This is a genomic window from Corynebacterium sp. HMSC065D07, from assembly GCF_001810695.1.
In the GTDB taxonomy this organism is placed as follows: Bacteria; Actinomycetota; Actinomycetes; order Mycobacteriales; family Mycobacteriaceae; genus Corynebacterium; species Corynebacterium hesseae.
This window is the reverse complement of record NZ_KV802435.1, coordinates 1-44,811: the sequence shown is the minus strand read 5'-3', so window position 1 is coordinate 44,811 and position 44,811 is coordinate 1. Positions and strand designations below refer to the sequence as shown.

The window sequence follows — 44,811 nt, the reverse complement described above, 5'->3', positions numbered from 1 at the left end:
GGACTCCGCGTCCAAAAAGTCCCTAGACATCACACACTTAGCGCAGCGCAATGCAGCGCAGAGGAGCCTAAAGCCTCGAGGCTGCGTTCCTAAATACCGAGACCGAAATACATCGCAAGGCCGCGCAGCCCTTCCGGTCCCGCGCTACTCGTCGAGGACAATGCCTCACCTGTTTCTTGGGCCACCCGGACTGGATTTCCTGGCTCCCGGTTGGGGCGGCGCGGCACCCAACCCTGGTGTGGCAGGCGCGCTAGCTCATCCGCATGTGGCATGCGCGCATAATTTGAGAAAGTAACTGTCCGGCCACCCCGATTAGCCTGGGTGATCCCCTGGTAAATGCCCACAACGCCCGGCTGCCCTGGGACGGACACTGCTCCACCGCTATCCCCAGGCGCCAGCGACACATCGGCCGCATAGTTCATGCCCGGAAAGACACCCGGCCCCTTCACCGCGGTGCCACACTGACGCGACGCGGCCTGTCCGTCGAAGCACACCGTTGAGCCTTCACCAGGCACCGGTGCCATGCCATCCCCGGTGAGCGGGTTGCCTGCCGAATAGGTTCCGCCGGCGAATTGAATATAGGCCAAGTCATGCCCCGCTGCCCCCGAGGGCGTGAACCAACGCAACGTTCCTAGGTGCTGGCCTGCTTCGTTATACACTTGTTCGCCATTTAAGCCACAGTGCGCCGAGGTCCACGCCCGATTAGCCTCGACGTAACCAACAGTGCACAACGCGCCATCAGAAGCCGCGATCTTTTGTCCTTGCCGAACCGGCACCCCCTCAGCAGCGGTCGCGGGGGCGGCGAGAGCAAAGGCCAGCGAGCATGCGCCAGCCATGAATACAAAGCCTGGTAAGACACGGGAAAAGCGAAGTTGCGGAGACCTTTTCATCATCACCCCACTCTAGCCTGGGCTAGGCCAATTCTCCCTTCACGCCCCCCGTTCAGCTCCGGCGATACCCCCACCCCCCGCTATTGAAAGTGTATTGGAAACGCGCTTTACTAACATTGACAGCTACTGAAAATGTAGTGAAAATCCCCGACCTCCAGGAGGAGCCATGACCCACACCATCCACGACGAGCACACCCACGTCCACGGCGAAGGCTGCGGCCACGTCGCCTTCCCGCACGGCGATCACACCGACTACGTACACGACGGCCACATTCATCGCGAGCATGAAGGCCACTGGGACGAGTGCGAGGCATCCGAGCACACCGTTCACGATGCCCACGAACACGAGCACGGCGAGGGTTGCGGGCACGTCGCTATTCCCCATGGCGACCACGTGGACTACCTGCATGATGGTCACCGCCACGCGGCACATGACGGCCACTGGGATTGCCACTAAGAGCTACCCCGATTCTGTGTATTGAGCTGCCCAATCTGAGTGCACGTCACTGTGATTGGGCAGCTTTCCCCGTTTTCCCCAGCGCATCGCCACACATCTCGTTAGGGTGGGCTTTATGACTTCCACGCGCGCCCACCGTCCCATCGCAGCTTTTGCAGCCATAATCACCGCCGGTGTTCTAACAGTCGGATGCTCCACGTCATCCGAGATGGCAGCGCCGTCGAGGACGGAAACGGCATCGGGTGAGCCAACGTTTGAAAACACTTACCCGGCATTTCAGCCGCTTAACGATGACGCTGAGCTTCACGTTCCGAACACTGTCGACGAGGCAGCCCCCGACGGCCCTGAACCAACCTTGCCGGACAACGCAAGCGATCAGCCTGTGGACCAGGCTCAACAACCTGACACACAGGCCCAGAGTGCACAAGGAGCCCAAGCCGCCCAACCGGCAGCAGGCCAACGCCAAACCTCTCAAACGGCACAAACGGCCACGTATAACAGCCTTTCTGAACAACTCCCCGAGGGCGACGCCAACGGCGCATCAGTCAACGTTTACGGCACGCCCGCCACTGTGTGCCAGATGGGCGACGGCTACAACATCGCTTTCGTCATGGCCGGTGCGAACACCAGTTGCGATTTCGCCCGTTCCACTGCAGGCCGTTTGATGACCTTGGCACCAAGCTCTAAAGATGACCTCCGGTCCTTCATCCCCGGACAGGTCACCGTCAACAGCCCCATTACCCAACAGAACTACTCGCTAACATGCCGAACCGATGAACACGAGGTCATTCGCTGCACCGGCGGCAATAACGCCGAGGTCCTCATCGTCTAGTCTTTAGCCCAAAGCGAAAAGGTGGCGAGCATCATGCTCGCCACCTTTTATTTTTGTACCCCGTACGGGATTTGAACCCGTGTTACCGGCGTGAGAGGCCGGCGTCCTAGGCCGCTAGACGAACGGGGCTCGTTTAGCTGTCCGTTGCGGACTTGCTAAACACTATAGGATCGGCGAAAGAATGCACAAATCGGCAGCTAGTATGGCTTTTTACACAAAGAAAATCCCGAACCTCGTTGCCGCTTTCGACTGCGATGAAATCATTGACTCTCAGGGCCCGGGTGCGGATCGAATCAGTGGTTATTCCGCTGGCGTGCCGTTGGCAGCTGGGGCCGGAGCACTCGTTAGTCATCGCTAGAGGTTCGGGAGGACACGTGCGCTAACAGCATGTGGTGCAAGGCTCCTACTTCGCTCGAATGTTGGCTTTAAGAAGTTGTGGATTATGGCGATGCCGCCTCGTATTATCTGCTAGAGTCGCGTCGGCGATAGTGATGATTATCAGCTTCCGCCATCCGCTCTCCTTTCTGTCGGGAATGCCTTATACCTGCAGTGTATGACCGCCAAAGGCATAGCGGAAGGGATTAGACCAATTGGCCACTGGTATACCCCCTGGTAACTTTCTCAAGTCCGCTTGCACTTGGACTTTTAACCCTCCGGTAAGGGGCACAACCACACCACTCCTTGATTACAACAGCCCTCACCCCCTTACTTGCACTTAATGCAAGTGATACACTTGCATTAGATGCAAACAAAGGAGTCAGGCCATGAACGATGAACTCAAGATCATTCAAGACGCCCAACAGCGGACCGCCTGGACACAAAGCTGGTGGGCGGTGGCACTTGTAGCGCTCGGTATCGGTAGCAGTCTTGCGCTATCCAAGGTGTCCTGGTGGTACACACTCGCAATCCTGATACCGACGTTCATTCTCGGTTTCCTCCTCAAGGACAAAATCGCGAACCCTTTTGTTCGCCCCAACCCCAACAAGGGGCCGAGGAACGATCGCGCGACATGGTCACGAGTAGTCCTCCCCCTCGCCATGATCATGTCTACTACACCGACCCCCAACACGTGGCCGTGGATGATCTCCTGCGGGGTCATAGTTACTGGCTCGACAGCCTGGATGCTTTACGAGAACAGTAACTCCGCCGTAAAGGGCATCAATGTCTAGGAAAGCATCTCACCAGCCCCCTGAGCTAGACCCAGTCATCCACCCCATCAATCGGCTCAAGATCTGCGCCACACTCTTCTCCGCCGGCGCCACCGAAGGACGGCAGATGAAGTACGGTCAACTCGCCGAGCTTACGGAACTCCCCGCCGATACGCTCTCCAAGCAACTAAAGCACCTCGAAGACCACAGCTACGTAAGCCGCACGCGGGAGTACGGCTCTACGCGCGCCAAGGACACCGTGTGGGTCACGCTCACCGAAACCGGCGCAGACGCCTACACACGGCACGTTCTAGCCCTCAAAGCAATGACAGAAGGCCTATAAGCCTCCAGACCAATAAGTCGGGCTAGGATTATGGCCGATGAAAGAAAAAGAGTGGCAAGCGCGTTATGCTTGCCACTCTTTAAGTGGTACCCCGTACGGGATTTGAACCCGTGTTACCGGCGTGAGAGGCCGGCGTCCTAGGCCGCTAGACGAACGGGGCATAGAACCGTGACCGCTGACTGCAAAGTGCCGCTGCACTTTGCGCAGTTATCACTGCTGGCCTACCAGGACTCGAACCTAGAATGACGGTACCAGAAACCGTTGTGTTGCCAATTACACCATAGGCCACTATCGCGTTGAGCTTGCTTGGGGCTTAACCCCTCGCTGCTCGCTGCAACGGTTTATTACTATATCCAGCACCACCGATACACACAAATCGCCAGGCCAGATAGCATTTTCGGGGCATTAAGAACGATTCTTAATGCCCCGAAATTACAGGCCTGTGAGACTACTCAGCACTCCACGGCGTCACGGCCAAAGCTGCCTTAAGGCGAGCCAGCGTGGACTCCTTGCCCAGCAGCTCCATGGACTCGAACAGCGGCGGGGAAACCTGCTGTCCCGAGACCGCGACGCGCAGGGCGCCGTAGGCCTTGCGGGGCTTGAGACCGAGGTCGTCGATAAGCGCGCCAGAGAGAACCTTTTCAACCTCTTCGGTCTTCCACTCCCCGAGCTCCTCCAACTTCGCAATGGAGACCTCGAGAGGCTGAACAGCCTCCTCCTTGAGGTTCTTCTTGGCCGCCTTGGCGTCGAGCTCCAGCTCAGCGTCCGGCGTGGTCAGGAAGGACATCAGCCCGTAAGCGTCAGACAGCGTCTTAATGCGGGTCTGCACCAGGTCGGCGGCGAAGGCGAACTTGTCTTCCGGGTAATCCGCAGGGAAGTCGGTGTACTCGGTGAGGTAATCCCGCAGGCGCTGGGCAAAGTCAGCCGGCTCAAGCAAACGAATGTGGTCGGCGTTGATGGCTTCCAACTTCTTCTGGTCGAAACGGGCGGGGTTGCCCAGGACGTCGTGCACATCGAAGTTGGCAATGAGCTCATCGACGGAGAAGATGTCCTTGTCCGCGGAAAGGGACCAGCCCAGCAGGGACAGGTAGTTGAGCATGCCCTCCGGGATGATGCCCGCATCGCGGTGGTTGAACAGGTTGGACTGCGGATCGCGCTTGGACAGCTTCTTGTTGCCCTCACCCATCACGAACGGCAGGTGGCCGAACTCCGGGGTCTGCTTGGCAATGCCCAATTCAATGAGCGCCTCGTAGAGGGCGAGCTGGCGCGGAGTGGAAGACAGCAGGTCTTCGCCGCGCAACACGTGTGTAACCCCCATGAGCGCGTCATCGACAGGGTTAACCAACGTGTAGAGCGGTGCGCCATTGGAGCGGGCCACCACATAATCCGGCTGGGTCGCCGACTTAAAAGTCAGCTCTCCACGCACCAAGTCATTCCAAGTCCAGTCCTTGTCCGGCATGCGAAGGCGCCACACCGGCTTGCGACCTTCCGCCTCGAAGGCATCGATCTGCTCCTGGGTGAGGTCGCGGTCAAAGTTGTCGTAGCCAAGCTGCGGGTCGCGGCCGGCTGCCTTGTGGCGCGCCTGCACTTCTTCATTGGTGGAATAAGCCGGGTAGACATAGCCGCCGTCCTTGAGTTTCTGCAGGACATCGGCATAAATATCTATGCGCTGCGACTGACGGTACGGCTCGTCCGGACCACCCACATTGACGCCTTCATCCCAGCCCAAGCCGAGCCAGTTCAGCGAATCAATGATGGCCTGGAAGGACTCCTCGGAGTCACGAGCGGCATCGGTGTCCTCGATGCGGAAGATGAGCTTGCCGCCGGTGTGGCGGGCATAGGCCCAGTTGAACAGCGCCGTGCGGACCATGCCCACGTGGGGCGTTCCTGTGGGCGACGGGCAAAAACGTACGCGGACGTCGGAAGTTGTTTCAGTCATGTCAACCATCGTAGTTCAGCACTGAGTTGCTGTACCGCCCGCCCCACTTGGGGGTAATTGAACCCGGTTTCCACTAAGCGTGAACTGGGTTTTCGATCCAGACTAAACGGAATTGATTTCCATTCCCTATAGTGAAATTCTCTCGACAGAACTGAAGAAAGGTTCCACACTGTGGCTCGAACTCGCTCCGTGGCGCTGCTTACCTGCGCCACACTTCTCTTCTCCCCCGCTACCGCTGTAGCCGGCCCTGACGACGGCAAACACGTGGCCACTCAAACGCACATCGATTCCCCCAAAGCATTCTGGGAAGACGATTCTCTTAACCTCAAGAGCCATTCAGCCGAGTCCGACCACGACCTCGCCGACACCGTCACGTGGGTAGGCAAAGGCTGGGACCAAAACGGCACAAACCAATACCAGTTCACCGTACCGGAGGACCCTGCGCTCTCCTTCCTGGGGAAGCCGGGCGAAACCTACTACATGGCCCCTGCCAGCGTGCAGGGCAGCCTGGACCCGGTATGGATGGGCTTTGGCGCCGACACTGAGCTGCCTGTCGACAGCTTCCGCGATAACATCGCCTCCCTCGACCTGTTAAGCGTCGATGGACCGGGCGAAGTAGAGATGTTTGGCTACTACCCCGGCCCTGGAGGGCTTCAACGATTCTTTGGCACGTCGGAGGGCGCACCTCACTCCGCGTGGCTGACTAGTGGCACGCATACCCACAATTTCACTGTCTTTTCCAAACCCGGGCGCTACCAGCTCACCTACCAAACCACCGCGCGAAACAAAGACGGCGAGTTCATTTCCTCCAAGCCGACAACCACGTCCATTCAGGTCGGAGGGCAGCGCCCGTCAGACCACAGCACTCCCTCCCTCAAGGAGCGCTTCGAGCAGGCATCCGCGGGGGATGCTAGCCAGAAGGACTATCGCTTGCGCATCGCCCCTGCCAAGTCCCGTGACAAAGATGGAGATGAGCGGCTTTCCTCCATCGACTTCACTGGGGGCAGTAACGGCACGCTCACGCTGCTTATCGACGGCTACTTCCTCACCGACCTGCCGGTTACCGACGGGAAAGCCCACTTTGACGAGTTCCTAGGCCCAGAATCCTCCGAGATTCAGGCGGTGTACACCCCAGAAGATGGCAGCCCGCGGTGGGTATCCGAGCAGCTCAAGTACTCCGAGGGTGCAGAAGTAGCCACCACATCGAAGACGTCCGCGGAGTCCTGGACCGAGACTACAAACCCCCGTCAACTCTTCTCCGGAGAAGAGGTTTCGCTATCTGACACGGGACTGTCCGCGCGCGCCGTTCCGGAGGGCGAAGACGCCACCCGCATCATCCTGGAGGCAGCCGATACAAACCTGGAAGGCTACGTGCACGGTGGCTTCTTTAGTAAGGGAAGCTCGCTTCCGGACATCGATTTCGACGGCACTATCACCCGCGGCCGCGCGGAATTTGTCGTCGGTGCCGATGCAAACTTCAACGGCAATACCGTGCGCCTCGATATTCTTCCGCACCCAAGCATCACGCAAGACTCCGGCAGCATCACGCTGACCGACAATTTCGCTTTCGGAAAAACGTACGAGCGCGTGGGCAAACTCGGCGCTGGGGCTCAGGCTCCTGCGCCAGCCCCAGATAACACTCCTCAGCCCGAACCCGGCGACAACACCGGTGTCTGCGCCGACAAGGCAGTGCTCGACCACGGACACGTCGATATTTCGGTATCCCGTGACGGCGATAAGTTTCTCACCCGCCTCAAGGATGAAACGGCCATCGTGGATAAGAAGACCGTCGAGCGCCCGCTTGACGACGTCGTCCTCGCAGTACACGACAACGCCCTGCGCTCCCGCCCCGCCGCGCTCAACGGCAAGGAATTCGACTACCTGGGCAAGGAGAAATTCTTCCTCCTCCCCCAAACCCAAGAGCAGAGCATCATCTGGCCGGGATATAACACCCAAGCTCTCAACTACAAGGACTATAAAGACGGCAAGGTCATGCTCAATATTAAGCCCGTCGAGAAGCCTGAAGGCGCAGAAATTGGGCTCTTCACTACTGAAGGATTAGGCAAAGGTTTTACCCCGCTGATCAACTCAGCGGAGGGGGACTTGTCCATCGAGACCACTTTTGCCTCGCATACCCACAGCAATTGGGTCTTTACCAAGCCGGGTATCTACAAACTCGAAGTCAGCTACACGGCCACCACCGCCGATGGCAAAGAAATTTCCTCCGAACCCCAGGTGCTCACCGTCGCGGCCGGAGACGCCGCAATCAAGGACTGCGCAAGCTCCAAGGGAGGAAGCGAAGGCGAAGGCACCGACACACCCGGCGGCAAGAAGCCAGGAAACACGAAGCCCAGTGGAGATAAGGGGACGACGTCCTCTAAGCCCAAGCTCGACAGCCTGTGGGGATTAGTGCTTCCGGTCGTCGTGGCCCTCATTTTCCAACGCCTTTTCAATTTCTACAACGACCACAGAGCCCAGATCGAGGCCCGCTTCAACGGTCTACTTCACCGCTAGAAAGGACACTTCGATTGCATTCCGCACCGCTGAAAACATTCAATGCCGCCGTGTGCGCCATCGCCGTGACACTTCTCGTGTCCGTCTTTGGCTTTCCAGCGACTGCCCGCGCCGAAAGCGAGGTTATAGATTCTGGGCACGTGGATGCCTTCTATGTCTCCGCGCCGGATGGTCAGCTGACGCTGTCGATGAAGGAAGACGTAACTGGTAGTGGCGTCATCAGGCCCGGTAACGATGTCACCCTCAAGGTGGCTGAGGAGGCATGGAGCGAGGCGACCGAGCGCATCGATGGCATCGGCACACCGACGTACTACCTCCCCCAGACCCAGGACAGCTCACTCCTGTGGCCGGGTTGGGATACGCAAGCGGCCCAATCTGCTGGATATAAGGACGTGAACTTCGAATTTGTTGAGGTCACCGGGCCCGGCGACATTTTCATCTTCGAAACCGCAGGCTTTGGTGATATTCAACCGGTCACGGACGCCGGCGAGCTCGACTTGGTGTCCGGTGACGTCATCAATCAGGCTTACCCGGCGCACCGCCACGTCAATTGGGCGTTTAGCGAACCTGGTACGTACACCATGACTGTTCAGGCTGAATCCAACGGCGACACGAGTAATCAGGTCACCTATACCTGGGACGTCGGCGACGGCGAAGCCGCTCCCCAGGATTCCGGGGACGAGGAATCCAGCGTCGATGATGGCACTGACGGTGCCGACGATGACCACGGGGCTGCGCAAGGCGCCGCCTCCCCTGAGCAATCTGCTTCCTCCAACTCCGGCTCACGCTCTCACGCTGGAAGCACCGGAGCCGGAAGCCCTGGAGGCGCTGCCCGCGGTTCGGCCCCCGCTGCCGGTGCCAAAAACACCAAACAACAGGCCCACAACAAGGAGCGTAAAGACCGCACAGCTCGCGGGGAAAGGAAGGAGCGCAAGCCTTCTCACCGATCCGCCGAAACCGCGGACGGGGAGAATGTGGACACGGTGGCTGCGGCCGGCTACTACGACAGTGGGCAAAACCTGTTGCCGTGGGGCATCGGCATCCTCGGCCTGGGAATGCTTGTGCTGGGCCTGGCGCTAGCGCGCCTCGCGCTGCTGAAGGGCCGCGACTGATGCCTCGGAAAGTACGCACTCGGATGGCGTGCACCGCGATTCTTTCCGCCATCTCTCTCGGCGCCTCAGCGCTGAGTGGCTGCGCGAGCACTGCCAGCGGAGACGATGCAAAGGTGAAGGTGGTGGCGACGACACCGATACTGGGGGACGTCGCCAAGCATGTGGCCGGACATGACGCCACGGTGACGACCCTGATCCCCGCGGGAAAGGATCCCCATACCTTTGAACCGAGCCTGCGCTCGGTGCGGGACATCGCAAACGCAGACGTACTGCTGTCCAACGGGTTTCTTCTCGAGCCACAGAATCTGCTGAAGTCCATGAAGGAGTCGTCGGATGTGCCCGTCACCGAAGTGGCGGATCAGGCCTCCACGCGTGGAGCGAAGCTGGTCCCGCTGGTGGAGAACATCGCGCTCGACGCCGTGTGGCTGGGGTTGCGCGTGCGCAACGCGCCCCCGGGGACCTCAAGCGTCGACCTGCGCCTGATCGACGCAGAAGGCCCGGGCGATGCCGCCGCCTACGTGGTCTCTACATTCGGTACGCCAGAGGTCCTTTTTAACACCGCCGATGGGATAGATCCGCGCGAGGATTCCACGACGCTGCCAGCCAACGCCCACACGCACGTGTCCTGGGCTTTTAGCAGGCCCGGTATCTACAGGATGAGTTTTGGTGCTAACGACGGCTCCCCTCAGGAGTTCACAGTGGCCGTGGGCGTAAGCGCACCTGAGGGGATGCGCGAGCTCGATGCGGGTCACGTGGATATCACCGCTGACATGGCTACAGGAAAACTCGACTTGGAGGACCAAGGCGAGCGTTTTGATCCGAAGACCACGGTGTTGCGCGTCCCTAACTCCGCGCTGCAGGAGATCCCGCCGGATCCCTCCTACCGTTTCTTAGGCCGTCCAGGCGATGAAACCTATCTCCTGCCGCAGGCGGTGTTAGGAAAGCACATTCACGGTGAGGTGGACCCGCACCTGTGGCATAACGCCGCTAACGTTGTCAGTTTTACCGAGGTCATCGCTGAACAGCTTGCCCAGGCGGACCCCTCGCACGGCGCGGATTACCGCGCCCGCGCACAGGACTACATCACGCAGTTGCGGGAAACCGATGCCGAAGTAAGACGGCTCATCTCCTCCATCCCGGAGCGCAACCGCCACCTGGTTACGCCGCATCACGGTTATGCCTACTTGGAGCAAGGCTACGGCATTGATATTGCGGGCTTCGTTACTCCGAACCCGGCCATCGAGCCCTCGCCGCGCGATGTCATCGCTCTGCGCCGCACCTTGGAGAACCTCCAGCTTCCCGCCGTATTCGTAGAACCAACGCAACAAGCCAGCGCGGATGTCATCCGGGAAGCCGCCGATTCCCTCGGGGTGGCTGTATGCCCGATTTACGGCGACACGCTTGATGACGCCGTTCCGACGTATCTCGACCTCTTGCGCTTCAACGCGCACTCACTCAACCGCTGTCTCAGCAACACAACAAAGGAATCTCATGTCTAAACTCACCATCCGAACCGTCACTATGCCGCTTGCGGCAACGCTTACCGCCGCGGCCTTGGCTTTCGCACCGGCAGCTGCCTTCGCCGGAGATCTCGCCCAGGTGGTCAGCTCTAACGAAGAGGTAGCCGCGCCTGGAACGGCTGCCACCATCGATCACGGCCACGTCGACCTAGGGCTCCTGCTCTCCGAAGGCCAAGCTGAGTTCCTCGCTCGCGATGATTCGGCTGAAACACCCGTGTGGCGCCAGCCCGAGGATGTGGTCTTCCAGGTGGGTGACAACGCCCTGTTGACTCTGCCGGAGGACAAGGCATTCTCCTTCGTTGGCGCAGAACCTGGCTCGCAGGTGTGGGTCGTACCGCAAACGGAGCAGGCTGACGTTCCGTGGTTGGGCTGGAATACCCAAGCTCCCTCATTGGCAGACAACGTTGAGCGAGGAGTGACAATGGAGTTCCTCGGGCACCAAGGCCCGGGTGAGTTCTCCCTCTTCCTGCAAAACGGCGGCTTCGAAGAACCTCAGCTGCTGTGGTCTACAGCAACCGGGGACTCAGAAGGCTTCTGGGTGGACTTGGGCACTCATACCCACGCCAATTGGGTGTTCACCGAGCCCGGCATTCACCAGATCCGGGTCCGCATGAGCGGCGAGGGCGCAGGAGAAAGCGCCGGAAAAGAGGTAGCTGCCGAAGCCACCTTGACCTTCGCTGTGGGCGATGACGCCGACGTTGCGCAAGCACAGGCCGTGGAATGGGACCCCAATGCCGAGTCCTCCGCCACGTCCGGCTCTATGTCGGCGTCGGTGCCCACGTGGATCTGGGCGCTCGCGGGCGTAGGCGTCCTCGTGCTCATCGGTGCCATCATCGCCGTCGTGCGCGCGAAGGGTGGGCGGCGTGGCTAATCCCTTCATTACGGTAAACGATCTGTCCGTATCGCTGTCCGGCCGCCGCGTCATCGACGGGGCAAGCTTTTCTGTTAACCCTGGCGAGTTTATCGGGCTCCTCGGTCCGAACGGCGCTGGCAAAACCACGCTCATGCGCGCTGTCTTAGGCCTCGTGCCCTTTACCGGGACCATCGACGTGACCACCTCGCTTGGCTATGTCCCGCAGCGCCACGACGTAGAGTGGGACTTCCCCATCAGCGTGGCCAAGGCGGTGCTGAGTGGGCGCACTGGACTAGTGGGGTGGTTCCGGCGCCCAGGGCGCTCCGATAAGGAGGCCGCGCGGCGGGCCATCGAGCTGACCAACCTGGAAGAATTCGCACGGCGTCCTATAGCCCAGCTTTCCGGCGGGCAACGCCAGCGCGTCCTCATCGCCCGCGCCTTAGCTTGCGAACCAGAGGTGCTGCTTCTCGACGAACCTTTCACCGGCCTCGACGCCCCCAATACCGAGGAGCTCTTGCTTCTTTTTGACAAGCTCACTACAGATGGCACCAGCGTTGTCATGTCCACGCACAACCTCTCAGAGGCCGCACATTCCTGCTCACGGCTTGTGCTCTTCAACCGGGGCATCATCGCTGACGGCCCAGCGGAAACCCTGCGCTTAACCCCACAGCCTTGGAGCACCACCTTCGGAGTCTCAGCCTCCTCGCCCCTGCTCTCCGCGATTGGGGTGGCGGCATGATCGACATCTCGCTAGTTGAGTTCTTCCAAGACCTCACCAACCCGCACTTGGACTTCCTCGCCCGCGCAGTAGGGATCTCCCTCCTCGCCGCAATCGTGTGCGGCGTGGTGGGGTGCTACGTCGTGCTACGTGGAATGGCCTTCATCGGCGATGCAGTGTCCCACGCAGTGTTCCCGGGACTGGCCATCGCCTTCGCACTTCACGGGTCAGTACTGCTGGGCGGCGCCGTGGCGGGTTGCGCGGTGGCCGTGCTCATCGCGTGCTTCTCCCAGCGGCGAACTGTGCGCGAAGATTCCGTCATCGGCATCTTCTTTGCCGCTTCCTTTGCGCTCGGCATGGTGATCATCTCACGCGTGGAGGGTTACACGGCTTCGCTCACCAGCTTTCTTTTCGGCTCGCTGACGGGCGTCTCCCACGCAGATCTCTACACCGCGTTCACCGTCTCGGTGCTTATCGTGGCCACAGTATTGCTCCTCGGCCCCCAGCTCACAGCCACCTGCATGGACAAAGAGACTGCCCGTGCCATGGGGCTTCCCGTCTTTGTCCTAGACATCGTGCTTTACCTTTGCGTCACGGGCGCGGTGGTTATCTCCGTGGGAACCATCGGCAACGTCCTCGTCCTGGCCCTCCTCATCACCCCAGCCGCGACCGCCAGGCTGCTTTGTGACTCGCTGGGGTCAATGATGGTCGCCTCCGCGGTGATCGGTTCGCTGGGCAGTTTCTTCGGAATCTACCTCGCATGGGCCATCGATCTTCCCGCCGGCGCAACCATCGTTCTGCTGCTCACCGCCTTCTTCCTTGTGGCGTGGGCACTCTCCCCTCTACTGCATTCCCGCCGCGACGCGGCATCCACCTCGCAATCACACACCTCGAAGGAGACCTTGTCCGCATGAACTCTTTTCATATGACACGTATGAGCTTCCGCCCGCTTACCCTGACCGCTGTCGCTGCACTAGCTCTCAGCACACCGCCGTTGGTGGCCGCTGCACCGCCAGCCCTCGCCGAAGAGCACGCGAGCGAGGCCTCCTGCGATGCCGACTCCCTGCACGCCTTTACCCGTGGACACCAAGACCTAGCATTGGTCGGAGATTCCGGAAACCTCTCCTTCTTGGCCCGCGATGACGAGTCAGGCAAGGACTACACCTCCGGCGAGTTTTACGTGGAGGTGGGCAGCAACGCCGCCTTTGAAGAATCCGCAGGCAACGACATCCCATCGAAAGGCTGGCAGATTCCCCAAACCCAGAACCCGGATATCCCGTGGGTTGGATTCAACACCAGCTACCTCGACGAGGCTGCGGCAGCCGACGCCACCCTTTCCTTAACGCTGCACGCCGCGCCGGACGGCGGGCGCATGGTGGGTTTCCAGAACTCTGTGGGTGCTGAACCCACCGTGCTCTTTGATTCAGATAACCCGGATATCACTTGGGACTACCCCGATCACTTCCACAGCCACACCGGGATAATCTTCACCGAACCGGGAGCATACGCCGCTACCTTCACGTTCACGCTCAACGATGGCTCCGAGCACTCCATCGACGTACCGTTCTTGGTCGGCGACGCCGATGCCTCCGACATCTGCGAATTGGAGTGGGACTCCAGCGAAGGCGACAATGCTGGCTCGGGCAGCCCGAAGAACCGGCCGCAGCAACTGGCCAAGGACATCAATGACACCTCCAAGTCCATCGCACAGTTGGATAAGACTATGGACAAAACACTCAAGGAGGCAGATACCCTCCTCAACGGTGGAAAGCCCTCCGAAACAAGTCGGGCTCAGGATTCGCGGCACTCCACGCGTCCGAGTGCACGCAGTAAAGCACAACCGGGAACATCACCAACGTCTAAAGAGCCCAGTACTGAACGCCCAGCTGATGGCCAGCGCTCAGTGTCGCAGTCCCAGAACTCGGCACAGAACGGTGTAGCCCACACAGCGCAAGGACAGAGAGATTCGGCACACCGTGGGGCGTCGCAAAGCACTGCTTCCTCAGGAGAAAAAGGCTCCACGCGCAACACCGCTGCCAACCGGGAACGCGGCGCAAAGCAGGAAGCACAGCAACAGCACTCTGCGTCCGACTCCAACGAAGACTATGCTGACGCCGAAAACATCCAGGCCATGAGCTATGGAGCCCCGATGGTCGGCTTCTGGGCGGGTTTTCTCGCAGGCATGGGCTCCTTGGCCCTGCTACTTGGTATCGGGCTGTTTGTTGCCGTGCAGTTCTTCCGCCCGCGCAATCGCGACTAGCACCTCGATACCGGTCATATCACAAAAGCAAGGGATCTGGTTTCGGCGCTAGCAGCGGAAGGAACTAGAGTTATTCCTTATGTGTGAAAACAGACCCTCTACCGCCCCCGACTTCCTCCTGTCCCGCGCGACGGGGTCTGTGCGTACCCAAGGTTCAACCACCACCTTTAGCGCTGTCGATGATGCAGTGTCCGCACTACGTGCCGGCAGCGCGCCCATGGTCGTCGGCGCACTTCCCTTTCACAAGGGTGATCCAGCTGCGCTCACCGTGCCGCGCAGCATCATTCGTGAGGACGGGCCTCTTGAGCCCCATGCCTACTACCGCAGCGGCAAGCTCAATGCGCGCGTGACCGGTTTTGATCCGGAGCCGGAAGAGCACCTGCGCCGCATTGAGGCCGCCATCGCTACGATCGAAGCCTCCAAACTGGACAAGGTGGTTCTTGCTCGCGCCGTTGACATTGAGTTCAATGCTCCGGTGGATCCGCTCCTCGTGGCCGCGCGATTGATCGATCTATCCTCGCACCGCGACGGCTTCATCGCCGACCTCTCGCCGGCGGGGCGCCCGGGATCTATGCTCGTGGGCTCCTCCCCGGAAGTGTTGATTAAGAAGCAAGGCTCAACGGTTACGGCCTTCCCCCTAGCTGGCTCGGCGCCCCGCCAGGCCGATAAGGCACGCGATATCAAGGCCGGTCAAGACCTCCAAAACTCAGGCAAGGATCTGCGCGAGCATGCCTTCGTCGTGGACCACATCCGCCGGATCTTGCAGCCGCTGTGCAGTACTCTCGACGCCCCCACCACCCCGCAGCTGACCTCCACGAACGAGATGTGGCATCTGGGGACCCCGATTGCGGGAACACTGAAGGATTCGAATTTCACGGCACTCGAACTGGCCGAGCTGGTCTACCCCACCCCCGCTATCTGCGGTACCCCCACGGAAGCCGCGCAAGCGCTGATCGAAACCGCCGAAGCCGACCGCGGCTTCTACGCCGGTGCAGTGGGCTGGTGCGATGACTCCGGCGATGGCGAGTACATGGTGGCCATCCGCTGCGCCGAAGTAGCCGGCGATGGACTCTCCGCCCGCGCGTGGGCGGGCGGCGGAATCGTCGTGGATTCCGACCCGACGGCCGAGCTTCAGGAAACCACGGCGAAGTTGCGCACCATTCTCAAAGCACTCGGCCTCTAGAGCGGCCTTTAGGCCCGCTCAATCGGGTTGGTCAGGCTGCCCACGCCGGGGATCTCAATTTCGATGGTATCGCCCGGCACCATCGGCGCCGTACCAGCCGGGGAACCTGTGGTGATGACATCACCCGGCAGCAGCGTGTAAGACTGCGAGATCTCCGCGATGATGCCGCCCATCTTCACGATCATCTGGTCGGTGTTAGAATCCTGCTTTTGCTCGCGCTTGCCATCGTGGGTCAGGTAAGCGTTGATCTTCTGGTCATCAAGGTCGATGCAGTCCAGGTCCGTCTCAATCCACGGGCCCAGCGGGCAGAAGGTGTCAATACCCTTCGCACGTGCCCACTGGCCATCCTGGAACTGCAGGTCGCGCGAAGAGACATCGTTGCAAATGGTGTAGCCAACGACGTGATCGCGCCACTTCTCCGGATCAATGTTCTTCGAGACCTTAGAGATCACGACCGCGAGCTCTCCCTCGAACTCCACGTTGGTGGCGAACTCTGGGATCTTGATGGGGGCACCGGGGCCGATGACCGCGGTGGAGGGCTTAATAAAGATCGTCGGCGGGAGGTGCTCCGCGGATTCCTTGAAGACCTCAGCCACGTGGTCGGCGTAGTTGCGGCCAAGCGCCACGACCTTGGTGGGCAGGGTCGGCGCCAGCAAGCGCACCTCACTCAGCGGCCACTCGCGGCCAGTTGGCTCCGGCGGGGTAAACGGGGTGCCGGAGATTTCCTTGGCCACCAGCTGGTCAAGCGGGGCGTCGGCGGGGCCATCAATGATGGCGAAACAAATACCTTCGGTGTGAGCAATTCGTCCTAAACGCATGACGGCCATACTACTCGCAAGGGTTTTTCACTCGCGTTCAGGGGCTAGATGTAAAGCTTGCAAAGGATGCGATGATAACGCAGGCGTCCAACCTGTGGAACAGAGCCCGCTCGGCCGCCTAGCGCTTGGCGACGTCCCCCAAGGTCACCGCCCGCGTGCTCCCCCGCTGTGCCAGATATAGCTCAGCGCAGGCCAAAGCATCACTCAGCGCGTTGTGATTGCCATAGCGCGGCAAACCGTATCTTGCGCGTACTCGGGGAAGCCGCAGGTCCTCGCCGCGCGGATAAGTGCCCATGCGTTCCATGTGGCGCCGCTCAATAGCAAAGGTATCAACCACGCTCAACCGAGGGACCTGACCAAATATCTCTTTGGAAGCCGCTTCTATGAAGCCCACCTCCACAGGTGCGAAGTGAGCGAGTAGCGCTCGGCCGTTCAGGGCCTTTCGCAACTGCTTGATTGCCACTTCGCGTTCTTCGCCGGCATCGACTTTGTCTTGAGTGAGCAGGTGGACATGTGCATCTTCGGCCACCTTCGCGCCGCGCACCACGGTATAGCCGGCGCCAGATAGGTCGATAACACCGCCGTTCACCGGTACCCACCCGATAGAAACAATCTTTCCTGTGCGCGGATCAAGACTCGTGGTCTCCATATCTACGGTGAGCAATCCCAGCTCATCGAGCGGGGTGCTTCGTGCAGGCGCGCCCCAATCCGCGCGGCGGCTCCACCGGCTCCACATCTAGATACTCCTCACCGGGTACTTGGTGGCAAGCGCGTTCTGCATGGATTTGATCGCACGGAAAGCATCACGCAGGTGCTCGCGGTCCATCCGCCCCAAGCTCTTGGGGTCAATGTGGTAGTCCGGCTTGTGCCCTTCCCGCAACTGTCGGGCTTGGTGCTCGAAGGAAAGAGATCGGAGGTAGTCGAAGGCGTCGAGAAGCTCCTGTGCACCGCGGCGGCTCACCGCGTTCCCGGCGGCTTCACTTAGGCGCTGGCGGGTGTCCACAACCGTGGAGCCGGATGCTAAAGCGAAGAGCCGGGCCATCTGGACAATACCCGCGGTGCCTCCCTTTTTGATGTCGAGGGTATGTGCATAATCGCCATCGCGCTCCACCACGAGTCCGCGGAAGAGCGTCAGCGGCGGCTCGCGGCGCGCGGCCAGGCTAGCCAGGTGAGCGTGCAGGCGCGTCGCGCCCTTGCCCATCTCCACGGCGGCAGTGTGGACCTCACGGGCCAGCTCCTCGCTTCCGTAGAGCACGCGGAAGTCGAAGAAAATCTGGGCGTTGAGCAGCGCCTCCGGTTGGGGGTCCCGGATCCATTTGCGGAAGGTGTCGATCCATTGGGAGCGCGTCATCCGCCACTCGGCGTTCATGGCCATCATGTCACCTGGGCACAGAGCCTGACCGGCGGCGGCAAGGCCCTGGCACACGAAGGTACTAAACCGTGCGAAATACTCGCCGTGCGCGCTGGCATCATAATCATCCGCGAGGACGAGCGCATTATCCTGATCCGAGGCCAGCGCCATCTCGCGCCGCCCCTGCGACCCCACGGCCACGAAGGCATACTCCACAGGCGGAGGACCAAGTTCCTCCTCCGCGAGCGTACACAGGCGCCGTGCCACAGCATCGGCGGCAAGCGTGACCAAGCTCGAGGCTTCCGCCGGTGTCGAGCCACGTTCCACGAAGCGCCCGGCCAGGCGCGTGGCCTCGTTGAAGGCACCATTCAGCTCCGCAACACTGGAGCGCCGTGAAAGATCCGCCGCAAGGTAGACCGGATCATTGTGCAGCAGCCGGGTAACGTCCGACTGCGTAACAATCCCCTGCAGGGCGCCTTCTTTGACCACCGGCAAATGGTGGATTCCGCGCTCGGCCATGTGCAAGAGTGCTTCCATGGCCGGGGCATCCGCCGATACCGTGAGGGGCTGAGGCGTCATGATCTCCCCCACCGATTCAGCAGGGTCACGCTCCGCGGCGAGCACGCGGGTGCGCAGATCACGGTCGGTCACAATGCCGGCAAGACGCTTGGCTGAATCTGAACCCGGTGCAACAACGAGCAGTGAGGACACGCCGCGGTCCGTCATCAACATCGCGGCTTCACGGATGGTGGTGGCAGCCGGCGCAGTCAGTATGTCGGTGCGAATGAGCTCTCGCAGCGGCGTGCGTAAAACGTCGGTCGAAGTGGATTCAGACAGCTCACGCGCTGCCGCACGGATCTGGCGCGATTGCGCTGAAAAGAATCGCTCAATGTCGGGGTTGCGGCGGGACAACTCGCTGAAGTCCTCCTGCGCCAGGGTGAAGACGAGGCTGTCCTCCACCGCGACCATCTCATAAGCGGAGTGCGGCTCCCCCTGCAGCGTAGAATAACCGAAGGTGAGCCCGGATTCGCGGCGGTCTAGCAGCATGCCGTCCTCCCCCAACACATCAATCGCCCCGGTGCGGATGATGTGGAGGTTGGCATTCTCTTGCCCCAGCTTGATAGGGATATCCCCTCGGCGCAGGTAGATCATGCTTAACTGTGAGGACAGCGCGTTAAGCTCTTCCTCCGGCAGGTGGGAGAAAGGCTCATTCTTGGCCAGGAAGCTGGTGACCTCGTCTATTTCGACGCTCATGCGCCAACCATACAGGGCTAGGCGCTGAGCGCGGAGGCGATTCGATCACCAATTTCGGTGGTGCGCGCCTGTGCGTCGCCGCGGGAGGAGACGTCGGCAGCCACGGCCTCCTCGATGCGCATGGCGTTCTCCTCATCCCCGAGGTGGCGCAACAGCATGGCCGCCGACAAGATGGCCGCAGTGGGATCCGCGATGCCCTTGCCCGCGATATCCGGGGCGGAGCCGTGGACCGGCTCGAACATGGAGGGATTAGCGCCGGAGGCATCGATGTTGCCGGAGGCAGCCAGACCAATACCGCCGGTAACTGCACCCGCCAAGTCGGTCAGGATGTCGCCGAAGAGGTTGTCGGTCACGATGACGTCATAGCGCGCTGGGTCGGTGACCATGTAAATCGTCGCAGCATCGATGTGGTTGTAATCTACGGTGACCTCGGGGAATTCCTTCGCAACCTCGTCCACCGTGCGCTGCCAGAGGCCACCGGCGTTAACAAGGACATTGGTCTTGTGCACCAAAGTCACGTGCTTGCGGCGGCCCATCGCACGCTGAAAGGCATCGCGCACCACGCGTTCAACTCCAAAGCGCGTGTTCTGAGAGACCTCCGAGGCCACCTCGTGTTCAGTACCTTCGCGCAGCGTGCCACCGTTTCCGCAGTACAGACCTTCGGTGCCCTCACGGACGACGACGAAGTCGATATCGCCCGGGTTTGCCAGCGGAGAGGTGGACGTCGGGTACAGCTTGGAGGGGCGCAAGTTGACGTGATGGTCCAGGGCGAAACGCATCTTCAGCAGCAACCCGCGCTCAAGCACACCGGGCGGGACCTCACCGGGCGCACCAATGGCGCCGAGCAGGATGGCGTCGTGTTCGCGCAGGGAGGCCAGGTCGGCGTCGGTAAGCAGCTCCCCGTTGCGCAGGTAGCGTCGTGCACCAAGGTCATAGTCCGTAACCTCAACGTCCTGGCGCACCGCGCGCAGGACCTTGAGTGCTTCCGCGGTTACCTCGGGACCGATTCCATCGCCGCCAATCACTGCCAGTTTCATTTTGCGGGATTCCTTTCTCACATATTGGATACTTGTGAGAGTACCACTCCCTCTGCCTGGAGGGCGGCGAAACCCCCGCAAAGAACCGTTCTTGGTCCTTCACGGGGGCTGGGATGAAAGGTTTAGCTGTCCAGACTAGGCATCCAAATCAAGCTGGCGGCAGGTAGCACCCAGCGCCGCGTTGATTTCCTCGACAAGCTCTTCCGGTACCTCGCGCTCAACTCGCAAGATAAGGACTGCATCGGAGACATCCTTGCCCTGGGTCAATGCGGCCGCCACAATGTTGATGCCGGCAGCGCCAAGCTTCGTACCCACAGTACCCAAGGCACCCGGGGCATCCTTGTAGGAGAAGAAGAGGTTGCGGCCCGTAGCGCGCATGTCGACGCCACGGCCATTGATGCGGATGATCTTCTCGACGCCGTCGATGCCAGTCAGGGCACCAGTGAGCTGCGATACCAAGCCGTCGGGGCCGATAACCTTGACCCTCACGGAGGAGCGGTGTCCCTTCGATTCCACGTTGGTCTTGACGTCCACGCTCACGCCGCGGCTTTCAGCAATCTGCATCGCGTTCACAAAAGTAACGGTCTCCGAGACCACGCCAGAAAACAGCCCGCGAACAGCGGACAATCCAAGAGCCGAAACATCCTCGTTGGCCAGCTCGCCGCAAGCCTCCACCTCGACGGCAACCGGCGCAGCGTCCAACAGGTTGCCTGCAACGAGGCCCAGCTTGCGTGTCAGATCCAACCAGCCGGCAACCTCTTCGCCGACTCGGCCGCCTTCGACGTTGACGGCATCGGCAACGAATTCGCCGGCCAGTGCCTTGAGCACGGAGGCAGCCACATCGGTACCCGCACGATCCTGAGCCTCGACCGTAGACGCGCCAAGGTGCGGGGAGACGGTAACTTGCGGAAGCTCGAAGAGCGGGGAATCTGTGCACGGCTCGGAGGCATAGACATCGAAGCCAGCGCCGCGGTGGTGACCGGATTTGATCGAAGCAGCCAAGGCTGCCTCATCGACCAAGCCGCCGCGGGCGGCGTTAATGATGATCTGCCCCTTCTTGGCCTTCGCTAGGAGCTCGGCGTCAAACATGCCGGCGGTCTCCGGGGTCTTGGGCAGGTGAATGGTCACGAAGTCAGCGCGAGACATGAGCTCCTCAAGGGGCACCAATTCCACGCCCAGCGCTGCCGCACGGGCCGGGTTGGCATAAGGGTCGTGCGCGATGACGGTGGTCTCAAATGCCAGCAAGCGCTGGGCAAAGAGCTGGCCGATGTGACCGAAACCCACGATGCCGATGGTCTTGCCGTATACCTCAACCCCCTTGAAGGAGGAACGCTTCCACTCACCTTGGCGCAGGGACTGATCCGCCGCCGGAACCTGGCGTGCGGTGGCGAGAAGCAGCGCGATCGCCTGCTCGCAGGCGGAGTGGATGTTGGAGGTCGGCGCGTTGACAACCATGACGCCACGCTCGGTGGCAGCGGGGATATCAACGTTGTCCAAGCCGACGCCGGCACGCCCCACAATCTTCAGGTTCTTCGCTGCGGTCAACACCTCCGCGTCCACGGTCGTAGCGGAGCGGACGAGGAGGGCGTCTGCCTCCGGCACCGCGGCAAGCAGCTCCGCGCGGTTGGGACCGTCAACCCAGCGGACTTCAACTGTGTCCCCGAGAGCATCGACGGTGGATTCTGCAAGCTTATCGGCGATAAGTACGACCGGCTTCGACATAACTTCCTTCACTAGTCTGAAATGTGGATGCCGAGAAGTGTAGTTTATTCTTTCCAGCCCTGAGCGATTTTATGCGTGAATTCTGTCACTGAACCGAATTCCGGCCCGAGGGCCACGATCGGGCCATCCGCCAACCCCGCAGTAATCGCCGCGCCGGCTTTCGTTGCCGTCGGATCCGGTTGCGCCATCACGAACACCGTACCGCCATACGCGGTGGCGTTCACCACGTTTGCTAAAGGGCTGTCCTTCGTCGCAACGATCACCGGTGCCATCTGCGCATCACGGCGCGCCTGGGCAGGAATCGCTGGCATCTTTTCCTTCGTAAGGTGCTGCGACAGGGGTTCCCACGCGGCCTTCAACTCCGTCTTGGTTGAGGAATCTAGGCGGGTGATGCTGTCCACCATGCGCTCGCGATTCACCACCACCTTGGATTCAAAGCGGAATGCGGTGTACTCCCCCAGCGCCTTGGTGTTTCCCGGATCATGCACCACTTCGCGTTCGCCATTGTGGCTAGCCCATGGGACATCCCCGATGACGAGGATCTGGTCAACGTCAAGGTCGGTAAGCAGCTGCGAGATCTGCGGGCGAATCGAGGAATCGTAGGTCACCATTGGCACGCGCTGCGATACGCTCAGCGTCGCGGCCCGCAGGGCAGCGGCATCTGAGTCTTCGGCCAAGATCAGCGTATTGCTTTCCTTGAAGAACAAACGCGCGGAGTCAATTCCCCAGCGGTCCTCAACCACCGTAACCTCGTTGGCGAATTGCGGGTCAATAAGCCGCAGACGGTTTTCTTCGCTCGCGCGGGCTAGGTCAATCTCCGCCTCAGGGCGGGCGGCAATGTCCTGCGTCAGGATTGGCTCACCGCGCCCCAACGAGGAGCAGCCCACGGCCGCAAGCGCGCTCATGCCCAGCAGCAGCGCTACAGGCACGACACGCAGTGCGCTCGGCGACGACACCTTAACGCGCAAAGGCCTGCGGGCCCTCTTCGCCGCCGGAAAGGTTCGCCTCATCCACGTCGCGCACAACCTTCTTGTTGAGCGCGTATTCAACGATGCCCACGAAACGCTCGCGGCGATCGGCAAAGAACTGATGCGCAGTCTTCGCGGTCAGCAGCTCCGGTTCTAAGTCATGGGAGGCCAGCACGCTGTCGAACTCAGCGTCTTCCATGATTGACTTCGACTGCACGCGCGGCAGGTAGCGCTCCGGCGAGTGCCCGTCGAGGACAACCTCGGTGCGCTTGCCCATCGGCGTGCGGTTGAGCACGGAATTAGCCAGTACACCGCTGACGCCGTGGCGCTCACACCAACGAAGCGGGAAGACCGGGAAGAAGCCTGGTTGCAGCTCCTCGAAGCTGTGGCGGTTGAACGGGCGGCCGGTACGCCAGTCCTTCGCGCCGCGTGCCATGAGCAGAGCATAGAGGCCGTGCCACACTCCGTCGTGCTCCCCCACAGACAACAAGCGGGACTCGCGGAAGGAGGCATCGCGCACAGTCTTCGGGACATCCTCGGTCTCACCCGCGACCCACGCCGTGACCTCATCGACATCACGCGCGGCGCGCAGCCTCACTGCAGAAGAGCCATAAAGCTCACCAAAGACACCGCTCCAGAACCACTGGTTGAGGCGGTCCCATGCGTCCTGGCTGGACAGCACGCCCTTCTTTTCTGCCAGGCGCGCAAGGATGACAGCCAGCGGAATGATCTGCTCGGAATAAGGCACCTGCTCAAGGGAGAGAATGCAGCGCTCGGCCAAGAACTCAGCGACCTCACGGAAAGTAATTACCAGGGTTTGCGAGGCCTTGCGGTACTCATTCAGTGACAGCTGCAAGATATCTTCGCGCTGGCCGCCAGCGTTCCCCTTCTCCCCGGACACCAGCAGCGATACTGCCGAAAGGAACTCATTGCGGCCGATGCCGTCGAGAGCCGGGAAGGCACGCAGCTGCTTCTCGACGCGTGCCCAATCCTCCGCCAGGTGAAAGTCCGGATCTTCAGAAGCAAAGACAGCCGTCAGGAGATCGAAGACGTCCATCTGCAAACCGGCCGAGTTAGCCTGAGCGAAAATGGAGCCAATTCCCGAGCTCGCCGTCTCGCGCGAGAGGCGAATCATCGGCACCGTGTAGCCGGACAGGGGCCGTAGAATCCGGTTATTGAAGGCAGCGACGACGTCACGGGTGGCGCCATCGTTGGCAGCGGCGAGCTCGAAGAGCATGCTGGTGCCTTCCTCACTCAGCAACGCCGAGACCGGGATGCAGCACGCCTGTACTGCGGCCTCACGACTGTCCAAGGTACCCTCGATGTCCGGCGCGAAGTGGGAGCGCAGCTCGCCGTGCTGATTGATGGCAAAGACAGCTTCATCCGGCATGATGTCCTCGGAGGTAGCTTTGCGCAGGTCCACGAAGTACTTGCGGGAGACTTTCTTGGAGCGGAAATCGGTGGTATCCACAAAGCCCTCACCGCGGAAGCAGTGATACAGGGTGGTTAGCCTCTGCTGCCCATCGAGCAGGAGCAGGCCGGGGTTCACCCCAGTGTTAGGCGCGCCCGCGAGAGGCCGTGGCCGAAAGCGCATGGCTTCATTGCGGGTGTCCAAGGCCATGAATGCACCGAGCGGGTAGCCGCGCAGGACGGTGACGATCAGCGATCGAATTCGGTCTTCATCCCAGGCATAGGAGCGCTGGAAATCGGGCAGCTGAATATCACCACGATCGATGCGAGCGAAAAGGTCATTAAGGTCATAGCTTGGCGTAGAGAAACCCATGGCCCCGAGCCTACAACTAAATGTGGGAATATGCCCGTTTATGTGCGAACATCACATCAAAAGGAAATCCCGCTGACCAGTGGCCAACGGGATTCTGTAGTCGAAGCGCAGTTTAGGCAGTTGCATCCAGCGGATTCTTGACCCAGCTCTTGACCCAGCTCATGAGGTCACGCAGCTGGGAGCCGGTCTGCTCAATCGGGTGGGAGTTCACCTTGGCGCGCAGCTCCTCCAGCTCCTTATTGCCGCCCTCTACGTTGGCGACGAGGCGCTTGACGAAGGTGCCGTCCTGGATATCAGTGAGGACATCCTTCATGCGTTCCTTCACGGAAGCGTCGATGACGCGCGGGCCGGAGAGGTAGCCACCGAACTCAGCGGTGTCGGAACAGGAGTAGTTCATGTTCTTGATGCCGCCCTCAACGATGAGGTCAACGATGAGCTTCAGCTCGTGGCAGACCTCGAAATAAGCCATCTCAGGCTCATAGCCAGCTTCAGTCAGGACCTCGAAGCCGTTCATGATCAGGTACTCCACGCCACCGCACAGGACCGCCTGCTCACCGAAGAGATCGGTCTCGGTCTCATCCTTGAAGGTGGTTGGGATAACGCCGGCGCGGGCACCGCCGATGGCCGCAGCATAGGACAGGGTCAGCTCGCGCCCCTCGCCCTTCGGGTCCTGCTCGGTGGCGATCAGGCAGGGAACGCCCTTGCCGTCGACGAACTGGCGGCGAACCAGGTGGCCCGGGCCCTTCGGAGCAACCATGCCGATGGTGATGTTCTCCGCCGGCTTGATCAGGCCAAAGTGGATGTTGAGGCCGTGGCCGAAGAACAGCGCGTTGCCGTCCTCCAGGTTCGGCTCGATATCATCTGTAAAGATCGTCGCCTGGGAGGTATCCGGCGCCAGCAGCATGATGACATCAGCCCACTTGGCGGCCTCAGCGTTGCTGAAAACCTTGAAGCCAGCCTCTTCTGCCTTCTCGCGGGACTTCGAGCCCTCGCGCAGGCCGATGGCGACCTCAACGCCGGAATCACGCAGGTTCATAGCGTGGGCGTGGCCCTGGGAGCCGTAGCCGATGATGGCGACCTTGCGGCCCTGGATGATGGTCAGGTCTGCATCAGATTCGTACAGAGTCTCAATAGCCATGTTTGATGTTCCTTTTCTTTTGGGTTAGTTCGCACTACGCATCCAGTAGTGACTCGGCCTATTGAATTTGTATCACACCTTGGGACAGTTTGCCCACCTTGTGGGATTTTATTTCGTCGGTGCCATTGCTTTCGGGCCGCGCCCCAGTGCGACGTTGCCAGATTGCACCAGCTCGCGGATACCGAAGGGCTCGAGGACGTCGAGAAGCGCCTGCAGCTTGCCCGGGGTACCGGTGGCCTCCACCACCACGGACTCCGGCGACACATCCACGATGCGTGCGCGGAAGATGTTCACTGCATCGACCACCTGAGGGCGGTTAGAGTTATCCGCGGCTACCTTCACCAACATGATGGAGCGCGCAATCGTGTTCTCTTCCTCGAGCTCAACTACCTTGAGCACCGGGACGATTTTGTTGAGCTGCTTCGTCACCTGCTCGATGATGACCTCGGAGGCATCCACGACGATGGTCAGGCGGTTAATACCTTCCGTCTCGGTCCGAGCGGACACCAGCGAGATGAGGTTGTAGCCACGGCGGGTGAACATGCCGGTCACACGGGAGATGATGCCCTCAATATCCTGAACCCGCACGGAGAGGATGTGTCGGGTGATGTCGTCTTTAGCCATTGTTTTCGGCCTCCTCGAGAGATTCGTGGATGTCGGCCGGTTCCTCGGCCGCGGACTCATTGTCATCAAACAGCGGGCGCAGGCCCAGGGCGTACTGGATCTCCTCATTGGAGGCACCGCCACCAATCATTGGCCACACCTGGGCATCCTGGCCCACGATGAAGTCAATAACCACTGGGCGGTCATTAATTGAGCGCGCACGCTCAATCGCGGGGCCGATCTCTTCTGCTGTGGTGACGCGAATGGACTCGCAGCCCAAGGCTTCGCTGAGCTTGACGAAGTCCGGTACATACTCGTCGTGCTCGCGCAGCTTGGTGTGGGAGTACTTGTTGTCATAGAAGAGCGTCTGCCACTGGCGCACCATGCCCAGGTTGCCGTTATTGATCACGGCAACCTTGATGGGAAAGCCTTCCACGGCCGCGGTGGTCAGCTCCTGGTTCGTCATCTGGAAGCAGCCATCGCCATCGATAGCCCAGACCTCTCGCTCCGGGCAGGCAGCCTTAGCCCCCAGCGCCGCGGGCACGGCGTAGCCCATCGTGCCGGCGCCACCGGAGTTGATCCAGCTGCGGGGGTGCTCAAAGTCGAGGAACTGCGCCGACCACATCTGGTGCTGGCCCACGCCCGCACAGTAGATAGCCTCCGGGCCAACGATGGAGCTGAGTTTTTGGATCACCTCTTGCGGGTTGAGCAGGCCATCTGACGTCGGCTCAAAGCCGCGCGGGAAGCGGCGCTGCATGTTCCCCAAATACTCCATCCACGGACCAATTCGCGGGGCATCCAGCTCCGCATCATTGGCATAAGCCTTGGTCAGTCGCAAAAGCACCTCGCGGGCATCGCCCACGATGGGAACAGCCACCTCGCGGATTTTGCCGATTTCCGCCGGGTCAATGTCGGCATGGATCACCTCGGCGTGGGGAGCAAAGGTGTCCGTATCACCGGTCACGCGGTCGTCGAAGCGTGCGCCCACGGCGATGATAAGGTCCGCGCGCTGCAGGGCCGCCACCGCGGGAACGGTACCGTGCATGCCGGGCATACCCATGTGCTGCGGGTGATTATCCGGGAAGGCACCGAGAGCCATGAGCGTGGTCACCACAGGGATTCCGGTCAGCTCCGCGAACTCGCGCAGCTCGCGGGAGGCCTCGGCCTTGATGACGCCGCCGCCAACGTAGAGCACCGGACGCTCGGCGCGCGCAATGCGCTGAACGGCCTGGGTAATCTGGCGCGGATGCGGAGTAGTCGTGGGCTTGTACCCCGGTAGCTCCGGCATCTTTGGGCCCGAATATTCCATATAAGCGTTCTGCACGTCCTTCGGAATATCCACGAGCACAGGCCCAGGGCGCCCAGTGGCGGCCAAATGGAAGGCGGCCGCGATCGCCCCGGGGATATCTTCTGCCTTGGTGACGATGAAGTTGTGCTTCGTAATCGGCATCGTCACGCCACGGATATCAGCCTCTTGGAAGGCATCGGTGCCCAGCAGGGAGCTGCCCACCTGGCCCGTGATTGCCACGACGGGAATCGAGTCCAGGTTGGCGTCAGCCAGCGGGGTCACCAGGTTGGTCGCACCCGGGCCGGAGGTAGCAATCATGACGCCGACCTTTCCGGATGCTTGGGCGTAGCCTTCGGCTGCATGGCCGGCCCCCTGCTCGTGGCGGGTGAGCACGTGGCGCAGCTTCGTGGATTCAAAGAGGGCGTCGTACAGCGGAAGCACGGCGCCACCCGGAATGCCGAAGACAAGCTCGGTGCCGAGATCTTCGAGGGTGCGGACAATGGCGTGTGCGCCCGTGATGCGCTCGGGCGCCCGCTGTGGCGGTGTGGAAGCTGTCACGGTTGATGTGCTCCTTCAGTGGGGTGGGTGGTGAAGAGATCATCCAACGAGTAACGCCCCCGTCTTTCCTTCCTGGGTGTGAAGGTAACGGGGGCGCTTGCTGGTCGACGTCACTTGTGGACTCGCTACGGCTCGCGCCGCCCGGGTACTACTACGAGGTGAAGTCGAATAATGATCATGGGACAAACTGTACACTGATAGAAACACCACCACTGGCATTTACCCCCATTTTTGGGATCTTTTTCTCATTTTGCGAGATTGCACAGGTGGGGCGGTTCGCCACCGCGCCGCACAGTCAATTACGATGGCCCACTATGACGTCCTCACATCCGCAGAACGCATCAACTCGTGCCGAACACCCCACGGCCGAAACGTTCAAGCCCACCCGCGAACACCTCCTCGGCATTGGCATCCTCGCCGCCATTGCATTTCTCAGCATTGGCTGGGCCCCGAAGTACCTCTTCTGGGTACTCATCTTCCCAGTGCTGGCCATCTGGTGGGTTCTACGCGCACGCACCACCGTCGACGGCAAGGGCATCCACATCACCTATGGCTTCCGCGGCCCCAAGAACATCGAGTGGGGCAACTTCAAGGGAATCGGCTTCCAGCGCTCGCGGGCCTACGCCCGCACCACAAGCGGCAACAACTTCAACCTGCCGGGAGTGACCTTCAACTCCCTCCCCCGCCTTGCCGCCGCTTCCAATGGGCGCATCCCCGACGCATTGACTGCAGGCCGCAACGCCGCCGACGACAAGGTCATCATCGTCCACCGCGATGGCCAGCAAGTCCTCCTCACCAAGGAGGAATACGCCGAGTACCTCAAGAAACACCCCGAATTAAAGGATTAACCATGTACCCGCTCCGCTCCAAAGTCACGACTGTTGGCCGCCAGGCATCCGGTGCGCGCGCACTATGGCGCGCTACCGGCTCCAAGGAGAGTGACTTTGGCAAGCCAATCGTCGCTATTGCCAACTCCTTTACCCAGTTCGTCCCCGGCCACGTCCACCTCAAGAACGTCGGTGACATCGTGGCCGATGCCGTGCGCGAAGCCGGCGGTGTGCCCAAGGAATTCAACACCATTGCCGTCGACGATGGCATCGCCATGGGCCACGGCGGCATGCTGTACTCCCTGCCTTCACGCGAAATCATCTCCGATTCCATCGAGTACATGGTCAACGCCCACACTGCCGACGCCCTAGTGTGCATCTCCAACTGCGACAAGATCACCCCGGGTATGTTGAACGCCGCACTGCGCCTCAACATCCCCACCATCTTCGTCTCCGGCGGCCCGATGGAGGCCGGCAAGGCCGTTGTTGTCGATGGCGTGGCGCACGCGCCGACGGATCTGATTACGGCAATCACGGCGTCGGCAAGCGACGCCGTCTCCGACGAGGGCCTAACCCGCGTGGAGGAATCCGCCTGCCCCACCTGTGGTTCCTGCTCCGGCATGTTCACCGCCAACTCCATGAACTGCCTCACCGAAGCGCTCGGACTCGCACTGCCAGGCAACGGCACCACGCTGGCCACCCACAGCGCACGCCGCGATCTCTTCGAACAAGCAGGCCACACCATCGTCGAGATGTGCCAGCGCTACTACGGCGAAGAGGATGACGCAGTCCTCCCCCGCTCGATTGCGACCAAGGAAGCTTTCACCAACGCCATGGCGCTGGATATGGCCATGGGCGGTTCCACCAACACCATCCTCCACACGCTGGCCGCCGCGCAGGAGGGCGAGGTGGACTTCACGCTGGAGGATATCAACGAGATTTCCTACCGCGTGCCTTGCCTGTCCAAGGTGGCGCCCAACGGCACCTACCACATCGAGGACGTGCACCGCGCCGGCGGCATCCCCGCCATTCTGGGCGAGCTGCGCCGCGCCGGCCACTTGAACCTCAAGGTCCATACCGCCCTCTACGACAACGCCGAGGAGTGGCTCGACGAGTGGGATATCCGCGGCGGCAAGGCTACCGACGCTGCCCGCGAGCTCTTCTTCGCCGCCCCCGGCGGCGTGCGCACTACCGAGCCTTTCAGCCAGTCCAACCGCTGGGATGAGCTGGATACTGACGCTTCCAATGGCTGCATCCACGACGCCGAGCATGCCTTCTCCTCCGACGGCGGCCTGGTCGTCCTGCGTGGCAACCTCGCCCCCAACGGGGCCATCGTCAAGGCAGCCGGCGTTGACGAGGAACTGTGGACCTTTACCGGCCCAGCCCGCGTGGTGGAATCCCAGGAAGAGGCCGTGTCCATCATCCTGAAAAAGGAGGTCCAGCCTGGCGATGTCATCGTCATCCGCTACGAGGGCCCCGCGGGCGGTCCCGGCATGCAGGAGATGCTGCACCCGACTTCCTTCCTCAAGGGCTCCGGCTTGGGCAAGGCCTGCGCCTTGATTACCGATGGCCGCTTCTCCGGCGGCACCTCCGGCCTGTCCATCGGACACATCTCCCCCGAGGCTGCCCACGGCGGTCTCATCGGTCTGGTGGAAAACGGTGATCCCATCACCATCAACATCCGCGAGCGTCAGCTCACCCTCGACGTCGACGAGGACGTTCTCGAACGCCGCCGCGCCACCGAGGAGCAGCGTGAGAAGCCCTGGACGCCGAAGGACCGCAACCGCCCGGTCACCAAGGCCCTGCGCGCCTATGCCAACATGGCCACGTCCGCTGACCGTGGTGCGGTGCGCGTGGTGGATGGTTACGTCAATTAGAGTATGGGGCGATGAATTTCGCCACTAACGCCGCAAGGCGCACACTCCTGACCGCCGCCGGGCTCATCATTGGCCTGGTGGGCGTCATCCGCCACGTCCTCCACACGGACTACCCTGTGGACATGATCATTTACCGTGAGGGCGTGCGCGCCTTCATGGAGGGCCGCTCGGTCTACTCGGAGCCCATGTACGCCGGGGATTTGGCGCTCCCCTTTATCTACCCGCCCTTCGGGGCACTGGTCATGGTGCCGCTGACAGCCTTTGACTGGATGAGCGACGCCCTAGCGGGCGATATCATGATCGTCCTCTCGGATGCGCTGATCTTCGCCTGCCTCTACACGATCTTCCGCGCACTCAAGGTGCCTCACCTGTGGCCCACCGTGGCGATCGCGTGGGCCGCGGCGATGTTCTTTGAGCCCATCCGCCTCAACAACGGTTTTGCGCAAATCAACATCGTCATCATGGCGTTGGTTATCTTCGATCTTGCCCCCCGCAAACGCAAACTTCCGCAGGGCTGGCTGATAGGCCTCGCGGCAGCCATCAAGATCACCCCGTTGGCCATGCTGCTCTACTTCCTGCTGCGCCGCGAGTGGAAGCCGATCCTCACAGCCTTCGCCTCCGCTGTCGTGGCAACGCTGTTGGCCGCGGCCTACCGCTGGGAGGCTTTTGTCGAATTCTTCAGTTCAAAGCTTCTCGATATGGGCAAGGGCGCAGACTTCGGCGTGGCCACGGACTATCAGTCCAATTCCTCGCTCAAGGGTGTCATCCAGCGACTCTTCACATCCCAGGAGGCCATGGATAACCACGGCATGCTCATCAACGTGCTGTGGCTCGTGGCTGCGCTCGCGATCATCGGCCTCGGCTCCGCACTCATCCTGGCTCAGATGCGGCGCGGCCTGCTTGTCGACGCCCACCTCACCACCGCCACAACCATGCTGCTCATCTCCCCCGTTTCGTGGTCCCACCACTGGGTGTGGCTGTCGCTCATCGTGCCGGTTCTGGTCTACCGCGCATGGTCCTGGCGGAATTCCACCTGGGTCGCTGGCAGCTTGCTGGCTGTTCTCGCGGCTTGGGCTGGCATGCTGCTCACCGTTCCGCCGAAGTGGTGGTTCGGGGACAGCATCGAAGTCCACGCGATGCCGCTGTACCAGAAGTTCTTGGTTGATGACTTCGTGTGGCTGGCACTACTCAGCTGGATTCTCTACGCCATCTGCCTCAAGGCTCGAGGCGCTCAATCCGACAAGCCACATACTGAGCTTGCTTCGGCCCAAACCAACTAAGCCCCGAAAAGCAAAACTGCCCGTTCTGCCAAAGTTATGCGCCACCATTGCGGGCAGGAGGGAAAACTTTGGCAAGATTGGCACCTCAGCGACGCCATACTATGCGCCCAACTCAGCCCTCAGCTAAATCCTTGAGTGCTGCCAAGTGACCGTCGAAGGCGATCTTGCCTTGCTCAGTCAAGGCGACCCACACCGAGTCCTTAGCACGGCTGGTGCCATATTCGCGGAAGCGAGTCACGTAGCCGGCTTGTTCTAGCGCTCCGAGCTGCTTGGACAGGGAGGCGTCGGAAAGCTCCGTGCGGTCGCGCAACACGGCGAATTTCATCTCACGGTTGACGTCTCCTCCCTGCGTGGCCCCGAAGGCATTGAGCGTGGCGCAAATTTTAAAGCGGTTGAGCGGGTGGATTATCGGATCGAGCTCACTCATCGCGGCATCCTATTCAGCGCACCGGTGTGCAACGTCCAAAAGACCGACAAACTGCACAGCACACCTGCGATGCACGAGGCAATAACGTGCCCTTCAACAAAGGGATTGAACAGTGCCGGCAGCATCATAAACCCCAATCCTGCGTAGAAGCGCCAGGTCACATTCCTGGAGGCGTGCGGATCAACCTTCTGACGCATCGAATCCCGCACCCCCGTGCGGTAAAAGAAGGCAAGACTCACCAAGAGCCCGAGTACAAGAAGCAGTCCACCAACAAGAACGAGAGGATGGACGTCATCCTTGATCCACATGTAGGCAAACCACGCGCCGTAAGCAGCCGATGCGAGCAAACTCAGCCAGATAGGCGGCCGCTTCGCCGCGGCTAGCTGTTGTTGCTCCTCAAATGCGAGTGCTTCTCGAACATCCTGATCGGACAAAACTAAAGCTCCCCTCCTGCGGCACCAAAGTCATTGTTTTCCATTACGGAAACCAACTTACTTTACGCAATGGCAAACAACAACAGTTGGTGTATAACTGCAGGCTGGGAGCTTAAGTAGGCGCTAAAACTCTTAGCTCAACGGGTTGACGCCAGCTCCAAACCACCAGATGGCCACGAGCGCGGCAACGCCAATGACGACAAAGACCCACGAGGTTGCCAGTGGGCGACGGGTCCAGGAGCGATTGAAGTCAAGGGAGATGAATCCCGGACCGGTGAACTGCAGGGCCACAGCGATAACAAAGAGCACCAGACCCAGCCAGACGCTCTCATTCCAGGCAAAGACATCCAACCCAGCACCGGAGGCATTGAGGCCGTGGATAGCAGAAAACCCAGTAACAATGAGGCCGAACATGGCCGCCAGCGGTGTAACTAGACCCAGAAGCAGGAAGGCGCCGGCAATGAGCTGGACGGTGGGCACGCCGATGGCCAAGGCCGCCGCCATGGTGTACTCACCGAACTCATTCTCCAAGCCTGACAGCCCCTCGTTGCCGCCGAGCTTAAAGAAGGTCGAAGCACCAGCCACGAGCAGGTAAACGCTGAGCGCCAGGCGCACGAAAAGTAGACCAAAGTCAATGGTGCCTCGGCGAGCCGACGAGTGCTTTTCTTCTACAGCCTCCGTCTCGGTTGAGGTGACTGGCTCATCCGCAGGGTCAGCCACGGCAACGGCGCTGGGCTCTTCATCAGCCTCGGCCGCCGGCATGGCAGTCGTCTCCGTATCGGTTCCTGCCGTCGCCTCCGCGCGTGGGAAAGCAGTAGTTTCAGTTTCAGCATCTGCGGCAGCGCTATCGAAAGACAAGGAGTCGCGGGAAGCGCTCTCAAAGGTTTCGGTCTTGGCCTCAGGCTCTGCCTCAACGGCGGGCTCTTCGGCCTTCTTAGGCTTGATCACCTGCGGCTCGGCGCGCCCCGGGCGCTGGAAGAGGCTGCTCTTCTTCGGCTTTTCGGCCGCAGCTTCCGCGGGCGCGTTGTCCTTCACGGAGTCTTTGCCCGTGTAGGTCGGGATATCGTCATCAAAGTCGGTGGCTTTATCAGGAGTTTTATCGCTCATACCTCCAACTTAAGGCAGCACAGCACCCTTATGGTGCATCTTTACCGGCGCGGCGCGAAGCTAAAACCGCATGGCCAGCGTTTAAGACGTCTTCGGTGAGATCAGCAAGCAACTCCGACTCCAGCCGCCAGCGCTGCCAGTAGAGGTCGATGTCGAGCGGGAAGTCGTCGAGAAGCACTAGCTCCCCGGACTCCAGCAATGGCTGGGCCTGCAGGCGCGGCACCAAGCCCCAGCCCAGGCCGTAGCGCACAGCTTCGACATAACTCTCCGAGGAGGGAATCTGAGATACCCGTGCGCGCAGGACGTGGGAGTCGATGAAGCGCTCACGCATGGCGTCATCCAACGTGGCGTCGTTCGGCCCGAAACCCACGATGGGCAGCGTCTCCCAGTCCTCGAAGGTCTCCGCCAGCTCCGGCGCGGCGACGGCAAAATAGCGCATGGTGCCGAGGTATGTGGATTCGCAGCCAGAGACTGGCGTTTGCTCGCGAGTCACAGCTCCCAGAACGTCGCCGCGGCGCAGCATTGCGAGCGTGCGGGCCTCATCCTCGATGCGGATACGCAGCGCCGCCGCACCGCGCTCGGCAGTGCGCTGGATTACAGGACGAAACCACGTGGCCAGGGAATCCGAGTTGATGGCAACGGTCAGTGGCACGCGGGACAACCGCTCGGTAAGCCGCGCATCCGCTTCCGCCTGGACCAGCGCCATGCGTCGTGCGGCTTGGGCGACGATCTCCCCCGCCTCAGTCACGGTGACAGGGGTCCCGCGGCGCAGGAGTATGCGGCCCGTCGACACCTCCAGTGCCTTGATGCGCTGGCTCACGGCCGAGGGAGTGATTCCCAACACAGCCGCGGCACCCTCGAAGGAACCTTCATCGATGATGGCCAGCAGTGTTTCGGTATGCAGCGGGTTCATGAAGCAATATTAAACCAGATGTAGAACATTTAACTGGACTTCATATGTCGATATACGCACACTAGAAGCCATGTCAGTATTGCTCGCAGGATTTGCGCTGGGCCTGTCCCTCATCATCGCTATCGGACCGCAGAATGCCTACATCATCAAGATGGGTATTAAACGCGACCATGTCGGCCCCATCCTGTTGGCATGCTTGCTTTCCGACGTCATCCTGATCACCGGCGGCACCGCCGGCGTCGGCGTCCTTGTGGAGCGCTTCCCCACCGCGCTCGTCGTGGTGAAGTACCTCGGCGCGGCCTACCTCATCTACTTCGGCTTCACGTGTTTCCGCGATGCCTTCAAGAAGGAACAGGAAGCACTGGTAATCGAGGAAACTGCACCGGTGGCCCAAGTTGTTGATGAGAATTCGGGTTCCTCTGGGACACCGGGGAACTCAGTACTTACGAAGATCCGCCCCCGCGTGCGCTCAAAATCCTGGGTCAAGCCCGTCCTCGGTGCGTTGGCGCTGACGTGGCTTAACCCCCTGGCCTACGTCGACGCGCTAGTCATGCTGGGCTCCATTGCAAACCAATATGGCGACCAGCGCTGGGTGTTCGCGGCAGGCGCCATCATGGCCAGCGCAGTGTGGTTCCCCTCCCTAGGCTTTGGCGCCTACAAGCTCTCCCACGTGCTGGCCAAGCCGACGACGTGGCGCGTAGTCAACATCGTCATCGGCTGCGTCATGATTGCACTAACGGCGAAGCTGTTGCTCCACTAATTTTTCTGTGAGTCCTCGGGGAGTTCTTCATCCTCGGCGGGATCTCCCACCGCGCCGGTTTCTTCCACCCAGGCCTTGATCTCTTCGTCGCTGCGGTCCTGCTCCACGGCGTCGCGCTCGGTGTAGTAGGAGTGATCGTTGCGGTTTTCCTCCCACTCTTCCTTGTCGAAGTCGAGCTCCTCGTCCGAATCCAGCTCATCGACCACATCGGAGACGAGATCCTCAAAAAGGGCTTCATCGTCCATGTTGGAATCAGCGATCTGCTGACCAATCTCATCGTCGTAACGCGCTGCGTCATATTCCGAATCGGGATGCAGCTTCAGGTGAAGCAGGGCGCGGATGCGCTCGCGGCGCAAGCCTTCATCCTTGATCTTGCCCAAGGAGCGCAGCCATCCAACCACCAGGATGACGACGAGGACGATGCCCATGTAGCCCAGAACCGGGTACACATACTGCATGAGCGCCTTGAAGCCGGCGAAGGAAACCGCGAAACCTGCAAGGCAGCCGGCGATAAAGATGATGCGGTACTTGGACTCGTTGCCGGAGGACAAACGCTTACCCAGCGCATAGAACATGCCGATGGCCGTATTAAAGATCATCAGGTAGATGATGACTGCCATGATGACGCCAAGGACTGGGTGAACGTTGTCCACCAGGGTCAGCATCGGAATATCTGAATCGCCCACATTCTCCGCGTTCATCAGCAAGGAGAAACCAGCAATGGCCATGAGCACCGCGTAGACCGCGCCGCCTACAATGCCACCGACACCAGCCTCACGCGGGCTGATGTTATCGCCACCGATCACCAAGGACATCGATACAGCCAGAATGAGGGCGAGGCCGTTGTAGTTCAGCGCGGATACGAGCCAGAACGGAATCGGGGACTCGATCGCTTCAGAGGCACTAATGGCCGCATCAACGTTCTCTGGCATGTGCAGCAGCGTGTAGGTGCCTACAAAGAGAACGGCGATAATGATGGTCGGCGTGAGAAGACCAATAACCTGTGACACCTTATCCACATCAAACATGCCTGTGATGAGAACAAGCACGAGCATGAGCAGCGAGCCTACCCAAGCCGGCCAGCCGAACTGCTGTTGCATGTTGGAACCGGCACCCGCCAGCATGACGAAGCCCACCGCAAATAGCGTGAGGATTACCGCGACATCCAGAATGCGCGAAATGATCGGGTGGGTGATGTTCCTGAACACCTGGTTGTGCTCGCTGGCGTGGAAGTAGCTTCCCAGTTGGAGGAAGACTGTACCGGCAAGGGTCATGACCAAACCGGCAACCAGGATTCCCCACATGCCGGGAATACCGAAGGACGTAAAGTACTGGACAACTTCCTGTCCCGTGGCAAAGCCCGCACCCACGAGCAAGCCAATGAAGGACAAAGCGATGCCTACGACGTTTTTATAAGACACGTTTTCCTATCTGTTTTCTAGTTTCTTCTCTTTATGCTTTATGACTAGCGCATAAAAACGCGCCATACCTTTGATGAAGTACGGCGGCACACTACTACCACGGTACTCCATCATGACAGGAAAACATGTGTGCGGCCATGGAGAGCTTGCTCCAATGGCCGCTAAAGCATGAGGCGGCTCACCTCTTAATGCTCGGCAAACGTAGCGGTATCAATGACGAATCGGAACTTCACATCACCCGCAACGACGCGCTCATAGGCGGCATCGACGTCATCGACGCCGACCTTCTCAATGACCGCTCCCAGGCCGTGCTCGGCACAAAAGTCCAGCATTTCCTGGGTTTCGGCGATCCCGCCAATGTTGTTGCCGGTGAGCACCTTGCCGCCGCCTACCAGGCGGTTGAGGCGCAATGGCAGGGCCTCCGGCGGCAGCCCCACGACAGACATGATGCCGCGCGGCTTGAGCATCCGCAGGTAGTCCTCGAGGTTGTACTCGGCGGAAATCGTGGAGAGGATGAAGTCGAACTCCCCGCGGTGGTTTTTGAAAAAGTCCTCTTCTTCGGTGGTGGCGAGCGTACGGTTCGCGCCCAGCTTCGCGGCCTCCTCAGCCTTGCGCGAGGTGCGTGAGATGACAGTGACATCCGCCCCCTTGGCAGCGGCAATCTGTACGCCCATGTGCCCCAAACCGCCGAGGCCCACGACGGCCACCTTCTGCCCTTCCTTGACGTCCCAGCGAGCCAGCGGAGAGTAGGTGGTAATTCCGGCACACAGCAAGGGCGCGGCGACATCGAAGTCAAGGGCATCCGGAATACGCAGGACGAAATCCTGGTTCACCACGACCTTCTCCGCATAACCACCTTGGGTAATCGTTCCGTCGACGTCGGTGGAATTATAGGTGCCCACACCACCATTAAGGCAGTTCTGCTCCATTCCAGCTTGGCACTGCTCGCACTCGCCGCAAGAATTCACCAGGCAGCCCACGCCGACGCGGTCCCCCACCTGGAACTTGGTGACGTCCTCCCCCACGGCGGAAACAACGCCGGCGATCTCATGGCCGACGGTCAGCGGGAAGTGCGCCTCACCCCACTCATTGCGGATGGTGTGGATGTCCGAGTGGCAGATGCCCGCGGCCTTTATGTCGATGACGACGTCATCGGCGCGCGGGTCACGACGCTGGATGGTCACAACCTTAAAAGGTTCGTTTGGGCCTGTCTTTTGGAGTGCTTTAGCAGAAATAGTCATGGCGACCACGGTACCCCGCAGCCGCCTGACCTCGCCTAATGGAAATTTATACCAACTAAGAGAGCTTCTTCGCGATCAGCTTATTGACCTGCCCCGGGTCAGCCTTACCCTGGGTAGCCTTCATGACCGCGCCAACGATGGCGCCGGTGACCTTCTTGTTGCCAGCCTTGTACTTCTCCACGATGTCCGGGTTGGCTGCCAGGGCATCATCAACGGCCTTCTCGATTGCGCCGTCATCGCGCACGACCTCGAGTCCGCGATTGGCGACGACCTCGTCGACATCCCCCTCGCCTTCGAGGACGCCGTCAACCGCCTTGCGAGCAAGCTTGGTGGTCAGCTTGCCTTCCTTGACCAGCTCGACCACGCGCGCGACCTGAGCCGGGGTGATGTCGAGGGCGCTCAGCTCAACGCCGCCCTCATTAGCCTTACCGGTCAGGTAAGAAACCCACCAAGAGCGGGCCTCATCCGGGCTGGTTCCGGCTTCCACGGTTTCGATGATGAGATCCAAGGCGCCGGCGTTGACCAGATCGCGCATCTCCTCGTCCTTGAGGCCCCACTCCTCTTGGATGCGGGCGCGGCGAATCCACGGCATCTCTGGCAGGGTCTGGCGGATTTCCTCAACCCACTCGCGGGAGACAATCACCGGCGGCAGGTCCGGGTCGTTGAAGTATCGGTAGTCCTCGGCGGTCTCCTTCGGACGGCCCTTGGAAGTCGAACCATCCGTTTCCTGGTAGTGGCGAGTTTCCTGGACGATCTCGCCACCGTCGACAAGCACCTGCGCCTGGCGCTGCATCTCAAAGCGCACCGCCTGCTCGACGGAGCGCAGGGAGTTGATGTTCTTGGTTTCGGTGCGGGTGCCGAACTCTTCCTGGCCCACCGGGCGCAGCGACACGTTGGAATCCACGCGCATCGAGCCCTGATCCATGCGGGCATCGGACACGCCCAGTGCCGCGACGAGTTCACGCAGGGCAGAGACATAGGCGCGGGCAACCTCGGGGGCGCGCTCGCCAGCACCAATGATCGGCTTGGTCACGATCTCAATGAGCGGAATACCCGCGCGGTTGCAATCCACCAGCGAGGAGGTCGCGCCATGGATACGGCCGTCGGCACCGCCCAAGTGGGTGAGCTTTCCGGTGTCTTCTTCCATGTGGGCACGCTCAATTTCTACGCGCCACTCGGTGCCGTCATCGAGGACAACGTCAAGGTAGCCGTCGTATGCAATCGGCTCATCATACTGAGAGATCTGATAGTTCTTCGGCTGGTCCGGGTAGAAGTAGTTCTTGCGGGCAAAGCGCGACGATTCCGCAATCTTGCAGTTCAGCGCCAGACCGATCTTGATGGCGCCTTCCACGCCCTTAGAATTCACTACCGGCAATGCTCCGGGCAGACCCAGCGAAACCGGGTCCACGTTGGAGTTGGGGGCTGCGTTGAAGTTCGTGGGCGAGGTGGAGAACATCTTGGTTTCCGTATTGAGCTCCACGTGAACTTCCATGCCCATTACGGGTTCGAACTTTTCCAGGACCTCGTCGTAGTCCATCAGGTCATACATCGCAGCAGTCATGCGTGCCATCTTAGTATGTTAACGCGTCACCGTGCGCAACCGCCTAACCCAACAAGGTGATGCCGTGCGTAATAAGAATTTTGGCGATCATCGCTGCCGGATACACCATGGCATAGCCCAAGGACACACGCTGATCAGTGCTCGTCCGATTATTCACAAAAGCGAGAACTGCCGGTTGAGTCTGAGCTCCGGCCATAGCACCCGCCGTCTTTGTAGCGCCGACGCGCAGGAATCGGCGCATCACAAAGGCAAACCCGAATGCGACCAGCGTTGTGATGATGATGCCAAGGAGAAGAATCTTCCACCACGCGCCGCCTGTAAAGGCACCGGCGATCTCCCCGCCCGCATTCGTTCCGGCTTGGGCCAAGAAGAGCAACAGTCCGAGCTCGGAAAGAATCGTGTTGGCTGAGTGCGGCAATGCGGTCACTGTATTGCCGATTCGCCCAATCCGCGCCATGACCAACGCGACGATGAGAACGCCGGCGGCAGCACCGAGGTTGAAGGAAGATCCGCCCGGAAGCGGGATATCGATATGCCCTACAAAGATGCCAAGGGCCAAGCCGAGGCCGAGGGATACGGGGTTGATATCGGTTAGGCCTTGCGAAGAATCCCCAAGAAAGTTTGAGATCTCGCGCAGCGACTTCTTTGAGCCCACGACGCGCACGCGATCTCCCAGCTCCACGATGTGTTCGGGGATAGCAACCTGATCGTTGTCCGCACGGCGAACGCGCGAAATGCGCGCGCCCCACCGGTCAGACAGCTGGTTGTTCAGCTCCGCAATAGTCAGGCCAGCCAAGCTGTGCTCGGAGATAGTAATGCGACGAAAGTCTAGCTCGTGGCGGTCATCGTTGAGGATCTGCGGGGATTCACGGCCAGCGCGCTCAATGATATTGTCCAGATCTTCCGGGGCACCGACGAGCGTGACCACATCACCTGGGTGCAACACATCGAAAAACTTCGGCAGGACGATATCATTGCTGCCGACGCGCCGCAGGCGGGTCACTTGCACTTCCCCGTTGCCGATGTCTGCAATCTCTGCCACCGCGATTTCTCTCAGAATCTGCATGTGCTGGCGCGTGACGGGTGACAGGGTGTCGTCGTCATTCCCGGCGTCGCGAAGCACGAGCACCGTGGCCGCGAGCATGCCGATGACGCCGAATAAGTAAGACACCGCGTAGCCCACGGTTGCTGCGCCGGGATCACCCGTAGCTTCCGACGCCGCCGCCAACGCGGGGGTATTCGTCACAGCGCCGGCAAAAGTACCCGCGATGGTGGCATTCGATAGCCCAAAAACATAAGTGCCCAACCCCCACGCGGCAAGCGCCGCGACGATGAAGACTCCAATCATCGACAGCACTGGGCCCGTCGCCGTTTTTAGCGACTTAAAGAAGGACACCCCAGAATTATTGCCAATGCCAAAGGCAAAGAGCACCAAGCCGAGCATTCCCAGAATGGGAGGTACGGAGGCTTCCACACCAACGGCGGAGGCAGCCGCCGAAAAAGCAATACCGAGGAAGAGAACGGCGGCCGCCCCTAAGCTAATTCCCCGGGTTTTGATGCCGCCGAGCGCCATGCCGATGCCAATCAGCAAAAACACCAACAGGACCGGCTGCTCAGCGAGGAAAGCTAATACGCTTGTCATCGAAACCTTTATTAACTATGGGCGGCCTTGTCGCGGCGTTTAACCGAAGAGGGCTTGTGCGTTGGCATAACGCTTTGCCGGAACCACCTTCAGCTTGCCCACGGCATCCTCGAGCGGGACGAGATCGATGTTTTCACCGTGGAGGGCGACGCACATTCCGGACTGACCATTGTGCGCAGCACGGGCGGCGTGGGTGCCGTAACGGGTTGCCAGGACGCGGTCATACGCCGTCGGCGTGCCGCCGCGCTGGATGTGGCCGAGGACCGTCGTGCGCACGTCGTAACCAGTGCGCTTCTTGATCTCATCACCGATGACCTGGCCAATTCCGTTAAAGGTCTGGTGACCAAACTGATCGACACCGCCCGCTTCGAAGTCCATGGTGCCTTCCTTGGGAAGTGCTCCTTCGGCGACGCAGATGATGCCATACTTCTCACCCATCTGGAAGCGGCGTTCCATCGCCTTGGTGATATCTGCGATATCGAATGGGACCTCGGGGATCACCGTGTAGTGCGCGCCGCCGGCCATGCCTGCATGCAGCGCAATCCACCCAACGTGGCGGCCCATGACCTCCACGATGAGGATGCGGTTGTGGGACTCAGCAGTGGTGTGAAGGCGGTCAATCGCATCGGTGGCCACGGACACGGCCGTGTCGAAACCGAAGGTGTAGTCCGTTGCATTGACGTCGTTATCGATGGTCTTTGGAACGCCGACAACTGGGATACCGTTGTCAGAAAGCCACTTAGCACCCTTGAGAGTTCCCTCGCCGCCAATGGCGACGAGCGCATCAACCTCAGCATCGGCCATATTGGCCTTGATGGTGTCCAGCCCAGCCTTGAACTTATCAGGGTGGAGGCGGCCAGTACCAAGGATGGTTCCGCCGCGAAGGAGGATGCGGTCAATTTCAGCGTCGTCATAAAGGTCACGGCGTCGGTCTTCCATCAGACCAACCCAGCCGTCCTCGTAGCCGACGACCGTATCGCCGAACTCGTTGGATGCGGTGCGAACGACCGCGCGGATAACAGCATTCAGACCGGGGCAATCACCACCGGATGTCAGTACAGCAAGACGCATGACATCCAATCTACTCGCTTCCCTATTGGCTCGCAGTCTCCACACCAGCGTGCAGGGTATCCCGGAAGAAGAGCGAAGCAATACACCCGACGAAAAGGATCGCAGCGATAGCGACCAGCGAGTCCGCCGCGCCGGCGACCTGCATGACTGCTGATACACCGGCCACACCAATCACCGAGCCCACCTGTCGCGATGTGTTATAGACACCGGAAGCAGCTCCCATGAAATGTGCATCAATATCGCGCATCGTCGTCGCGGCATTGGATCCCCAAATAAAGGACTGTCCCGCCCCCAAGGCCGCACATGGCAGGCTCAGCCACCACCCCGAAACACCCGCGTGCATGAGGAACCACAGCACGGCGAAAGTGGCAATCAACATGCCGAAGCCCGTGAGCGCTAATAGTCGTGGATGCAGCCTATCTGCCAAAATCCCCGCTAGTGGTGACACGCACAAAGAAACCAGAGCCATCGGCGTGACGATCATTCCGGCATCTCCCGCCGATAAACCCTGCTCGACCTGCAACCACATCATGATCGGAATCATCATCGACGCAGCCATAAAGCCCATGGACACGATGGCCACCGTGCCCACGGAGTAGTTACGGTCCTTAAACAACCCAAGCGGAACGAGCGCTGCCGCCCCACGGGATGATTGCAGGCGCACGAAGATAGCCATGCCGACAATTCCGGCGACGAGGAGGGCCCAAATCCACCACGGCCAGCCAGTCTCTGGCCCTTGTTGCACCGCAAAGACGAAGCAGGTCAACGAGACAAACGACGCCCCTACCGACACGAAATCAATCCTTCCGGTCGCCGTCGGCAAGGAAGGCACCCACAGGCCGGAAAGAACAATCGCTGCAATGACAATGGGAATGTGGATCCAAAAGACCGCCTGCCACCCAAACGCGGCTACAACGAAGCCTCCCACTAGCGGTCCAGCAAGAGTGGCCAGCGAACCCACCACGCCCCAGGCACCCAACGCACGGCCGCGCCGCTCACGAGGGAAAACACGGTTGATCACCGCCATGGTCTGCGGCATCTGAATGGAGGCACCTAGGCCTTGTAGCGACCGTGCGGCGATGAGAAACTCTACGGATGGCGCCAGCGCACAAAGCAGTGCACCAAGGCCAAAGAGTCCGTTGCCGAGCTGAAACATTCGCTTCTGCCCGTAGATATCCCCTAGCCTTCCAGTAAACAGGAGAGGCACAACCACGGCGAGCAAATAGATGGCCGAGACCCACAGCACCTGATTGACGTCGGCGTTGAACTCACGACGGACGTCGGGAAGCGCAACTGCAATCATTGATTGATCCAGCAACGACATAAAGAAGCCGAGTGACAGCGCCGCCATGGCGAGCCAAGCTTGCTTTTCTGAAGTGTACGTTGCTGCGTGATTCATGGAGGGAAGTCTAGCCACCGTCCATGCAGGCGGCCTAAACTGAAGCGCATGGGAATGATTGACATTAAGAAACCACAGGACGTATCGACGGCCGCGACCGTCTCTCTGGGTCTCATTGGCGGTTGGCTCACAGCTCGGGAAACTGGAATCCGCCCGCTAGGCGGCGTTGTACTCGCCGCCGCTGGTGTCTGGGCCGGACGCAGCTGGTGGGCTAAGACGAACCCAGCCACTACGGCTGGCCTTGCTGCTCTATACACCGGCGCGTTTGGCCTCTCGCACCCGCTGGCTAAGAAGATTGGCTCCTGGCCGGCAGTCCTGGCCGTCACCGCCGCAAGCGCTGGTGCTGCCTACGCGCTTTCCGACGCCCAGTAGATCCCCACGCCCCACGTGCCGCCAACAACGCACGTGGGGTTTTGATTGTTTTCTCACCTTACCCCTACTGCACCCTATCGAACCTCCTAGCTAACAGGGTGCCACTACCCCCGTTTATAGTAGCGACTTGACGTGAATTCACTACTGGCTATGGCTATGTGCGGTGAGGGTCGGTAGAATCATTGTTAGA

At 60.5% G+C, this 44,811-nt stretch carries 40 protein-coding genes and 3 tRNA genes; 18 read left to right on the top strand and 25 right to left on the bottom strand.

The genetic code is table 11. The features are described from left to right. Positions 1–89: 89 nt before the first annotated feature. Entirely contained in the window at positions 90–836 is a 747-nt protein-coding gene (locus tag HMPREF2760_RS04995) for a S1 family peptidase (RefSeq protein ID WP_232755678.1), read from the bottom strand. 220 nt (positions 837–1,056) lie between these two features. Here HMPREF2760_RS04995 and HMPREF2760_RS12515 point away from each other — a divergent pair, with 220 nt between their 5' ends. Then, positions 1,057–1,347, top strand: a complete 291-nt coding sequence (locus HMPREF2760_RS12515) for a hypothetical protein (RefSeq protein ID WP_070708426.1) — start codon at positions 1,057–1,059, stop codon at positions 1,345–1,347. Positions 1,348–1,462: 115 nt separating this feature from the next. Next, positions 1,463–2,179 carry a hypothetical protein gene (locus HMPREF2760_RS04985; RefSeq protein WP_246823622.1) on the top strand — a complete coding sequence of 239 codons (717 nt, stop codon included), beginning with the start codon at positions 1,463–1,465 and terminating at the stop codon, positions 2,177–2,179. 56 nt (positions 2,180–2,235) lie between these two features. On the opposite strand, the gene HMPREF2760_RS04980 is transcribed toward HMPREF2760_RS04985, so the two are convergent. After that, positions 2,236–2,308: transfer RNA gene (locus HMPREF2760_RS04980), tRNA-Glu, on the bottom strand. Positions 2,309–2,381: 73 nt separating this feature from the next. Between HMPREF2760_RS04980 and HMPREF2760_RS12850 the strand changes: the two genes are divergently transcribed. The 3 genes from HMPREF2760_RS12850 to HMPREF2760_RS04970 all read left to right on the top strand — a co-directional run bounded on the left by HMPREF2760_RS12850 (position 2,382) and on the right by HMPREF2760_RS04970 (position 3,670). After that, positions 2,382–2,537: a hypothetical protein gene (locus HMPREF2760_RS12850; protein ID WP_154761985.1), complete on the top strand. Its 156-nt coding sequence runs from the start codon at positions 2,382–2,384 to the stop codon at positions 2,535–2,537. 406 nt (positions 2,538–2,943) lie between these two features. Continuing rightward, on the top strand, positions 2,944–3,348 hold the full coding sequence (locus tag HMPREF2760_RS04975; protein WP_070524393.1) for a hypothetical protein: 405 nt from the start codon (positions 2,944–2,946) through the stop codon (positions 3,346–3,348). Further along, on the top strand, positions 3,341–3,670 hold the full coding sequence (locus tag HMPREF2760_RS04970; RefSeq protein ID WP_070524394.1) for a transcriptional regulator: 330 nt from the start codon (positions 3,341–3,343) through the stop codon (positions 3,668–3,670). Before HMPREF2760_RS04975 ends, HMPREF2760_RS04970 begins: the two co-directional genes overlap by 8 nt. A gap of 84 nt (positions 3,671–3,754) precedes the next feature. On the opposite strand, the gene HMPREF2760_RS04965 is transcribed toward HMPREF2760_RS04970, so the two are convergent. The 3 genes from HMPREF2760_RS04965 to gltX form a co-directional block, all read right to left on the bottom strand. Then, a tRNA-Glu gene (locus tag HMPREF2760_RS04965) sits at positions 3,755–3,830 on the bottom strand. Positions 3,831–3,886: 56 nt separating this feature from the next. After that, a tRNA-Gln gene (locus tag HMPREF2760_RS04960) sits at positions 3,887–3,958 on the bottom strand. A gap of 160 nt (positions 3,959–4,118) precedes the next feature. After that, complete coding sequence (gene gltX / locus HMPREF2760_RS04955; protein WP_083304488.1) at positions 4,119–5,618, bottom strand: glutamate--tRNA ligase; 1,500 nt, start codon at positions 5,616–5,618, stop codon at positions 4,119–4,121. Between the two features lie 162 nt (positions 5,619–5,780). Here gltX and HMPREF2760_RS04950 point away from each other — a divergent pair, with 162 nt between their 5' ends. The 8 genes from HMPREF2760_RS04950 (at position 5,781) to HMPREF2760_RS04915 (ending at position 15,769) form a co-directional block, all read left to right on the top strand. Beyond that, positions 5,781–8,123 (top strand): choice-of-anchor M domain-containing protein, encoded by a 2,343-nt coding sequence (locus HMPREF2760_RS04950; RefSeq protein ID WP_070596750.1) that lies wholly within the window; start codon positions 5,781–5,783, stop codon positions 8,121–8,123. Between the two features lie 14 nt (positions 8,124–8,137). Further along, a complete protein-coding gene (locus HMPREF2760_RS04945) occupies positions 8,138–9,235 on the top strand; it encodes a choice-of-anchor M domain-containing protein (RefSeq protein WP_070596749.1) in 1,098 nt (365 codons plus the stop codon). Next, positions 9,235–10,734, top strand: a complete 1,500-nt coding sequence (locus tag HMPREF2760_RS04940; protein WP_070596748.1) for an anchored repeat ABC transporter, substrate-binding protein — start codon at positions 9,235–9,237, stop codon at positions 10,732–10,734. The genes HMPREF2760_RS04945 and HMPREF2760_RS04940 overlap by 1 nt, the downstream gene beginning before the upstream one ends. After that, positions 10,727–11,626: a choice-of-anchor M domain-containing protein gene (locus HMPREF2760_RS04935; protein ID WP_070524402.1), complete on the top strand. Its 900-nt coding sequence runs from the start codon at positions 10,727–10,729 to the stop codon at positions 11,624–11,626. Before HMPREF2760_RS04940 ends, HMPREF2760_RS04935 begins: the two co-directional genes overlap by 8 nt. Next, a complete protein-coding gene (locus HMPREF2760_RS04930; protein WP_070524404.1) occupies positions 11,619–12,347 on the top strand; it encodes an anchored repeat-type ABC transporter ATP-binding subunit in 729 nt (242 codons plus the stop codon). The genes HMPREF2760_RS04935 and HMPREF2760_RS04930 overlap by 8 nt, the downstream gene beginning before the upstream one ends. After that, a complete protein-coding gene (locus HMPREF2760_RS04925; protein ID WP_070565373.1) occupies positions 12,344–13,240 on the top strand; it encodes an anchored repeat-type ABC transporter permease subunit in 897 nt (298 codons plus the stop codon). Before HMPREF2760_RS04930 ends, HMPREF2760_RS04925 begins: the two co-directional genes overlap by 4 nt. Next, a complete protein-coding gene (locus HMPREF2760_RS04920) occupies positions 13,237–14,586 on the top strand; it encodes a choice-of-anchor M domain-containing protein (RefSeq protein WP_070596747.1) in 1,350 nt (449 codons plus the stop codon). Before HMPREF2760_RS04925 ends, HMPREF2760_RS04920 begins: the two co-directional genes overlap by 4 nt. A 79-nt stretch (positions 14,587–14,665) precedes the next feature. After that, on the top strand, positions 14,666–15,769 hold the full coding sequence (locus HMPREF2760_RS04915; RefSeq protein ID WP_070596746.1) for an isochorismate synthase: 1,104 nt from the start codon (positions 14,666–14,668) through the stop codon (positions 15,767–15,769). A gap of 8 nt (positions 15,770–15,777) precedes the next feature. Here the strand turns inward: HMPREF2760_RS04915 and HMPREF2760_RS04910 are convergent, their stop codons facing one another. The 10 genes from HMPREF2760_RS04910 to HMPREF2760_RS04865 form a co-directional block, all read right to left on the bottom strand. After that, positions 15,778–16,587, bottom strand: coding sequence for a fumarylacetoacetate hydrolase family protein (locus HMPREF2760_RS04910; protein ID WP_185963178.1), 810 nt, complete (start codon positions 16,585–16,587; stop codon positions 15,778–15,780). A gap of 118 nt (positions 16,588–16,705) precedes the next feature. Next, complete coding sequence (locus tag HMPREF2760_RS04905) at positions 16,706–17,323, bottom strand: exonuclease domain-containing protein (RefSeq protein ID WP_070596745.1); 618 nt, start codon at positions 17,321–17,323, stop codon at positions 16,706–16,708. Beyond that, positions 17,324–19,192 (bottom strand): DUF294 nucleotidyltransferase-like domain-containing protein, encoded by a 1,869-nt coding sequence (locus HMPREF2760_RS04900; RefSeq protein ID WP_070596744.1) that lies wholly within the window; start codon positions 19,190–19,192, stop codon positions 17,324–17,326. It abuts the gene before it with no gap. Between the two features lie 17 nt (positions 19,193–19,209). After that, on the bottom strand, positions 19,210–20,229 hold the full coding sequence (locus tag HMPREF2760_RS04895) for a 3-isopropylmalate dehydrogenase (RefSeq protein WP_070596743.1): 1,020 nt from the start codon (positions 20,227–20,229) through the stop codon (positions 19,210–19,212). Positions 20,230–20,364: 135 nt separating this feature from the next. Beyond that, positions 20,365–21,951, bottom strand: coding sequence for a phosphoglycerate dehydrogenase (gene serA, locus HMPREF2760_RS04890; RefSeq protein WP_070528608.1), 1,587 nt, complete (start codon positions 21,949–21,951; stop codon positions 20,365–20,367). 44 nt (positions 21,952–21,995) lie between these two features. Then, the gene (locus HMPREF2760_RS04885) at positions 21,996–22,880 is read right to left on the bottom strand and encodes a hypothetical protein (protein WP_118854827.1); all 885 of its coding nucleotides are present in this window, start codon (positions 22,878–22,880) and stop codon (positions 21,996–21,998) included. 28 nt (positions 22,881–22,908) lie between these two features. Beyond that, positions 22,909–24,702 (bottom strand): GmrSD restriction endonuclease domain-containing protein, encoded by a 1,794-nt coding sequence (locus tag HMPREF2760_RS04880; protein ID WP_070565387.1) that lies wholly within the window; start codon positions 24,700–24,702, stop codon positions 22,909–22,911. A gap of 112 nt (positions 24,703–24,814) precedes the next feature. Further along, a complete protein-coding gene (ilvC, locus tag HMPREF2760_RS04875) occupies positions 24,815–25,840 on the bottom strand; it encodes a ketol-acid reductoisomerase (RefSeq protein WP_070596742.1) in 1,026 nt (341 codons plus the stop codon). Positions 25,841–25,948: 108 nt separating this feature from the next. After that, a complete protein-coding gene (gene ilvN / locus HMPREF2760_RS04870; RefSeq protein WP_070528612.1) occupies positions 25,949–26,464 on the bottom strand; it encodes an acetolactate synthase small subunit in 516 nt (171 codons plus the stop codon). After that, positions 26,457–28,289, bottom strand: coding sequence for an acetolactate synthase large subunit (locus tag HMPREF2760_RS04865; protein ID WP_070533038.1), 1,833 nt, complete (start codon positions 28,287–28,289; stop codon positions 26,457–26,459). Before HMPREF2760_RS04865 ends, ilvN begins: the two co-directional genes overlap by 8 nt. A gap of 314 nt (positions 28,290–28,603) precedes the next feature. On the opposite strand from HMPREF2760_RS04865, the gene HMPREF2760_RS04860 reads away from it, so the two are divergent. From HMPREF2760_RS04860 to HMPREF2760_RS04850, 3 genes are read left to right on the top strand one after another with little or no spacing between them, the layout of a single operon-like run. Next, the gene (locus HMPREF2760_RS04860) at positions 28,604–29,137 is read left to right on the top strand and encodes a PH domain-containing protein (RefSeq protein ID WP_070533040.1); all 534 of its coding nucleotides are present in this window, start codon (positions 28,604–28,606) and stop codon (positions 29,135–29,137) included. A 2-nt stretch (positions 29,138–29,139) separates the two neighbouring features. After that, positions 29,140–30,993: a dihydroxy-acid dehydratase gene (ilvD, locus tag HMPREF2760_RS04855; protein WP_070596741.1), complete on the top strand. Its 1,854-nt coding sequence runs from the start codon at positions 29,140–29,142 to the stop codon at positions 30,991–30,993. An 11-nt stretch (positions 30,994–31,004) separates the two neighbouring features. Beyond that, positions 31,005–32,273: a glycosyltransferase 87 family protein gene (locus HMPREF2760_RS04850; protein WP_070565391.1), complete on the top strand. Its 1,269-nt coding sequence runs from the start codon at positions 31,005–31,007 to the stop codon at positions 32,271–32,273. A 112-nt stretch (positions 32,274–32,385) separates the two neighbouring features. Here HMPREF2760_RS04850 and HMPREF2760_RS04845 read toward each other — a convergent pair whose 3' ends face one another. The 4 genes from HMPREF2760_RS04845 to HMPREF2760_RS04830 all read right to left on the bottom strand — a co-directional run bounded on the left by HMPREF2760_RS04845 (position 32,386) and on the right by HMPREF2760_RS04830 (position 35,154). Next, complete coding sequence (locus HMPREF2760_RS04845) at positions 32,386–32,700, bottom strand: transcriptional regulator (RefSeq protein WP_070565393.1); 315 nt, start codon at positions 32,698–32,700, stop codon at positions 32,386–32,388. Next, positions 32,697–33,134 carry a hypothetical protein gene (locus tag HMPREF2760_RS04840; protein ID WP_070564297.1) on the bottom strand — a complete coding sequence of 146 codons (438 nt, stop codon included), beginning with the start codon at positions 33,132–33,134 and terminating at the stop codon, positions 32,697–32,699. Before HMPREF2760_RS04840 ends, HMPREF2760_RS04845 begins: the two co-directional genes overlap by 4 nt. A 132-nt stretch (positions 33,135–33,266) precedes the next feature. After that, positions 33,267–34,241, bottom strand: a complete 975-nt coding sequence (locus tag HMPREF2760_RS04835; RefSeq protein ID WP_070565395.1) for a DoxX family protein — start codon at positions 34,239–34,241, stop codon at positions 33,267–33,269. Positions 34,242–34,269: 28 nt separating this feature from the next. Beyond that, positions 34,270–35,154, bottom strand: coding sequence for a LysR family transcriptional regulator ArgP (locus HMPREF2760_RS04830; RefSeq protein WP_070524444.1), 885 nt, complete (start codon positions 35,152–35,154; stop codon positions 34,270–34,272). A 70-nt stretch (positions 35,155–35,224) separates the two neighbouring features. On the opposite strand from HMPREF2760_RS04830, the gene HMPREF2760_RS04825 reads away from it, so the two are divergent. Continuing rightward, on the top strand, positions 35,225–35,914 hold the full coding sequence (locus tag HMPREF2760_RS04825) for a LysE/ArgO family amino acid transporter (RefSeq protein WP_070565397.1): 690 nt from the start codon (positions 35,225–35,227) through the stop codon (positions 35,912–35,914). On the opposite strand, the gene HMPREF2760_RS04820 is transcribed toward HMPREF2760_RS04825, so the two are convergent. The 6 genes from HMPREF2760_RS04820 to HMPREF2760_RS04795 all read right to left on the bottom strand — a co-directional run bounded on the left by HMPREF2760_RS04820 (position 35,911) and on the right by HMPREF2760_RS04795 (position 44,249). Further along, positions 35,911–37,335 carry a YkvI family membrane protein gene (locus tag HMPREF2760_RS04820; RefSeq protein WP_070524447.1) on the bottom strand — a complete coding sequence of 475 codons (1,425 nt, stop codon included), beginning with the start codon at positions 37,333–37,335 and terminating at the stop codon, positions 35,911–35,913. The genes HMPREF2760_RS04825 and HMPREF2760_RS04820 overlap by 4 nt on opposite strands. 185 nt (positions 37,336–37,520) lie before the next feature. Further along, entirely contained in the window at positions 37,521–38,576 is a 1,056-nt protein-coding gene (locus HMPREF2760_RS04815; RefSeq protein ID WP_070524448.1) for an NAD(P)-dependent alcohol dehydrogenase, read from the bottom strand. A 55-nt stretch (positions 38,577–38,631) separates the two neighbouring features. Next, complete coding sequence (gene gatB / locus HMPREF2760_RS04810) at positions 38,632–40,146, bottom strand: Asp-tRNA(Asn)/Glu-tRNA(Gln) amidotransferase subunit GatB (protein WP_180952118.1); 1,515 nt, start codon at positions 40,144–40,146, stop codon at positions 38,632–38,634. Between the two features lie 34 nt (positions 40,147–40,180). Then, positions 40,181–41,779 (bottom strand): aspartate:alanine exchanger family transporter, encoded by a 1,599-nt coding sequence (locus tag HMPREF2760_RS04805; protein ID WP_070564279.1) that lies wholly within the window; start codon positions 41,777–41,779, stop codon positions 40,181–40,183. Between the two features lie 39 nt (positions 41,780–41,818). Further along, positions 41,819–42,850 carry an ATP-dependent 6-phosphofructokinase gene (locus HMPREF2760_RS04800; protein WP_070524457.1) on the bottom strand — a complete coding sequence of 344 codons (1,032 nt, stop codon included), beginning with the start codon at positions 42,848–42,850 and terminating at the stop codon, positions 41,819–41,821. 22 nt (positions 42,851–42,872) lie between these two features. After that, the gene (locus HMPREF2760_RS04795) at positions 42,873–44,249 is read right to left on the bottom strand and encodes an MFS transporter (protein WP_070596740.1); all 1,377 of its coding nucleotides are present in this window, start codon (positions 44,247–44,249) and stop codon (positions 42,873–42,875) included. A 48-nt stretch (positions 44,250–44,297) separates the two neighbouring features. Here HMPREF2760_RS04795 and HMPREF2760_RS04790 point away from each other — a divergent pair, with 48 nt between their 5' ends. After that, positions 44,298–44,621 carry a hypothetical protein gene (locus HMPREF2760_RS04790; RefSeq protein WP_070524461.1) on the top strand — a complete coding sequence of 108 codons (324 nt, stop codon included), beginning with the start codon at positions 44,298–44,300 and terminating at the stop codon, positions 44,619–44,621. Positions 44,622–44,811 lie beyond the last annotated feature (190 nt).

Bases quoted from the DNA above. Each gene is read 5' to 3' on its own strand.
- HMPREF2760_RS04795 (WP_070596740.1), bottom strand. From the start codon at position 44,249: ATGAATCACGCAGCAACGTACACTTCAGAAAAGCAAGCTTGGCTCGCC.
- HMPREF2760_RS04995 (WP_232755678.1), bottom strand. From the start codon at position 836: ATGGCTGGCGCATGCTCGCTGGCCTTTGCTCTCGCCGCCCCCGCGACC.
- HMPREF2760_RS04895 (WP_070596743.1), bottom strand. From the start codon at position 20,229: ATGAAACTGGCAGTGATTGGCGGCGATGGAATCGGTCCCGAGGTAACC.
- HMPREF2760_RS04845 (WP_070565393.1), bottom strand. From the start codon at position 32,700: ATGAGTGAGCTCGATCCGATAATCCACCCGCTCAACCGCTTTAAAATT.
- HMPREF2760_RS04825 (WP_070565397.1), top strand. From the start codon at position 35,225: ATGTCAGTATTGCTCGCAGGATTTGCGCTGGGCCTGTCCCTCATCATC.
- HMPREF2760_RS04940 (WP_070596748.1), top strand. From the start codon at position 9,235: ATGCCTCGGAAAGTACGCACTCGGATGGCGTGCACCGCGATTCTTTCC.
- serA (WP_070528608.1), bottom strand. From the start codon at position 21,951: ATGTCGAAGCCGGTCGTACTTATCGCCGATAAGCTTGCAGAATCCACC.
- HMPREF2760_RS04925 (WP_070565373.1), top strand. From the start codon at position 12,344: ATGATCGACATCTCGCTAGTTGAGTTCTTCCAAGACCTCACCAACCCG.
- HMPREF2760_RS04975 (WP_070524393.1), top strand. From the start codon at position 2,944: ATGAACGATGAACTCAAGATCATTCAAGACGCCCAACAGCGGACCGCC.
- HMPREF2760_RS04920 (WP_070596747.1), top strand. From the start codon at position 13,237: ATGAACTCTTTTCATATGACACGTATGAGCTTCCGCCCGCTTACCCTG.
- gatB (WP_180952118.1), bottom strand. From the start codon at position 40,146: ATGGCACGCATGACTGCTGCGATGTATGACCTGATGGACTACGACGAG.
- HMPREF2760_RS04915 (WP_070596746.1), top strand. From the start codon at position 14,666: ATGTGTGAAAACAGACCCTCTACCGCCCCCGACTTCCTCCTGTCCCGC.
- HMPREF2760_RS04935 (WP_070524402.1), top strand. From the start codon at position 10,727: ATGTCTAAACTCACCATCCGAACCGTCACTATGCCGCTTGCGGCAACG.
- HMPREF2760_RS04800 (WP_070524457.1), bottom strand. From the start codon at position 42,850: ATGCGTCTTGCTGTACTGACATCCGGTGGTGATTGCCCCGGTCTGAAT.
- HMPREF2760_RS04900 (WP_070596744.1), bottom strand. From the start codon at position 19,192: ATGAGCGTCGAAATAGACGAGGTCACCAGCTTCCTGGCCAAGAATGAG.
- HMPREF2760_RS04970 (WP_070524394.1), top strand. From the start codon at position 3,341: ATGTCTAGGAAAGCATCTCACCAGCCCCCTGAGCTAGACCCAGTCATC.
- HMPREF2760_RS12850 (WP_154761985.1), top strand. From the start codon at position 2,382: ATGGCTTTTTACACAAAGAAAATCCCGAACCTCGTTGCCGCTTTCGAC.
- HMPREF2760_RS04830 (WP_070524444.1), bottom strand. From the start codon at position 35,154: ATGAACCCGCTGCATACCGAAACACTGCTGGCCATCATCGATGAAGGT.
- HMPREF2760_RS04905 (WP_070596745.1), bottom strand. From the start codon at position 17,323: ATGTGGAGCCGGTGGAGCCGCCGCGCGGATTGGGGCGCGCCTGCACGA.
- HMPREF2760_RS12515 (WP_070708426.1), top strand. From the start codon at position 1,057: ATGACCCACACCATCCACGACGAGCACACCCACGTCCACGGCGAAGGC.
- HMPREF2760_RS04880 (WP_070565387.1), bottom strand. From the start codon at position 24,702: ATGGGTTTCTCTACGCCAAGCTATGACCTTAATGACCTTTTCGCTCGC.
- HMPREF2760_RS04910 (WP_185963178.1), bottom strand. From the start codon at position 16,587: ATGCGTTTAGGACGAATTGCTCACACCGAAGGTATTTGTTTCGCCATC.
- ilvD (WP_070596741.1), top strand. From the start codon at position 29,140: ATGTACCCGCTCCGCTCCAAAGTCACGACTGTTGGCCGCCAGGCATCC.
- HMPREF2760_RS04805 (WP_070564279.1), bottom strand. From the start codon at position 41,779: ATGACAAGCGTATTAGCTTTCCTCGCTGAGCAGCCGGTCCTGTTGGTG.
- HMPREF2760_RS04985 (WP_246823622.1), top strand. From the start codon at position 1,463: ATGACTTCCACGCGCGCCCACCGTCCCATCGCAGCTTTTGCAGCCATA.
- HMPREF2760_RS04850 (WP_070565391.1), top strand. From the start codon at position 31,005: ATGAATTTCGCCACTAACGCCGCAAGGCGCACACTCCTGACCGCCGCC.
- HMPREF2760_RS04790 (WP_070524461.1), top strand. From the start codon at position 44,298: ATGGGAATGATTGACATTAAGAAACCACAGGACGTATCGACGGCCGCG.
- gltX (WP_083304488.1), bottom strand. From the start codon at position 5,618: ATGGTTGACATGACTGAAACAACTTCCGACGTCCGCGTACGTTTTTGC.
- HMPREF2760_RS04860 (WP_070533040.1), top strand. From the start codon at position 28,604: ATGACGTCCTCACATCCGCAGAACGCATCAACTCGTGCCGAACACCCC.
- HMPREF2760_RS04815 (WP_070524448.1), bottom strand. From the start codon at position 38,576: ATGACTATTTCTGCTAAAGCACTCCAAAAGACAGGCCCAAACGAACCT.
- ilvC (WP_070596742.1), bottom strand. From the start codon at position 25,840: ATGGCTATTGAGACTCTGTACGAATCTGATGCAGACCTGACCATCATC.
- ilvN (WP_070528612.1), bottom strand. From the start codon at position 26,464: ATGGCTAAAGACGACATCACCCGACACATCCTCTCCGTGCGGGTTCAG.
- HMPREF2760_RS04835 (WP_070565395.1), bottom strand. From the start codon at position 34,241: ATGAGCGATAAAACTCCTGATAAAGCCACCGACTTTGATGACGATATC.